This is a genomic window from Streptomyces sp. NPDC028910, from assembly GCF_055564955.1.
In genome coordinates, this window is record NZ_JBVHVF010000004.1 from 384,340 (window position 1) to 433,420 (window position 49,081).

Sequence of the window (49,081 nt, forward strand, 5' to 3'; positions counted from 1 at the left end):
GGTGGGTGGTGTTCGAAATCCCGGAAAACGCGCGCATCGTGCGGCTCCAGTACCAGGACGCGAACATCCAGGCGAATTCCGGAGAGGGATTCTGGGCGGTCTAGCCCGCCCGGGTGAAAGGCCGTGAAAGGCCCCGGGGAGAGACCACTAGGGTGCGGCGCATGACTTCTACTCAAGCCGAAATCGACCGGTCCCAGCTCGGCACCCTTTCGGTGCTCGCCTGGATCGGCGACCCCTCCGAGGCGCACGACATCCCGTACCTCCTCGCCTACACCCTCGGCGACGGCCCGAAGGGCCGGGAGGCCGGTGAGGCGGCGGCCCGCGGGCTGCTGGAGGAGATCGGCCTGCCCATCGGCGACGTCGTCATGGACGGCACCCGCAACCCGGCCGCCTTCCCCGTGCAGATCCTGCTGGAGGGCAACCAGATCGCGCTGACGCTGCCCGGGATGAACGCCCAGTGCACCGCGCCGGACGAGTGGGTCGCGGCGGCGGACGAGAGCGGGCAGGCGTACTTCCTCTTCGCCACGCGCGCCTGGCCCGAGGCGGTCCCGGGACGCCCGGTCGACGCGAAGACCCTGCAGGACTTCGCGGGAGACGAGTCGGTGCTCACGGGCAGCGCCCACTGCGTGCTCACCGTGCGGCGCCTGCAGAAGTAGCCGCACCGCCGCGGGTGGCGACGCCGCCACCCGCTGCGCCGCCACCCGCTGCGGCACCACCCGCTGCGGCACCATCCGCTCCGGCCGCCGGGCTCCCAGCCTGCCCGGTGGCCGGTCCCGCCCCTGTGCGAGGCTGCCGTCAGGGCCGTTCGAACGCGAACTTGAGCGAGCGGACCCGGTTGTCGAAGTTCGATCCCGCGAGGTCCGGCAGGCCCACCGCGCGCAGCCCGACCGGCCGGGTGAGCAACTCGCGGAAGAGCGCCTTCATCTCCACCCGGGCCAGGTGCGCCCCCAAGCAGAAGTGCGGACCGCCGCCCCCGAACCCCAGGTGCGGATTGGGCGAGCGGGTGATGTCGAAGGCGTCGGGGTCGGGGAAGACCGTCTCGTCGCGGTTGGCGGAGGCGTAGTACAGGACCACCTTGTCGCCCGGGTGGAAGACGTGCCCGTCCATGGTGTGCTGCGCGGCCACCGTCCGGCGGAACTGGATGATCGGTGTCGAGTGGCGGATCATCTCGTCCACCGCGCCGTCCGCGTACTTCTCGAAGTCCGAGAGCAGCAGGTCCCGCTGGTCCGGGTGGTCGGTCAGCAGGGTCAGCCCGTGGGTGATCGCGTTACGGGTCGTCTCCACCCCCGCGACCATCAGGAGCGAGAAGAAGGCGCCGAGTTGACGGGCGCCGAGGGCCTGGCCGTCGACGTTCGCGCGGACCAGCGCCGAGATCAGGTCGTCGGTGGGGTTCTTGCGCCGCTCCCGCCCGATGCCCGCCACCATCCGCTGCATGCGGGCGAGCGCCCGCAGCCCGCGCCCGGGCATCCGCAGCCGGGAGGCCAGGCCCCGTTCCACGCCGATGTTCTCGGAGGCGTGGTTGACGCGGTCGGCGATCTCGGCGCGGTAGCGCTCCGGGATGCCCATCATGTTGCAGATGACCTCCAGGGGCAGCCGGGAGGCCACCGCCGCGACGAACTCGTCGGGCTGCTCGGCCAGTACGTCGTCCACGATGCGGGTGGCGACGGCGTGGATGTCGGCCTCGGCGGCCGCCAGCAGGCGGGGGGTGAAGGCGCGCTGCACGATCTTGCGCAGCTGGGCGTGGTCGGGGCCGTCCAGGTTGACCATCGAGTCCCCGAACAGCGCGCGGACCCAGCGGGCCGGCTCGGGGGTGGTGACGCCGGGGGCGCTGGCGAAGACCTTGGGGAGGCGGCTGGCCTCCTGGACCTGGGAGTGCCGGACGAGGGCCCAGTGACCGGGCCCTTCGGGGACGAAGACGGGGGCGTGGGCTGCGCGGAGGCGGGCGAAGGCGGCGTGGCGGTGGGCGGGGGGCTGCTGCCAGAAGCCGGGCTCGGCCAGTTCCCTGCCGGGGGCGGTGGTGGTGTCGCTGCTGCTCTGGCGTGGTGGCGGGAGTGTCATGGGCCTTGCCTCCAGTGGATGCGCGTCGTTCTGCGCTGGAGAACGGCGGCGGTGGTGCGGGAGTGACGGTTCGGCGCGGCGCCGCTGCCGGGGGCGCCGCCCCCGGACCCCCGCGTCTCAAACGCCGGCGGGGCTGGATCGTGGGGTGGAGCGCGTGGCCAGGGTTACGCCGACCGCGACCGTGGCTGCCGAGACCAGGCCCGCGTAGAGGACCGCGTACGTGCCCGTCCAGGTGCAGGCGAGGGTGGCGAGGGCGGCGGCCGGCAGGACCGCCTGCTGGGCCGCGCCGCGCTTGAAGTGGCGGGAGTGCAGCAGCCACACCATGATCAGGAAGAGCGCCGACGGGACGGTGACGGCGGCGTTGGCGGCGAACTGGGAGATGTGTGCCTTGCCGACCGCGTGCTCGACCGCGACCTCGATGCCCGCGCCGATCGCCGCACCCGACGCGAAGATCAGCAGGTGGCCGTAACCCCAGGGGATCGCCTCGCGGTTGGAGGTCAGCCGCTCGTGCATCGGGACGGCGAAGTAGATCCACCAGGCGGCGAACACGATCAGCAGCCCGCCCGCCGCGATGGGCAGCAGCAGGCCGAGGGCCTGGTGCTCGTCGATCGCGGACTTGACCGCCACGGTGCTCGCGGCGATCGTCTCGCCGAGCACGATGATGGTGAACAGGCCGTAGCGCTCCACGATGTGGTGGGCGTGCCAGGGGGTCTGGTGGCCGCGCTCCGCGATCGCCGGGACCAGCAGTTCGGCGGCGGCCAGGACGAGGAACAGCCAGCGCTTGGCGCCGTCCGGGGCGAACAGCAGCGCCACCCAGCCGGCCTGGCAGATGACCAGTCCGGCGGCGTACTTCAGCGCCGCCGCCCTGGCCGCGCCCTGCTCCCCGGCGGCGGCCCGCAGCCACTGCGCCGTCAGCGCGACGCGCATGATGACGTAGCCGATGACGGCCACCGTCCAGTCGTTCTCGTCGAAGGCCCGGCCCACCCCCGCCGCGTAGACGAGCACACCGGCGATCTGCACCAGCGTCGCGATCCGGTACGGCACGTCGTCGACGTCGTATGCGGAGGCGAACCAGGTGAAGTTCATCCACGCCCACCACACGCCGAAGAAGACGAAGAAGTAGCCGATCACCCCGGTGCCGGGATGTCCCTCCGCGAGCGCGTGCACGAGCCGGGCGCCGGCCTGCGCGATGGCGACGACGAAGCAGAGGTCGAAGAACAGCTCCAGCGGAGTGGCCGCGCGATGGTGCTCGTCGCGGCTGCGGGGGGTCATGGGGGAATACGCCATACAGGCCAGGAGACCAGAGGGACGGACCCCCGGCGGGCGGGACGCGCTGCCCGTACGGCCCCTACGGCTGTGTGACCCCGTTCGGCCTCGTCGTGAGGACTGCAAAACGGGCCCAATCGGTACAGATCACCTAGCGTGGGGCTGTGCCCGAGCCCTCAGAGACCCTCGCCGCCCCGCAGCCGCCCCCCGGGGCACCCGGCACCGCCGAGGCCGCACGGAGCCGGCCCGCCGCGCCGCCACCTGGGCCGGGCGCACGGCGGTCCGTCACCGCACGGGCCACCCTGGCCGGCGCCTCCGTCTCGCTCCTGCTCATCGCCGCGATCGTGCTGGGCAGCCGGATGCTGCGCGACTTCGACTCGGCGCTGCTGCCGTACGCCGTCGCCACCGTCTTCCTGGCCTTCGGCGTGGCCTACCGGTACACGGTCTGGGTCTCCGCGCCCGGCGCGCGCCGCCTCTTCACCAAGGGCTTCGGCAGCTTCTTCTCGGCCGCCAACTTCCGCAGGGCGCCCACCGCCCTGCCGAAGATGATCGCCACCTACCTGGGCTTCCAGAAGTTCCTCGGCGCCCGCTCGCGCGCCCGCTGGGCAGCCCATCAGCTGATCTTCTGGGGCTGCGTCCTGGCCGCCCTCATCACCTTCCCGCTGACCTGGGGCTGGTTCACCTTCACCTCCGGCAGCGGCTCCGGCCCCGGCTACGAGATGCGGATGTGGGGCATCAAGGTCCTCGGCTTCGACTCGCTGAACGTCCTGGGCTGGCTGATGTTCCACGGCCTGGACCTCGCCGCCGTACTGGTCATCCCCGGCGCCTCGTACTTCCTGTGGCGGAGGATGAAGGACCGCGGTGCCATCACCGGCCAGCGCTTCGCCTACGACCTGCTGCCGCTGATCTGCCTGATCGTGATCTCCGTGACCGGGCTGCTGCTGACCTTCTCCTCGATCCTCCTGCACGGCGGCGGCTACGAGTTCCTGGCCGTCCTGCACATGGTGTCGGTGGTGTTCACCCTCATCTACATCCCGTTCGGGAAGTTCTTCCACATCGTCCAGCGTCCCGCCGCCGTCGGCATGCAGCTGTTCAAGTACACGGCCCGCCATGACGAGCAGGTCTTCGCCTGCAAGCGCTGCGGGGAGCCCATCGACACCACCCCGTACGTGGAGAACCTGCGCGGCACGATGCGGGACCTGAAGCTCGACTTCGACGCCTTCGTGGAGTACTGCCCGCGCTGCAAAAGAGTGCTGCGCGGCAGCGTCTACCTGGCCCATGTCAAGAAGGGCTTCAATTGAATCCTTCCCCTCGCGAACGAGGGGAATCCCTGGCTCACGCCGCTCTGCCGCTCAGTGAACGATCGAGTCTTCTGCGATCAGCACCAGCCGGGTTGAGACCAGCCCGGATATGACTACCAACTATGGGGTTACACATGCGTGCTTGGTTCTCGCTACGCAGTCCCGGAGGCTACCACTGGACGCGTGTCCTCTGGAGGGTTTCGTGACTGCCGCCCCCAATCCGGCCGTCGGGCCCGTGCACCTCTCCATCGACCCCTCGATCGCACCGCCCGGCACCCGCGCCTTCCGCGACGCGGGCGGCATTCCCGCCGGCCAGTGGCACGCCGACCAGAACGGCGAGACCCTCGTCCCCACCCACTGCTGCTTCTGCGGCGTGCAGTGCGGGATGTACCTGCGCGTGGACAAGGGCGGCAAGGTCTTCGGCGTGGAGCCCCGCAACCACGACATCAACCGGATGCGGCTGTGCCCCAAGGGCATCAACGCCTACCAGCAGGTCAACCACCCCGACCGGCTGACCGCGCCGCTGATGCGCCGCTCACGCGGGGAGACCTTCGAGGAGGTGTCCTGGGACGAGGCCCTGGACTTCACCGTCTCCGAGATCCGGCGCATCCAGGCGGCCCACGGGAACGACGCCTTCGGGCTGCTCGGCGGCGCCAGCCTGTTCTCCGAGAAGACGTACCTCGTCGGCAAGTTCGGCCGGGTCGCCCTCAAGACCCGGCACGTCGACTACAACGGCCGCCTGTGCATGGTCAGCGCGGCCGGCGCCAACAAGCTCGCCTTCGGCATCGACCGGGCCGCCAACCCCTTCTCCGACATCCTCCTCACCGACTGCCTGCTGATCGCCGGCTCGAACGTGGGCGAGTGCTTCCCGGTGATGACCCAGTACGTCTGGGGAGCCCGCGACCGGGGCGCCTCGCTGATCGTCGTCGATCCGCGCGAGACGGCCGTCGCCCGCACCGCCGACGTCCACGTCGCCCTCAAGCCCGGCACCGACTCGGCCTTCTTCAACGCCGTCCTCCATGTGATCGTCGCCGAGGGCCTGACCGACGAGGAGTACCTCGCCGCCCACACCACCGGCTGGGACGAGGTCAGGAAGACCGTCCAGGACTACCCGCCCGCCCGCTCCGCCGAGATCTGCGGCATCCCCGCCGCGCAGATCGTCCAGGTTGCCCGGATGTTCGGCGGCGCGGACAAGGCCATGGCCTTCCACGCGCGCGGGATCGAACACCACTCGCAGGGCGTCGAGAACTGCCTGTCCGTCATCAACCTGTGCGTGGCCACCGGAAACCTCGGCAAGCCCGGAGCCGGCTACGGCACCATCACCGGCCAGGGCAACGGTCAGGGCGGCCGCGAGCACGGCCAGAAGGCCGACCTCCTCCCCGGTGGCCGGTCCATCATGAACGAGGAGCACCGCCGCCAGATCTGCCGGATCTGGGGCATCGAGGAATCCGAACTCCCGCCCGCCGGCACCTCCATGATGGAGATGGTCTGGCAGATGCGGCGCCAGGAGATCCGCGGTCTGATCGGCATCTGCAACAACCCCTTCGTCTCACTCCCCCACTACGGGGCCGTCAAGGAGGGCTACGACGCCCTCGAGTTCCACGCGCAGTTCGACTTCTTCCTCTCCGAGACCGCGGCCAACGCGCACGTGGTCTTCCCCGTCACCGTCTGGGCGGAGGACGAGGGCGTCATGGCCAACACCGAGGCCCGCGTCGTCAAGCACAACAAGGCGCAGGAGCCCCCCGCCGGGGTGCGCACCGACACCTGGGTGATGTGCGAACTCGCGCGACGCCTCGGCGCCGGCGACAAATTCGACTTCGCCGGCTCCCGCGAGGTGTTCGACGAGCTCCGCGTCGCCTCGGCCGGCACGGTCAACGACTACTACGGCATCACCTACGAACGCCTGGAGGAGACCGGCGGCATCATGTGGCCCTGCCCCGCCACCGATCATCCGGGCACCCCCCGGCTGTTCGAGGGCGGCACGACCTTCCACCCCGACGGCAAGGCCCACATGCAGGTCGTCGAATGGCACCCGCCGATGGACCCCTACACCGAGGAGTACCCCCTCTCCCTCACCACCGGCCGCACCGTCGCGCACTTCCTCTCCGGCAACCAGACCCGCCGCCTGGGCGCCCTCGTCGAACAGACCCCGCGCCCCTGGGTGGAGATCCACCCCTCGCACGGCTACCGGAACGGCGACCCGGTCCGGGTGGTCACCCGCCGCGCCAGCGAGGTCTTCCCGGCCCTGGTCACCGAGGCCATCCGCCCGGACACCGTCTTCATCCCCTACCACTGGCCCGTACCGACGGCCGCGAACGCCCTGACCATCGACGCCCTCGACCCCCGCTCGAAGATTCCCGAGTACAAGGTCTGCGCCGCCCGGATCGAGGCCGGCGAGCGGATCGACGAGGTCCCCGCACCGCCCACCGCCCCGGGCCGCGAGGCCTGTCCGGAGACCCAGGTCTCCCGCGCCGACCCCCTGCCCCCCACGTCCCCCCAGGGCCGTGGCACGGCGGAGAGGAGCTGACCCGTCATGATGGGCCGCACGATCTTCATCGACCCGGGTCGCTGCATCGGCTGCCAGGCCTGCGTCTCCGCCTGCCGCGAATGCGACTCCCACCGCGGCACGTCGATGATCCACCTGGACTACACCGAACCCGGCATGTCCGTCGCCTCCCTTCCGACCGTCTGCATGCACTGCGAGGACCCGGTCGCCCCCTGCGCCGAGGTCTGCCCCGCCGACGCGATCCTGGTGACCGCCGACGGCGTGGTCCAGCAGGCCGACACCACCCGCTGCATCGGCTGCGCCAACTGCGTCAACGCCTGCCCCTTCGGCGTCCCGAAGATCGACCTCCAGGCGAAGCTGCAGACGAAGTGCAACCTCTGCTACGACCGCACCGCCTACGGCCTGGCCCCCATGTGCGCCACCGTCTGCCCCACCGGCGCCCTCTTCTACGGAACCCTCGAGGAGCTCCAGGCCGAGCGCCCCGGGGTGCAGGTGGCCGACTCCTTCGCCTTCGGGGAGGTGATGGTCAGTACCGGCGTGGCGATGGTCGTCCCCGCCGACAAGGTCCAGTGGCCCGTCCCCGGTGGGCTTCCCGTCGTCGAGATCAATGGAGTGGACATGCGCGAAGCGACTTTGAATGAGGGTGGCGGCGGGCGGCGGGTGGACGGAGCCGAGGTCCGATGAGCCTGACCGAACAGCCCGCTCCCGCACCAGGCCCGGATCCCGCGGGGGACGAGGCCGCCGAGCAGCTGCGTGACCGGATCAGCGCCGACTCCCTCACCACCCGCCGCGACTACCTGCGTATCGTCGCCACCGTCTCCGGCGGCCTGGCCATCGGCGGTGTCGGCGTCGCCGCCGGCATCCTGCACCGGCACGGCGACAGCGAGGACCTGCCCGAGCCCAAACTGGTCGCCGAGGAACTGGCACCCGGTAAGTCGGTGGCCTTCCGCTTCCCCGGCGCCGAGGACCGGGCCCTCGCCGTACGACTGGCCGACGGCTCCCTGGTCGGCTACTCCGCCGTCTGCACCCACCTGGCCTGCGCCGTGCTGTGGCGCGAGGACCGGGGCTCCGAAGGGCAGCTGTACTGCCCCTGCCACGAGGGTGTCTTCGACGCCCGCACCGGCGAGGTCACCGCGGGCCCGCCTCCCCGCCCGCTCCCCGTGATCTTTCTGACCGAGCGGGACGACGGCAGCGTCTGGGCCATCGCCACCGCCAGGTCGGGAGAGCCCGCCCGGGAAGCCCTCTGCCGGCAGTTCGGCGATTCCCGTCCCGAGATGGCCCAGCAGCTGGGCTGCCCCGGCGTCGCCCGTCGTGCCGCCGTGACCGAGAGGGGGCGGACGTGAGCGACGCGCAGCTGCCTCCGCGCCCGGAGTACCACCCGGGCAGTGCCCAGCCCCGGCTGAACCGGCCCGTGCGGGAGCGGTATCCGCAGATCCGCTCCACCAGCGGATACGGAGACCCGCGCATCCGCAGCACCGGCCCCGGCCCGGGGGCCGGCACCGAGCAGGAGCCGGAACGGTCCTCGAAGCTGAACGCCCGTCTGGCCCTGGCCCTGACCGTCGTCATCGGACAGCTCTGGGCGCTGACGGTCACCGTCAACGAGTGGATGAAGGGCAACACCGGCACGGCCTGGTGGGGAGCGGGATTCCTGGTCCTGTCCTTCCTCGTCGTGATCGGACTGTGGCTCCTCGACCCGAAGGACCGATGACCACCTGCCCGGCGGTGTGCTGGTCGTTCTACGCCCGCAGGGGCGCCGGGGCTCCCGGCTGAGCGGGGCCGGGGGCCCGGGCGGCCGTACCCTGGAGGCATGAGCAGCACCCCCGCCTCCGACCCGCAGTCCTCGCGTCCCGTCCCCGAGGCCGACGAGCCCCGGCCGAAGCCCAGGCTGGTCTTCGACGACCCGCTGGACCAGCAGTCCTCGGACGACACCGACCGCGGCTGGGGCGAGCGGCCGTCCGCCGGGGGAAGCGCGGCCGATCTGGCCCGCTTCCTCGACGAGAAGCCCCCGCACCACATCTGACCGGCCGAGGCGGCCGCCGCTTTCGCCGCGGCCGCCCGAGCCGCTAGAACGCGTCGCGCGACCCCGGTGCCCCGCCGCCCCCGCCATTGGCGGAACGCTGCGTGACCAGGACGTCCCGGATGTCCTTGAGGACCTCCAGCTCGGTGAGCTCCATGGTCTCCTGCACGCCTTCCTTCGCCTTGCGCCGCGCCTCCACCTTGGCGAGGTACTTCGCCATCGGCAGCACCATGAGGAAGTACACGACCGCGGCGGTGATCACGAAGGTCAGCGTGGCATTCAGCACCGAGCCCCAGAGGATCTCGACACCGGTCGGCTGGCCGTCGTCGCCGATGCCGCAAGGGCTCTTGAGGCAGGACGTGTAGCCGTCCAGGCTCTTCGTGCCGATCGCGCCCACCACCGGGCTGATGATCCCCTTGACCACCGAGTTCACGATGTTCGTGAACGCGGCGCCGATGACCACGGCCACCGCCAGGTCGACCACGTTGCCGCGCATCAGGAAGGCCTTGAAGCCTGCCAGAACGCTCTCCTTCTTCTCCTCGCTCACCACTGAGCCTTTCTTCACATGTGCCGAACACGGAGCCAACGGTTCCGAAAGCTACGGCAGTCCGGGCGCGGCGTGTCCAATCGGTGCCCACCTCGTGGTGACTTGACTGACCGCGTGTACGAATCAACACAACGTCACCGCCAGTCGGGTCACGGCTCCCGCCCCCACCAGGGCCCGCGCGGTGTCCCGGGGCACGGACAGGACCACCAGCGCCCCACCGTCCCCAACACCCTCGTCCGGAGCGGGCACTTCGGCAACCCGGGCCCCCGCGGCCACCACCCTGGGCGGTCCGGCGCGCTCCGCCGCGACCACGTCCACCCGGTCCCCGGGCCGCAGCAACCGCACCGTCGCCGCGTCCGCGATGCGCACCGGGGCCGACACCATCCGCACCGCCGCGGGTGGCGCCGCACCCTGAGCGACCCGTGCCGGAGGCGGCGCGGCGCCCCGTGAGGCCTGCGCCTCCGTGCCGCCCACCGCCAGTCCCGCCGCCACGACGGCCAGCCCGGCCGAGGCGACCCGCCGCCGGCGCCGCACGGCCCGGCGCAGCCGGTCCCCGCCCCGCCCTACGCGAAGCGGCGGGAACGGCGGGACCGGGCGTGCGGGGGGACACGGAGAGGAAACCGCGCACGCGGGAGCGGCGGAAGCGGCGGAAGCGGAGGAAGCGGGCGAAGCGCAAGGAGCGAAGGGAGCGTTGGGAGCGGACGGGGCCGAGGAAGCCGAAGAGGCCGAAGAGGCCGCGGAGATACGGGACATGACGAGCACCACCAAACCGAGAGAGTCGCTGTGCCCGGGCCCAGTGCCCGGACACACCTCACGATCCGGCCTCCCGCGGAAACCCGCTCGCGCCTGTGGACGATCCCCAGCTTGTGGATAACCCCGTCACCCCCAAGGGTTACTGGGCGGACCTGCTCGCAGCCCGGACCTGGCGCAGTGCGGCCACCGGCTCCGCGGCCCGCGCGATCGACCGGCCCACCACGACGTGCGAGGCCCCGGCCGCGAAGGCCGCCTGCGGCGTCCCCGGCCGGGCGTGCCCGCCCGCGAGGGGCCCTTCGGGACCTCCCGAACGGGCACCCGCCGCACCGTCCGGCCCCAGCGTCACGCCCGGCGTCACGATCAGCCGCTCCGGCCCCAGCAGTTCGCGCAGCGGCCCGGCCTCCCGCGGCGAGGCGATGACCCCGTCGCATCCCGCGCCCACCGCCAGCCGGGCCAGCCGCAGCACCTGCTCCTCGGTCTGCGCGGCGATGCCGATGTCGGCGAGGTCGCTCCCCGTCATACTCGTGACCACCGTCAGCGCGAGGACCCGCAGCCGCGGGAACTCCCGCGCCGCCTCCACCGCCGCGGCCATGATCCCCGTACCGCCCATGCCGTGCACCGTCACCATGGACGCACCCAGCGCGCCGGCGGCCCGGACGGCGCCGGCGACGGAATTCGGGATCTCGAAGAGCTTCAGGTCGAGGAAGACCTCGTGCCCCCGCTCGACGAGGTCCCGGGCGAGTCCGGGACCCGCGGCGGTCAGCAGCTCCAGACCGACCTTGTAGAAGCCGCACGCGTCTCCGAGGCGCTCGACGAGCGCCTCGGCGGCCGGGCGGTTGTCGAAGTCGAGGGCGACGATGACCCGACCGTCGGTCTCGGCGCCGGTGTCCCTGTCCGTATCCGTGTCCGTGTTCACGCCGTCATTGTCGAGGTCACGGCCCGGCCGGGAGCCGGCAGGCCTCCGCGAAGCCCTGACTGGTCAGGCCGAAGGCGCTGTTGACGCGCGAGCGCCAGTCCTCCAGGGCGACCATCGCGGTGAGTTCGACGAACGCCGCCTCGCCGAGCCGCGCGATCAGTTCCGCCGCGAGCTCGTCCGTGACCGCCGGCTCGGTCTCCGTCATGGCCTCGGCGTACTCCATGACCAGCAGCTCCAGCTCGGTGAACACCTCGCGGGCCTCCCGCCACCGCGGCACCCGCTCGGCCTTCTCCGCCGGTATGCCCTGCTCGTGCCCCTCCCAGTAGCCGAAGTCCATGCACCACGAGCAGTTGATGCGGGCCGCCGCCGCCATCACGGCGAGGTGCTTGAGCCCGGCGTCGAGCGCGTTCCACTTCGCCGCCTGCTGCTCCAGGCGGACGTAGGAGAACAGCACGCGCGAGTTGTGCCCGTACGCCTGACCGGGGTCGAGCACCTTGCCGTAGGTCCGGCGCGAGTACCAGGCGCCGATGCGCATGAGGAGGGTGCGGGGCGGGGTGAGCGAGATACGCGGCATGACGGTCATCTCCCTGAGCGGTGAGTCCCCGTGGGGCCTTACCAAGGAGGACAAGACAGCCGTGCCGGATGTGACAGCCCCCGGAGACCGACCCCGCCGCGCTACGGGAGTTCGATGCCCAGGTCCCAGCCGTCGTGCGCGTGGGTGCACAGGCAGGCGCGGGACTCCGTCGCCGGCAGCGCCGCCACGGCGTCGAAGAGGACCTCGCGCAGCCGGCCGACGTTCTCGCCGAACACCCTCAGGACCTCCGTGTGCGACACGCCCTCACCGGTCTCGGCGCCCGCGTCCAGGTCCGTGACCAGCGCCATCGATGTGTAGCAGAGCCCCAGCTCACGGGCGAGGACCGCCTCCGGGTGACCGGTCATGCCGACCACCGACCAGCCCGCCGCCGCGTGCCACCGCGATTCGGCGCGCGTCGAGAAGCGCGGCCCCTCGATGACGACCATGGTGCCGCCGTCCACCGGCTCCCACTCCCGCCCCCGGGCTGCCGCCAGCGCGACCGACCGCCCCACCGGGCAGTACGGGTCGGCGAAGGTGGTGTGCACGACGTTCGGCACGCTGCCGTCGGGCAGCGGCTCCCCGTCGAAGAAGGTCTGCGCGCGGGCCTTCGTACGGTCGACCAGCTGGTCGGGAACGAGCAGTGTGCCGGGTCCGTACTCGGTCCGCAGACCGCCGACCGCGCACGGGCCGAGCACCTGGCGGACGCCGACCGAGCGCAGGGCCCACAGGTTCGCCCGGTAGTTGATCCTGTGCGGCGGGACGGTGTGGCTGCGTCCGTGGCGGGGCAGGAAGGCCACCTCGCGGCCGGCCAGCTCGCCCACGTACAGCGAGTCGCTGGGGGGCCCGTACGGGGTCTCCACCTGGATCTCGGAGACGTCCTCCAGGAAGGAGTAGAAGCCCGAGCCGCCGATGACACCGATCTCTGCGTTCACCATGCGGCCCACCCTAACCGGGCATGCCGAAGGCCCCGCTGCCCGGTCAGGGCGGGCGGGGCCCGGGTGGAGCGGTCAGGCGGCCGACGTGGAGCTGCTGCTCGCGCTCGACGACGTCGAGGAGGACGAGGCGGCAGGAGCGGCGGCAGCGGTCGACGTGGACGACGACGAGCTGGAGGCCGGCTTCGAGGCAGGCGTGCTGCTCGACGAAGCGCCGCGGCTGTCGTTCCGGTAGAAACCGGAGCCCTTGAAGACGATGCCGACCGCGGAGAACACCTTCTTCAGGCGTCCGTCGCAGCTCGGGCACACGGTCAGTGCGTCATCGGTGAACTTCTGCACGGCCTCAAGGCCCTCACCGCACTCGGTGCACTGGTACTGGTAGGTCGGCACGAATTTCCTCCTGGCACTCTCACTCAATGAGTGCTAACGACGCTCCATGGTGACGTATTCCGGCCGATCAGTCCACCGTCACCGGCACGCGGTGACCCATCCCACGCTCGTTCACCTGCATACGGCCGACCGACGGGCCGACCGGCGAGCCGACCGACGGGCGAGCAGGCGCCGCCGCCGGCGCGGACGCGGACGCGGACGCCGACGCGTTCACGATCCGGCTCGGCGCCTTCGGGGCCAGCTTCGCGCGCAGCGCCAGCAGGGCGGCCAGCGCGAGCGCGGTGGCGCCCATGGGCACCAGGAAGCCGTACGAGGACCCGTGCGCGTCCGTCAGGCGGCCGGCCAGGGTGACGGCGACGGCCTGACCGAAGGCGATCGAACCGGTCAGCCAGGTGAAGGCCTCGGTCCGGGCGCCCGCGGGAACCAGCTGCTCGACCATCGTGTAGCCGGTGATCAGCGCCGGGGCGATGCACAGGCCGACGACCAGGCCGAGCGCGCCCAGCAGGATCACCGAGTGGGCGGCCCACAGGACGGACGCGGCGGCGGTGAGGCCGATGTAGCCCAGGATCAGCCGGCGGCGCGGGCCGATCTTCCAGGCGATGGCGCCCATGGCGATGCCGGCGATCATGTTGCCCGCGGCGAAGACGCCGTAGAGCAGGCCGTTGGCCCCCGGGTTGCCGATCTCGTTGGAGAAGGCGGCGAGCGAGACCTGCATGCCGCCGAAGACGGCGCCGATCCCGAGGAAGGCGAAGATCAGGACGCGCAGGCCCGGGAAGGACAGCGCGAAGGCGCGCTTCTCACCGGTGGACGACGGGGCGTGCGGCTTGGGCTGGGTGGCCCGCTGGGCCGCGAAGAGCAGGCCGCCGAGCAGCGTCAGCGTGGCCTCGGTGACCAGGCCGGCGGCCGGGTGGACGCCGGTGCACAGCGCGGTCGCCAGGACCGGGCCGACGACGAAGGTGAACTCGTCGGTGACGGACTCGAAGGCGGCGGCGGTCGGCAGCAGCGGCGAGCCCTCCAGCTTGGCGGCCCAGCGCGCCCGGACCATCGGTCCGACCTGCGGCACCGAGGCGCCGGCGGGTACGGCGGCCAGCGCCAGCGCCCAGACCGGCGCGCCCAGCAGGGCGAGCGCCGCGAGGCCGCTGACGGCGGCGGCGTGCGTGAGGACCACGGGCAGCAGGACGGCGCTCTGGCCGAAGCGGTCGGTGAAGATGCCCATCAGGGGCGCGGAGAGCGCCATGGAGATGCCGGTGACGGCGGCGACGATGCCGGCGCTGCCGTAGGAACCGGTGGTGTGCTGGACCAGAAGCAGGATGCTGAGGGTCAGCATCCCGAAGGGGAGCCGGGCGGCGAAGCCGGGAAGTACGAAGCCGAGGGCGCCGGGTGTGCGCAGGAGCTTCCCGTAGCCGGGGCGGGCGGAGCTGTCGGTCGTGACCGCGGATGTCACGGCCTTGCCTTTCCGCTGCCTGGTAGAGCGTCCCCGTCTGCGGACGGTGCTTCGCCTTGTGAGCGGCCGCACCCGTACATGTGGGAGCCCCGAGAGCTGTCCTCTTGCGCAGAACCGAGTGATACCTGGGCGCCCACTGCGGGAGGGTGCCACGGCCGCTTTGCGGTCGCGCCAGCTCTGCGTCAGGCAGAGTTGGTTCGATCTGTTGTGCCTTCATCGTACAGGGACACCCGCTATCACGCCCTGTGATTACGGTGACAAGCCGTGTCTTCACCTGCGATTAACGGAAGCTTCGCCTGCGAGGAGCCCCTAAATAGCGCCTAAATAGGGGCAAAGCCGGTCAGATCTCATGGAACCTGGGCCAATTAGAACGCTGCTCTAACGCGACGCGGGCCCGTTGCCCGTCCCCAGCCACCCCGCCAGCTTGCCGCCCCGGGCCACCGCCCGCAGCCGCGCCTCGGCCGCGTCCCGTACCGGATCGGTCGCCACCACCAGCAGCTCGTCCCCGCGCCGCAGCACGGTCGACGGCAGCGGTACGAAGCTCTTCGCGTCCCGGACCACCAGCGTGACCGAGGCACCCGGCGGCAGCCGCAGCTCGCTCACCTCCACACCGTGCATCCGCGAGGCGGGCGGGATCGCGAAGGACAGCAGGTGCCCGCGCAGCTTCTCCAGCGGCGCCGACTCGATGCCGAGGTCGGACGCGGTCTCCTCCGAGGTGCCGAGCTTCAGCTTGCGCGCCACCCAGGGCAGGGTCGGCCCCTGTACCAGGGTGTAGACGACGACCAGCACGAAGACGATGTTGAAGACGCGGTCGCTGCCCTCGATCCCGGACACCATCGGGATGGTCGCCAGGATGATGGGCACGGCGCCGCGCAGGCCCGCCCACGACATCAGGGCCTGCTCCTGCCACGGAATGCGGAAGGGCAGCAGGCTGACGAAGACCTCCAGGGGCCGCGCCACCATCGTGAGCACCAGCCCGATGACCACGGCGGGCCAGAAGTCGTGGATCAGCTCGTGCGGGGTGACCAGCAGGCCGAGCAGCACGAACATGCCGATCTGGGCGATCCAGCCGAGCCCGTCGGCGAACCCCCTGGTGGCCGGCCAGTGCGGGAGCTTCGCGTTCCCGAGCACCATGGCCGCCAGGTACACCGCGAGGAAGCCGGAGCCGTGCGCCATCGCGCCGGCCGCGTACGCCACGATGGCGATGGCCATCACGGCGATCGGGTAGAGGCCCGAGGCGGGCAGTGCCACGTGCCGCAGACCGTACGCGCCGAGGAAGCCCACCGTGAGGCCGATCGCGACGCCGATCGCCAGCTCCAGGGCGATCGTGCCGAGCAGGACGTACCAGTCGTCCACCGGGCCGACGGTGGCGAAGGCCACCACCAGGATGACGACGGGTGCGTCGTTGAAGCCGGACTCCGCCTCCAGGACGCCCGTGATCCGGGAGGGCAGCGGGACCTTGCGCAGCACCGAGAAGACGGCCGCCGCGTCGGTCGAGGAGACGACCGCGCCGATCAGCAGGGCTTGCCGCCATTCCAGTCCGACCAGGTAGTGCGCCCCCGCCGCCGTCACGCCCACGCTGATCGCGACGCCCACCAAGGACAGCACGATCGCGGCCGGCAGCGCCGGTTTGATTTCCTTCCACTTGGTGCCCAGACCACCCTCGGCGAGGATCACGACCAGTGCGGCATAACCGATGACCTGGGTCAGCTCGGCATTGTCGAATACGACGTTGCCGATGCCGTCCTGGCCTATCGCGATGCCTATGCCGAGGTAGATGAGCAGGCTGGGCAGGCCGCTGCGTGAAGAGATGCGTACCGCCGCGACCGCGACGAGCAGCACGAGCGAGCAGACCAGCATGAGCTCATTCAGCGTGTGGACATTCAGCGGGCGGCCCTCCTCAATGCACCCGGCGGATCGATCCTCCCGGCGACAAGTTCGGCAAGTAGTTCGTTACCTTACCTAATCTTTGACGCGCCCTTTACGCGATAACCACATTGTGAAACGCCTGTTCCGCGCTGTCGCCAGCAACGGTCACAGCACCTCGACCCCTGGCGGATCAACGAAGGCGGTCCTGCGCCTATGGTTGCTCCCAGCACTCCCAGGACCACCCTGCCCCTCTAAGGACAGCGATGCCCGCCAACGAAACCGCTCCTCCCGTCAAGAAGAAGGGACGACGCGCCCGTCTGATCGTGCTCGTGCTGGTCCTGGCGCTCTTCGCGGGCCTCGGCTACGGGGCGTACTGGAGCGTGGACAGCGTGCGCGCCTCCTTCCCCCAGACGACCGGCTCCCTCAAGGTGCCCGGCCTGACCGGGACCGTCGACGTCAAGCGCGATGCCCACGGCATCCCCCAGCTCTACGCCGACAACGACGACGACCTCTTCCGCGCGCAGGGCTTCGTCCACGCGCAGGACCGGTTCTGGGAGATGGACGTACGCCGCCACATGACCTCCGGGCGGCTCTCGGAGATGTTCGGCTCCGGCCAGGTCGAGACCGACGCCTTCCTGCGCACGCTGGGCTGGCGCCACGTCGCGCAGGAGGAGTACGACAAGAAGCTCTCGCCCGAGACGAAGAAGTACCTCCAGGCCTACGCCGACGGGGTCAACGCGTACCTGAAGGGGAAGTCCGGCAAGGACCTCTCCGTCGAGCACGCGGCCCTCAAGCTCAGCGACGGCTACCGGCCCGAGCAGTGGTCGCCGGTGGACTCGGTGGCCTGGCTCAAGGCGATGGCGTGGGACCTGCGCGGCAACATGCAGGACGAGATCGACCGCGCGCTGATGGCGAGCAAGCTCTCCCAGGCGCAGATCGACGAGCTCTACCCGCCCTACCCCTTCGACCGGAACAAGCCCGTCGTCGAGGGCGGCAAGGTCGAGGGCGGCAAGTACGCACCCCAGGGCGCGGGCGCCGCCTCCACGGGCGCCGCCGGCTCGGGCAGCGGCAGCGCCGTCGGCTCGCAGACCTCCACGGGCACGGGGGCCGCAGCCGCGACCTCCACCGGCCTCGCCGACAACGCCACCGCCCAGGGCGCGACCGTGGGCCTGCGCACCCAACTGACCTCCCTCGCCAAGACCCTGGACGAGATCCCCGCGATCCTCGGCCCCAACGGCAGCGGCATCGGATCGAACTCCTGGGTCATCTCCGGCAAGTACACGACCACTGGCAAGCCGCTGCTCGCGAACGACCCGCACCTGTCCCCGCAGCTGCCCTCGGTCTGGTACCAGATGGGCCTGCACTGCCGCACGGTCTCGGCCCAGTGCCAGTACGACGTGGCCGGCTACACCTTCTCCGGCATGCCCGGCGTGGTCATCGGCCACAACACGGACATCGCCTGGGGCATGACCAACCTCGGCGCCGACGTCACCGACCTCTACCTGGAGCAGGTCCGGACCGACGGCTACGTCTACGACAACAGGGTGCTCCCCTTCACCATCCGTGACGAGGTCATCAAGGTCGCGGGCGGCGACAGCAAGAAGATCACCGTCCGCACCACGAACAACGGCCCGCTCGTCTCCGACCGCAGCGAGGAGCTCACCTCGGTCGGCACCAGCGCCCCCGTCGCCAGCTCCGCCCCCGACCGCGGCGACGGCTACGCCGTCGCCCTGCGCTGGACGGCGCTGGACCCGGGCAAGTCCATGGACGCGGTCTTCAAGCTCGACAAGGCCAAGACCTTCGACGACTTCCGCAAGGCCGCCGCCGAGTTCGACGTGCCCTCCCAGAACCTGATCTACGCCGACAACAAAAACACCTACGGCAACATCGGCTACCAGGCCCCGGGCCGCATCCCGATGCGGGGCCAGGGCGACGGCCGGATGCCCGCCCCCGGCTGGGACTCCAAGTACGCTTGGAAGGGCGGCAAGGACGGCAACGCCGGTTACATCCCGCAGAGCGAGATGCCCTGGGACCAGAACCCCTCGCGCGGCTACATCGTCACCGCCAACCAGGCCGTCGTGGAGAGCGGGACCGGCGCGGGCAAGTACCCGCACCTGCTGACCACCGACTGGGGCTACGGCGCCCGCAGCCAGCGGATCAACGACCTCATCGAGGCGAAGATCAAGGACGGCGGCAAGGTCTCGACCGACGACATGCGCACCATGCAGATGGACAACAGCAGCGAGATCGCCGCGCTGCTGACCCCGATGCTGGCGAAGATCGAGGTCTCGGACCCGGGCGTGCGCGCCGCGCAGAAGCTGCTGGACGGCTGGAACTACACCCAGGAGCCCGACTCCGCCGCCGCTGCCTACTTCAACGCGGTCTGGCGCAACATCCTCAAGCTGTCCTTCGGCGACAAGATGCCCAAGGAGCTGCGGATCGAGGGCAGCTGCATGAACGTCCTCGGCAACGGCACCGGCCCGGCCGACGACCTCGCCAAGACCGTCCGCGAGTGCGGCACCCGCGAGTCCGACTCGGCGCAGCCGGACGGCGGCGACCGCTGGTTCGAGGTGGTCCGCCGCCTCGTCAAGGACGAGAAGTCGCAGTGGTGGAGCTCGCCCAAGACCCTGACCCAGCCGGCGACCACCACCCGCGACGAGCTCTTCGCCCGGGCCATGAAGGACGCCCGCTGGGAGCTGACCGCCAAGCTCGGCAAGGACCAGTCCACCTGGAGCTGGGGCCGGCTGCACCAGCTGACGCTGAAGAACCAGACCATCGGCACCGCCGGCCCCGGCTTCATGCAGTGGCTCCTCAACCGCGGCCCGTGGAACCTGGGCGGCGGCGAGGCCACGGTCAACGCGACCGGCTGGAACGCCTCCAGCGGGTACGGGGTCACCTGGGTGCCGTCCATGCGGATGGTCGTCAACCTCAACGACCTCGACAAGTCCCGCTGGATCAACCTGACGGGCGCCTCGGGCCACGCGTACAACTCCCACTACACGGACCAGACGACGATGTGGGCCAAGGGCGAGCTGCTGGAGTGGCCCTTCGGCAAGGACGCCGTCGACAAGGCCACGGTCGACACCCTGACCCTCCAGCCGGAAGGCCCGTAGGGATCACGAAGGCGTCATGAGCTGAAGCGGCGGACCCCTGACGGGGTCGCCACCGCCTGTACGGGGTGGTCGTGCGGTTCCTCCGGGACCCGTGCGACCACCTCGTCGTCGTAGAGCAGCACCACCAGCGCGGGATGCGCCCCGGCACGCTCCAGCCGCTCCAGCACCCGGTCGTACGAACCCCCGCCGCGGCCGAGCCGCATGCCGCGCACGTCCACCGCCAGCCCGGGCAGCAGCACGGCGTCGGCCCCGGTCACCGCGTCCGGGCCGAGCGCCGGCCCGATCGGCTCCAGCAGCCGCATCCGGCCGGGGCGGGTGAGCTCGGTGAGGCTCCGCGGGCCGTCGTACGCCGCCCAGTCGAGGTCGTTGTCGGGCAGCAGCAGGGGCAGCAGCACCCGCTTGCCGGCCGCGCGCAGGGCGTCGAGGAGTTCGCGGGTGCCCGGTTCGGTGCCGACCGAGACGTACGCCGCCACGGTGCGCGCATCGGCCAGCTCGGGCAGTTCCAGGGCCCTGGCGGCGAGCGCGGCGGCCGCCGTACGGCATGCCTCGGAGGGCAAGGCGCGGCGGGCGGTCAGGAGTTCTCGGCGCAGTTGCGCCTTGACGGAAGCGGGGCGCAGGTTCTCTGTCACAGGGGAATCAAATCTCGTCGCGAAAATCGGTACATAAGTGGACCTGGCTCCTGCGTCCCGGGCTGGCGTTCGGCAGGACCCACTATCGTTCGGGGCATGACTATGTTGCACCCCGTGATCAAGAAGGCCGTCATTCCGGCCGCGGGCCTCGGCACTCGCTTCCTTCCGGCGACCAAGGCCACCCCGAAGGAAATGCTCCCGGTTGTGGACAAGCCGGCCATCCAGTACGTGGTCGAGGAGGCCGTGGCGGCCGGGCTCGACGACGTGCTCATGATCACTGGGCGTAACAAGCGTGCTCTGGAAGACCACTTCGACCGCAACTACGAGCTGGAGTCGGCCCTCATCGCCAAGGGCGACGACGACCGGCTGAAGAAGGTCCAGGAATCCAGCGACCTGGCCACCATGCACTACGTCCGCCAGGGCGACCCGCGGGGCCTCGGCCACGCGGTGTTGTGCGCCGAGCCGCACGTCGGCCGCGAGCCCTTCGCCGTCCTGCTCGGCGACGACCTCATCGACCCGCGCGACCCGCTGCTGCGCCAGATGTCCGACATCTACGCCCGCACCGGCGGCACCGTCATCGCGCTCATGGAGGTCGACCCGGCCAGCGTCCACCTCTACGGCTGCGCCGCCGTCGAGGCCACGGACGAGCCCGACGTGGTCCGCATCACCGGACTCGTCGAGAAGCCGGAGCCCGCGGACGCCCCCAGCAACTACGCGGTCATCGGACGGTACGTCCTCAACCCGGCGATCTTCGACATACTGCGGGGGACCGAGCCGGGCCGCGGTGGGGAGATCCAGCTCACCGACGCCCTGCAGAAGCTGGCCGCCGACGAGACCGTCGGCGGCCCGGTGCACGGCGTGGTCTTCCGGGGCCGTCGCTACGACACCGGGGACCGCGGCGACTACCTGCGGGCCATCGTCCGCCTCGCGTGCGAGCGCGAGGACCTGGGCCCCGAGTTCCGCACCTGGCTTCACCGTTACGTCACGGAGGAGATGTAGCACCTTGAGCAGTTCCGCACCGCAGCATCCACGACCGGCGGGCGGCCACCGTCTGTGGTCCGTGGACGAGCACCTCGCGGACGTCCTCGCGGCCGTCCGGCCGCTGGAGCCCATCGAGCTCCAGCTGCTGGACGCCCAGGGCTGTGTCCTCGTAGAGGACGTCACCGTGCCCGTCGCCCTCCCGCCCTTCGACAACAGCTCCATGGACGGCTACGCCGTCCGCACGGCCGACGTCCAGGGTGCCAGCGAGGAGTTCCCCGCGGTGCTGACGGTCATCGGGGACGTCGCGGCGGGCAGCGGTGAGCTGCCCACCGTGTGCCCCGGCGAGGCCGCCCGGATCATGACCGGCGCCCCGCTGCCGCCCGGCGCGCAAGCCGTCGTACCGGTGGAGTGGACCGACGGCGGCACGGGCGGCGGCGCGGCCGCCGGGATGACCCCGGCCAGCGCCGCCCCCGAGCACGCGAGCGGCGAGGTACGGGTGCACCGCGCCGCCGAGGCGCGGGCGCACGTCCGCGCGCGCGGCAGCGACGTCCAGGCCGGCGACCTGGCACTGGCGGCCGGCACGGTCCTCGGGCCGCCGCAGATCGCCCTGCTCGCCGCCATCGGACGCGGCACCGTCCGCGTGCGGCCGCGTCCCCGCGTGGTGGTCCTGTCCACCGGCAGCGAGCTGGTCCAGCCCGGCGAGGCGCTCACCGCGGGCACGATCTACGACTCCAACAGCTTCGCGCTGGCCGCGGCCGCGCGGGACGCCGGGGCCATCGCCTACCGGGTCGGCGCCGTCGCGGACGACGCGGACACCCTGCGCGCCACCATCGAGGACCAGCTGATCCGGGCAGACCTGCTGGTCACCACGGGCGGGGTCAGCGTCGGCGCGTACGACGTGGTCAAGGAGGCGCTGTCCTCCGTCGGCTCGGGGGACGTCGCCTCCGGGGACGCGGCCTCCGGGGACGTGGCGGGCGGCGGGATGGACTTCCGCAAGCTCGCCATGCAGCCAGGCAAGCCCCAGGGCTTCGGCACGATCGGCCCGGACCACACCCCCCTGCTGGCGCTGCCCGGCAACCCGGTCTCCTCCTACGTCTCTTTCGAGCTGTTCGTGCGCCCCGCGATCCGCGCCCTCATGGGGCTGCCGGAGTCCGAGGTCCGGCGGCCGAGCGTGCGGGCGGTGCTGAAGGCCGACAAGGCGCTCGGCTCCCCGGCCGGCCGCCGCCAGTTCCTGCGCGGGAAGTACGACGCCGAGAGCGGCACGGTCAGCCCGGTCGGCGGATCGGGCTCCCACCTGATCGCCGCGCTGGCGCACGCCGACTCGCTGATGGTCGTACCGGAGGACGTCACCTCGGTGGAGCCGGGGACCGAGCTGGAAGTGGTCCTGCTCGGCTGAGACCCGGCGGGTGCGGGTAGCGTGTGTCGCACCACACAGGCCCCGCGCGGGCCCAGAGCGGAGCGGCACAGCAATGAGTACCCACAGCAGGCTGACGCACATCGACGAGGCCGGCGCGGCCCGGATGGTCGACGTCTCCGAGAAGGACGTCACCACCCGCACGGCGCGGGCCAGCGGGCGGGTCCTCGTCTCCCCCCGGGTGATCGAGCTGCTGCGCGGCGAGGGTGTCCCCAAGGGCGACGCCCTCGCCACCGCGCGGATCGCCGGGATCATGGGCGCGAAGAAGACCCCCGACCTGATCCCGCTGTGCCACCCGCTCGCCGTCTCGGGCGTGAAGGTCGACCTGAAGGTCGCCGACGACGCCGTCGAGATCCTCGCCACCGTCAAGACGACCGACCGTACGGGCGTCGAGATGGAGGCGCTGACCGCCGTCGCGGTCGCCGGGCTCACCGTGATCGACATGGTCAAGGCGGTCGACAAGGGCGCGGTCATCACGGACGTCCGGGTGGAGGAGAAGACCGGCGGCAAGTCCGGCGACTGGACGCGCTCGTGAACGCCCCGCGCGGCGGCGAGGTCCACAGCCACAGCCATGTACCGGGGGCGGCCGTACCGGGGGCGGCCGTACCGTCGGCGGCGCCGGCCGCGGCCCCGGCGGCACCCGCGCTGCCCGGGCTGCGCGGCCTGGTGGTCACGGCCTCGAACCGGGCCTCGCAGGGCGTGTACGCCGACAAGGGCGGCCCCCTGCTCGCGCAGGCGCTGGAGGAGCTCGGCTTCACGGTGGACGGCCCGCGGGTCGTCCCGGACGGGGATCCCGTCGAGCAGGCGCTGCGCGAGGGCGTGGCCGCCGGGTACGACGTCATCCTGACCACCGGCGGCACCGGCATCTCGCCGACGGACCGCACCCCGGACGCGACCGCGCGGGTGCTGGACTACGAGATCCCGGGCATCCCGCAGGCCATCCGCGCCGAAGGCCTGGCGAAGGTGCCGACCGCGGCCCTGTCCCGGGGCCTGGCGGGCGTGGCCGGGCGCACCCTCATCGTCAATCTCCCGGGCTCCACGGGCGGGGTGCGCGACGGCCTCGCCGTCCTGTCCCGCGTCCTGCCGCACGCGGTGGACCAGATCCGGGGCGGCGACCACCCCAGACCGGCGGGACCCTCCGGGAGCGCGAGCTGAACGGCCCCTCCTGGCCGGTGGTGCTGACCGACGGCGATGTCACGCTGCGGCCGATAAAACTGCGGGACCAGAAGGCCTGGCGCGAGGTCAACCGGCGCAACCGGGACTGGCTCCGGCCGTGGGAGGCCACCATCCCGCCGCCCGCGCCGTGGGGGCCGGTGATCCAGCGGCCCACGTACCGCCAGATGGTCCGCCATCTGCGCGCCGAGGCGAACGCGGGCCGGATGCTCCCCTTCGTCATCGAGTACCAGGGCCGGCTGGTGGGCCAGCTGACGGTCGCCGGGATCACCTGGGGCTCGATGTGCGCGGGCCACATCGGCTACTGGGTGGACCGCGAGGTCGCGGGCCGCGGCGTGATGCCGACGGCGGTCGCGCTGGCGGTGGACCACTGCTTCGGGAAGGTCGGCCTGCACCGGATCGAGGTGTGCATCCGCCCCGAGAACGGGCCGAGCCGGCGGGTCGTGGAGAAGCTGGGCCTGCGCGAGGAGGGGCTGCGGCCGCGCTATCTGCACATCGACGGGGCCTGGCGCGACCACCTCGTCTACGCGGTCACGGCGGAGGAGGTGCCGGAGGGGCTGCTGCGGCGCTGGCACCGGGCACGCCACTCACAGTCCCCGCCGAAATAGCGGGCCGCGCCTCCCTCTCGCAATAAACGAATATCTGTTCGAATAAGACGCCCCGGTTCACCGATTCGCCCATAACCTGATCCGAAGAGTCACAAAAAAAGTCCGTGATATCAGCGAGATCGCGCGACACACCGGCCCAATTGGCCGATCCCCTCGGCCGCGCCCCTCTACGGTGTGAGGTGTGAGCAGCAGCGGCCTCATCTACGCAGTCATTGTCGGGGCCTGGGCCGCCTACTTGGTGCCCATGTGGCTCCGGAGGCAGGACGAGCTGAACGAAGCCCGTCCGACGGAACGCTTCTCCACCGCCATTCGGCTGCTTTCCGGCCGGGCGGGAATGGAGCGCCGTTACGCCAAGGGGCTGCGTGAGCGCGGTGACGAGGAGGCGGGGCCCCAGCCCCACGCGGACCCGGACGCCGCGACGGAAACGGTGAATTCCGTCGACGCCGACGCCCGGGCCTTTGTCGTGCCCCCGACCAGGGCGGAGCCGAGACCGGCCACCGCCGAGCGGGAGCAGCGCGCGGAGCGGGCCCGGCGCGAACAGCGCCTCCAGGTCCTCGCGCGCCGCCGGCGCACCACCGCACTCCTCTTCCTGGTCTTCACCGCCGGCGCGGTCGTCGCGGCGGTGGGCGGTCTGCGCTACCTGTGGGCTCCCGCCGTGCCCGCCCTCCTGCTGAGCACGTACATCGTGCACCTGCGGGTCCAGGAGCGACGGCGCTACGAGTTCACCATGGACCGGCGGCGCGCCGAAGCGGCCGCGCGGCAGCTGCGGGAGAGCCGGCCGCGCCGCCGCCACCCCGAAGAGACCGCCGCCGCGGCCACCGAACCGGACCCTGCGCCACCGGTCTCCCCGCAGGAGGCCGGGCGCCGGGCGCTGGTCGAGCAGACCGACCACGCCGAGTGGGTGGACCAGCAGCGCGAGCGCGAGCGCGGCCCCGCCCGCGGTGACAGCTGGGAGCCCGTCCCGGTCCCGCTGCCGACGTACGTGACGGCCCCGGTCGCCCCCCGCGCCACCGGCCCCGCGGCCCCGGACGCCTGGAGCGCGACCCGCTCCAGCACGGCCGAGCCGACGGAACCCCGCCTGCGCGCCCAGCCCGCGCCCCCCAAGCCGGACCAGAAGCCCCCGACCACCCCGCGCCCGCGCGGCGCCCAGGGCCGCGGCCGCACCCCGCTGTTCGACCAGTACGAGAGCGACGACCGCCCGCGCGCCGCGAACGAGTGATCGGTGACCTGCGCGGACGCTCCCCAATATCGGTTTTGGAGCACCCGCGCGGGGATGCTAATGTTTCACACGTCGCAAGGGCCTGTGGCGCAGTCTGGTAGCGCACCTCGTTCGCATCGAGGGGGTCTGGGGTTCAAATCCCCACAGGTCCACAGACGACTGTTCTTGAGTAGCTCTCAGGAATCGTCACGAGATCCCGTTCAGCCGAGAGGCTGGGCGGGATCTCGGCGTTTCTGGGGTGTGTTCGAGACAGTGTCCGATTGCCCGTCCCGGTTGCTTGGCTGGCCAGGGATGGGGCGGAGGGGATTCCTGGGGGTGGTCCGCGTGGATGCGACGCTTCCGACCGTCTGGGGGCATGTCGGCTCGCGGCTCGTGATGCCGGTTTTCAGGTGTTCGTTTGGATCATCCGCGTTCTTGGTGGTGGCAGGCCGGCCGGGATGGGGCTGCGGGTCTCGTGGTCGTAGGCCGTGACGGCGGTGCTGACGCTGGTGAGGACGCTCTGTGTGCCGGGTGGTCTGGTGCCAGCTGTGAAGGATGGCCAGGTTGACGGAGCAGATCATCAAGGCGAGGAGGATCGCCTGGGCGACGCGTCCGTGCGCGAGTCGCTTGGACGGGTCCGAGATGTCGATCCCGTGGGCCTTGGCGCGGCCGTTGAGCCCTTCGATGTTGGCCCGTTGGGGTCGGTAGACGTCCTGCCAGGTGGGGTGCAGGAAGTGCCGGTCCTGGCGGAACTTGTCGATCATGCCGAGGTCGCCGGGTCGGACGATGATCGTGGGCCGCTGGCAGATTCTGGGCAGCTCGTTCTTGGGTGGAGGCCGCAGCCGTTCGGCCTGAGGGATGGGGACGGTTGGTTTGGCCGCGAGGTGCGCCTGAGCGGATCGCGGGTTGGTCAAGTCGACGACGACCGGCTTCTGAGATGGAACGCGATGGACCTGGTTGTAACGGGGGCAGGCGACAGCCGGAGAAGGCCCGGCAGCCGGGCACTGGTAGCGGACGGCGCCCCGCAGGTCGGCCGATTCCTTGACCTTGAGGAAGTACGGCTCCCGCTGGGCGATCTGGTCCTGCAGGGCAGGGTCGTTGGCGAGATCGCGTACGGCCTCGTCGCCGAGTCCGGTCGTCGCGTGAGCGAGCGCGTGGGGCATGGCCGGGCAGGCGAGCGAGCCGTCGACAAGGAGGGCTCCCTCGTGGGTGCCCTGGACGCCTCTCTGGTCCTGCTTGTAGTCGAGGGCAAGCCGGTGGCCGAGTCTGCGGGCCGGTGCGGCGAAATGCTCGGTCCGCTGGTCGGTGTAGGCGCGGTCTGCGGCCAGAAACCCGGTGGGGAACCCGAACGGTACGAGCCTGATGAGGCTGTGGATGGCATTCGGGCCGATTCGTTTCCCAGGGGTGTCGAGGACGGCGCCGAGGGCGAGTTGCGGGTGCCGGCTGACGCGTTTGCCTGCCTGGGGGTGTCCTGCGGGGTGCCGCCGGGAACCAGCGACAACCAGGGTGGCGGAGTGCCCGAAGATGCCGTCGCTGGAGCCGCCGCAGTGATGCCAGCCCGCTGTGATTTCGACCGACGACAGGTTCTTCCAGTCCGGGTGGGGCTTATGCCATGCGGGGAACGGGGTGGCGTCGACACCGATGTCGCCTCGCCAGCCGCGCAAGAGGCCGCGCTCGTGGGCGAGGCGAACAGTGACCAGGACCAGCCGGTCGCTGATCTCCTGCAGTACCCGCCGACGGCGGACCTGCTCGGCTCCTGCCTCCTCCTCCCAGGCCGCGATCACCTGCAGGGCCTCGACCGTCGGCAGGCGGCGTCGCCGGTCACAGCGATGGGGGTCCAGGGCGGTGGTGAGCCGGTCGAACGCGCGGTAGACCCGGCGGGTGAAGGCGTGCCGGCCGTGAACGTTGACCGTGGCCTGGTCGGGCACCTCCAACCAGGCACGGGCTGGTGGCCGCAGTTGATCGAGGAGGACCCGGCAGACGTCGGCGAGGGTGGCGCTGCGGTGGTAGTGCAGGGACAGCAGCACGCCGACCAGCACGGTGCGGACCGGCAGGCCCTTGGGTCCCGGTCGCTCGGCGAGTTCGAGGGCGATCAGATCGAGGGCCCCGGAGTTCTCCAGCAGGGCGAGAAGCTGTCCCACCTTGGAGTCCGGGATCTCCGCCGGAGCATCGGTGACCGGCCGGGGCCTGCACCCTCTGATCCGTTCCGATTTCTGCCAGGGCCGGGGCCTTGCGGTCATGCCTCCGGCCCGCGCAGGAGGCGGGCGGCAGTGGCGTGATCAAGAGGTGGCACGTGATGTTGCCAGCGGGCCAGGGACGCGGCGGACGCCAGGCCGGCGGCCTGGGCGATCAGATGGTGATCGATCCGCGCCGTCATCAGCTCGACGAGCCACGTCGCCCGCGCCCTGCCCGCCGACACCATCGGCAGGCCGTCCGGCGGCCGGTGGTTGAGCGGCCAGGAGCCGATCAGGTTCTTGGAGTACTCGGTGGTGCGGCGAGGCCGGAACAGGTACCCGCTGCCCATGTGATCTGCGAGGTCCCCGAGAACCCCGTCCCAGGCGGCACGGGCGACGAGTGGAACCAGACGGTCGACGGATGTGTGCATCAGCGGACCGCCCGGACGCTGCCGCCGCAGATCCCGGCCTCGACATGCCGCGATCTCTGGTCGTCTCCACCCGTCGCCCCTCCGACGTGTCAGAGACGTCCTCGCCGATCGCCGCGGCGATGTCCTTCACATACATCGCTCGCCCAGCCCCAGCCAGCAGCACCAGCGCACGCTCACGCGTGACCTCCCGCTCCAGCGGGCCCGCAGACCTGGAGTCACTGGCAGAGGTTTCGTCAGCCGGGGGACGAGGGACATGAGGGTCCTCGTCTGGATCAGGCTCGTTGCCGTCTGCAGCGTCCGGCTGGTCAGCTTCCGCGTCATGTACGACGTACTCCGAGCCGCCCAGCGAAACGATCGTCTTACGCGTGATCACCAGATCCGCCAGACGTCCCTCGGCAGCCGCGATCCTTCCGTTCAGAGCATCCAACTCCCCGCTCAGAGCGGACAACTCGCCGCGGACGGCTGCCTCTTCCAGATCCAGGCGCTCGAACAGTGACGCCATTCAGCCCGCCCTCACCCTGCCGACTCGGCGACCCCGACGACACTCGAAGCCCCAGCCAAACTTAGAACGGACGGCAACAAGATCGCAGAGCGTGACCGCAGTTGCCCCCAACAGATCGCACACGTCCATCTCCTGCCCATGCCGCATCGATGGGCGACAACTCTCGCCCGCGCCGTAGGCTCACCCCATGCCCACCGACGACAGCCCGCAGAGCACCGTCAAGCACTGGCAGGACTGTACGGATGTTTACGACTTCCTCGAGCAGATCCGCCTGAGGCCCGGAATGTGGCTGCCCGGTGGCTCGCTCGAGCAACTCCAGGCCATGCTTCTCGGCTACCAGGTCGCCGTCAGCGTGCACTCAGCCAACGAAAACTTCAGCTTCTGGAAGTTCAGCCAGTGGCTCAAGGAACACCTCGGCGGCAGCAACGCGGCATACGGCTGGGCAGCCGAAATTGAGCGCACGACCCCAGACGGCTCGACACCCGTTGAGGAGTTCTTCCGGCTCCTCGACATCTACCGAGCCGAGTCCGCCTGACTACATGCTCCGGCCCCAGTGCCGCTGTGCCAGGCGAAGCGATCAGCCAGCGGCGGACAGTTTGTGCCACCAGTGACCGCAGCCGTTGGAGCAGAAGCGCTCGCGGCGCCGCGCGTCGGCGATCGAGAGCACCGCGGTCAGCAGCCTGAACGCCTTGCGGCGTTCGTCGAGAGGTGCGAGACCAGCGATCCTTCCCAGTTGCTCGTCGATCCGGCCCCGTGAGATCAGCACTGCGGGCGTATGCGTCGGGCGCAGCCCGGCACGGCGGATGCTTTCCGGTGCGTCCTCGGCGACGGCGCGTGCCTGGACGCAGTGATGGCGCAGGAACAGCAGCACCTCGGACTGCTCTTCCTGGCCAAGGCCGTCGAACCATTCGATGCCCCCTGACATCGGGCGCAGCCCCTGCGCGAGCTCGTTGAGCAGGACGTCGCGTTCGTTCATGACTGCCTCCCGTGGGACGGACGTCGCTCCGCCGCGGTGATCAGGATTCCGAGCAGCACCGCCAGATCGGCCGCGCCTTCGGCATCGTCGGCCCAGCGCGTGGTCTGCAGTGGGTGCACCTGGTCGAGGAGGACGCCTTCGCGTGCCAGGACGAAGGCCAACGCCAGCATGGCCGCGCGGGCGTTGCCGTCCTCGAACGGATGGAAGAAGAGGATGTCGAGGTAGGTCCGGGCAGCGCGTGACGGGAGGGGCAGATCAGGTTGAGAGCTCTCGGACAGACAGTGCTCGAATAGCGCCCGCGTATCGGGTGCAAGGCCATAGCGCTCCCGTCCGCCCTTCGCGAAGGCCGGCATAGTGCGGAAGTCGACGAGGTTGCGGCCCAGCACGGTCCGCTGCCACTTCTCCATGAGGGCGAAGGTCAGCGTCCTGCGCTGCTCCGCGTCGGTGAAGGCCAAGTCGAGGGCGGTCAGGACCCGGGCGGTTCCCTCGCTGTCACGGCAGCCTCGCGTTGCCATGAAGAAGTTGCGGAAGCCGTCGTTGGCCGGCGCTCCACAGACGGGGGATGTGCCGCGCCAGGATGGCCAGGAGATCTCCGGCCGGATGAGCAGCCAGTCGGCGAGGCTGTCCTTCGGTTGGCCGGGCCTGGAAGTCATCTGATTTCGCCCACGCCGCTGGCGAACCGCGAGCTCACGGCGTCGACCACCGGAACGTCAGGTGCGATCCAACTGCCGAACCGGCCGCCGACCGCGTCCTGGACGATCTCCTGGGCTTGGACCTCGTCGATGCCGCTGTAGGCGAGGAACCATCGGAGGACTTGCATGCAGTGCCCGTACCAGCCGCTCTCGGCCTGAGTGCGGTCGGCCACCAGGGTGACCAGGCGGGTGCATGCTCGCTCCCAGTACCAGCGGTCCGTCGAAGCCACCGGGGTGTTCCCTGGCGGCATCAGGTCCGCGAACCGTTCTGCCAGGTCCTCCAGCCAGCCACGCCATTCCCGCAAGGCCTCAACAACCAGCGGGGCAGTGGCGTCCGGGGTCGTCACGGAGTCGGATGAACAGCACCACACCTCGACGACGCCTCCGTCGACGTCACCCTCACCGACCGACCAGTTCCATCCGGAGGCCCACCGGCCGTAGCGGCCTGCCAGGAACTCGGTGACGGGATCCAGTGAACGCCAGCGATCCTCTTGAGCGACTTCAGAGCTGGGCAGCAAGGGCACGACAAGGCCCGCCAGCTTCTCCGCCGCGTCGGTGTCCATCTCAAAGGAATGCCGAGCCGGATCGACATCTGCCCACGTCAGGGCATGTGCCCACAGTTCACTCACCGTCCCACTCTGCCTTGCGTAGCCGCCCTGACTCCACTCCATATCGAGCGGCCGCCTCACCGGCGGGAAACGATCTTCGGCCAGCTGGGAAGCGATCTACAACCGCTGCTGTCCCGCCTGGTCAGCGGTACTCGTGAACAGCCCACAGACGACAGTTCGCGAGCAGCTCTCGCGAACGTCACGAGATCCCGTTCAGCCGAAAGGCTGGACGGGATCTCGGCGTTTCCGGGGTGTGCCCGAGGTGATGCCCGAACGCGCGCGAGCCCTCGGACGGTTGCCCGGCGGAGCATCGGCCCGGTGCGAGTGCGACCGTCGTCTGCGGCTGGGGCGGGGAGAGCCCGTTCGCGGTGATGGCGGCTGGAGCGAACCATCAGGGCGAGAAGGATGGCCTGCGCGACACGGCCGTGCGCAAGCCGCTGGCTCGGGTCGGCGATGTCGGTTTCCGGGAGATTCGCGGCAGCTCGGCCGGGTGCGTGATGTCCACTGCGTCCGCGGGCAGCAGGGCGCAGTCCGCCGAGGCTGGCCGCGGCTGTCTCCAAGCGGATTGCCGGACGGAGCAGGCCGACCCAACGCTCTGCAACATCGGAGGGCAAGTGTTGGTCAGCGAGGGCGCGCAGATCTTCGGAGGAACCGTGTGTCATGTGCTTGATCATCACCCGGCCAACTGACGGCCGGCCCACCAGCTCGACTGCTGGATCAGTCCAGGCTCACGAGCAGCCCATCAGTGATGCAGCGATAGCGAGACCCTGCGAAGCGTGAGGTTGATGTCCGTGATCTCCACGACGACTTCGTCGCCGACCTGTGGAAGGGAAGCGAGGCCGCCTGTGTCGCGGTCGTTGAACTCGGACTTGTGGAGCAACCCTTCAATGGCTTCGTCGACTTGGACGAAGACGCCGAAGGGGACGGCCTTGGTCACACGGCCCGGAAGCACGCGGCCGAGGTGAGTGCGAGCGAAGTTCTTGAACGGGTCGAACTGCAATGCCTTCAAGGAGAGGGACATCCGGACCCGGTCCAGGTCGATGTCCAGGACCACCACCGTGACGTCCTGGCCCACCTCAACAACGTCAGCCAGGCGGTCGTAGTGCCGCCAGGACACTTCCGCCACATTTACCAGGCCATCGATACAGCCGCCCAGATCGACGAACGCGCCGAAGTTGACCAGGGAAGACACCACGCCCCTACGGACCTGGCCTTTCTGCAAGGTTCGAAGGAAAGCTCGGCCGGCCTCGCTGGTCGCGTCGTCCATGTCGTTCAGCCTTCCGCTCGGGTCATCGTGGAGCCTTCCGTGTCCAGGACCAGCTGGCGCAGTTCGGTGGCGGAGGCGGGTGCGAGCCGGTAGACGCCCTGGAGGCTGACCGAGCGGATCAGCCTGCCTTCCTCGACGTACTTCAGCGTCCGCTCGCCGCGGCGCGAGGTATAGGTCAACCGCTCCAGAAGGTCCGGCGGCACGGTCGTGCCGAACGCGAGCGGGGAGCCCGGCGGGCCCGTCACGACCTCGGTGACGCAGCCGGCTTTCAACGGCCGCCAGTCCAGTAGCTTCGGGTAATCGTCATCGTGGAGCACCGTGCCCGCGTCCTCGTAGGGGATGATCCGGGACACCTCCATCGCGCCCAGCACGTGCAGCCGGGTGCGCAGGACGCGCACGGGGTAGATCTGGTCACCTGGCTGCACGCCCGCCCGCTGGAAACTCGGCAGCGACTGGTGCGGCCCGCCGAACAGCATCGTCAGCCGCTGGCCGGCGTAACCGGACCGCTCGAGCTCGCGGCACAGATCATTGGTCCACAGCGTCGTGTACGAGTTCGACATGCCAGGACTGTATCCGCGCCCGCTGACAGCCACCCTGGGTGGCGGCTCCGGCGTGGGCGCGCAGGCCGAAGGCCCGGCTGCCCGCACCGTGCGGGCGGCAGAGCCGGGCCTTGGGGGTCAGTTCTGTTGGAGCTTCAGGCGGAAGGCCGGGCAGACGTCGGGGTCGCTGTCGTCATAGACGAAGACCCGCTTGGCATCGATGCCGATGGAGAGCGTGTCGAGGGTGTCGCCGGACGTGACCCCTGACGGATCGTCGAACTGCATCCGGATCAGGGACCTGCCCTTCGGGGGGCGGGCATCCTCCGCCTCCCAGGTGCCGGAGCCGGTGAAGGCTTTGCCCGAGCTTGTTTATTTTACGGGTCGACCCGTAAGGTAAATGCATGAGCTCCTCCCCGCCCTCCAGGGGGCGTCCCAGGGATCCCCGATCGCACGAGGCGATCATCCGCGCGACCGCAGAGCTGGTGGTCGAGGTCGGCTACGCCGCGACATCGATCGGGGCGGTGGCCGCGCGGGCCGGTGTCGGCAAGGACACGATCTACCGGCGGTGGCCGGGCAAGCCGGAGTTGGTCTTCGAGGCCGTCTTCACGACCACCGACGATGCGCCGACCCCGGACACTGGAACGCTGGCCGGGGATCTGACCGTACTGCTGCAGGGCCTGGTCGACGAGTTCCACGCGCCTGCCGCCGCGGCGGCCCTTCCGGGACTGCTCGCCGACTTCGCCGCCGATCCGGAACTGAAGGCGCGCATCCGCGGCGACTTCCTGGCCCCGTCGAAGGAACGGCTGCTGGTCGTCTTCGAACGCGCCGCGCTGCGCGGGGAGATCGCGGCCGAAACGCCCGTGGACCTGGTCCTGGACACGCTGGCAGGAGCCGTGTTCTTCCACGTGGGGCTGGTCGGGGAACACCCTGATCCGCAGCTGGCCGCACAACTGGCCGCTGTCGTGGCCAAAGGAATCGAGGTCCGGTGAACGGCTGGCTTCTCGCGGCAGGGATCACCGCGCTCGGCGTGGCCGCAGTGCACGTCGTCGGCGGACACCGCGATGTGGTGCGCCCGCTGCTCTCCTGCGGGCTCGCAGACGAACCCAAGCGGGTCCTGCACGCCGTGTGGCACATGGTGAGCGTCGACCTGGTGCTTTCCGGACTCGCGCTGTTCTGCATGTCCCTGACGGATGGTAAGCCGGGGACCGGCCTGGTGGCATGGTTCGTGGCCGCGCACTTCATCGCGTACGCGGCAGCCTTCCTGGTCGTCACGCTGTCCGTCGGCTGGCCCAGACCCCTACTCCGGCTGCCGCAGTGGATCCTGCTCCTGCCGGTCGCGGTACTGGCAGCGGCGGGCGCCGCATAGCCGCACCCTCGAACCCGTCGACCAAGCCATGCAACGCGACGAGGAAGATCCCGCCCGATCGCGTGATCGGGCGGGATCTTCGTGTCATCCCCGGGGCGGCCTACGCAGCGTCAGAGGACGATGTCGTAGGCGGCCCAGCCGGTGCCGATGAGGGTGCGACCGGTGTCGACGAAGTGGTAGAGGTCTCCGGGGCATGACCGAGTTTCAGGTGAAACTTCCGGCCGGCGTCCGATCGTTGCCGCTTGTGATCAGGGTCGGGGCATCGAGAATGGCCCCATGGTGATCACTGACGAGGGCGGCGACCGGGCGACGGAGCAGGCGTGGACGGCGCTGGGCGGGGCGCCGGAGCTGGTGGGGCGGGTGCGGTACCGGGGGAGCAGTGATCTGGGCGAGGGGCCGCTGCCCGTACGGGAGTTGGCGCGGGCGACGGTCGGGGTGTGCGGGCTGGCCGCGGCGGAGCTGGCCGCGGTGCGGGCCGGGGGCGGGGTGGAGGACGTAGCTCCGCTCGTGGTGGACGAGGGCGCGGTGGCGACGGCGTTCGTCAGTGAACGGCACCTGCGGGTGGAGGGCCGGGCGCCGGTGACCTTCGCGCCGCTGTCCGGCTTCTGGCGGGCGGCGGACGGCTGGGTCCGCACGCACGCCAACTATCCGCATCACGAAGCCGCGTTGGTACGGGCGCTGCGGCTGCCGTCCGCGACGCCGGAGGCGGTGCGCGCCGCGGTGGCGGGGCGCGCGGCCGTCGAGGTGCAGGAGCTGGTGTACGGGCAGGGCGGGCTCGCCGTCGCCGTGGCGCAGGAGTACGGGGAGCCGCAGCCGCTGGTGGAGGCCGTACGGGAATCCGGGGCGCGGGGTCGGGGGCGTCGGGGGCCCCGAGAGCGGGCGCTCGGCGAGGCTCCGGCCGGCCGGCCCGCGGCCGGGGTGCGGGTACTGGATCTGACCCGGGTCATCGCCGGGCCCGTCGCGACGCGGACGCTGGGGCTGCTGGGGGCGGACGTGCTGCGGATCGACTCGCCGGGGCTGGCGGAGGCGGACGACGCGTACGCGGACACCGGCTTCGGGAAGCGGTCGGCGCTGCTGGACCTGGCCGTGGCGGGGGACCGGGCGGTCTTCGAGGGGCTGCTGGCCGAGGCCGATGTGGTGGTGTCGGGGTACCGGCCGGGGGCGCTGGAACGCTACGGGCTCGGGGCGCGGGATCTGCTGGAGCGGTGGCCGGGGCTGGTGGTGGCCGAGTTGTGCGCGTGGGGGTGGCGGGGGCCGTGGGCGGGGCGGCGGGGGTTCGATTCGCTGGTGCAGGCGGGGTACGGGATCGCTGCGGCCTGTGCGGGGGCGGGGGGTGTGCCGCGGGGTGTGCCGGGAGTGCTGCCGGCGCAGGCGCTGGATCACGGGACGGGGTATCTGGTGGCGGCCGGTGTCTTGCGGGCGCTGGCGGAGGGGGGTGGGCGGGGCCTGCGCTTCTCCCTCGCCGGGACGGGATCGTGGCTGGTGCGGGATCTGCCCGCCGCGGCCTCCGGGGCTCCTTCGGCGGCTTCGGGGTACACGGCCGAGCCGTGGCTCCGGGAGACGGAGTCGGGGTACGGGGTGTTGCGGCACGCGGCCAGTCCCTTCGGGGAGTGGGCGGTGGGGCCGTCGCGGTGGGGTGCGGATGCTGCCGTCTGGCTCCCGCGGTAGGGCGCCTGCGGGCCGGCTGCTGGGGCTCCGCCCCAGACCCCGCGCCTCAAACGCCGGCGAGGCTGAAAGAGCGGGGCTCCGCCCCAGACCCCGCGCCTCAAACGCCGGCGGGGCTGGATGGTGCGGCGGGGCTGAAAGAGCGGGGCTCCGCCCCGGGCCCCGCGCCTCAAACGCCGGCGGGGCTGGAGGGTGCGGCGGGGCTGAAAGAGCGGGGCTCCGCCCCGGGCCCCGCGCCTCAAACGCCGGCGGGGCTGGATGGTGCGGCGGGGCTGGGAGAGCGGGGCTCCGCCCCGGGACCCGTGCCGAGGGGTTTGGACATGCAGCGGCTGGAGTCGTAGAAGCGGTAGTAGCCGAACTTGGGGGACGGGGTGTAGCCGGAGGAGAGGTAGAGGGATATCGCCTCCGGCTGCTGGTCGCCCGTTTCCAGGACCATGCGGAGGCGGCCCGCCGCGCGGGCGTCCGCTTCCAGGGCTGCCAGGATCCGGCGGGCCAGGCCCAGGCCGCGGGCCTGCGGGACGACGTACATGCGCTTGAGCTCCGCGTCGCCGTCCGAGTAGCCCTCGTCGTTCTGGTCCTGGCTGCGCCAGCCGCCGCTCGCTATCGGTGCGTCCGCGGCGTCGTACGCCAGCAGGTACAGGCCCCGCGGCGGGGCGAACATCGCCGGGTCCAGGAACGTGACATCGCCCTCACCGTCGTACCGCTCCTGGTACTCCAGCTGGACCTGGTCATTGAGTTTGACCGCGTCCGGGTGGTCGTACGGCACGGTGCGGAGGTCGATGCGGTGAGACATTCGAATATCGTACGGAACCATCCCGCTATGGTGCTGGGATGCTCACCGTGACCTCCGTGAATGTGAATGGGATCCGCGCCGCCGCCAAGAAGGGCTTCGGGGCGTGGCTCGAGGGATCCGACGCCGATGTGGTCTGCCTCCAGGAGGTACGGGCCGAGGCGGTGCAGATCCCGGACGAGGTCCGGACCCCCGCGGGCTGGCACACCGTCTTCGCGCCGGCCGCCGCCAAGGGGCGGGCCGGGGTCGCGCTCTACACGCGGCGCGCGCCCGAGCGGACGCAGATCGGATTCGGGAGCGACGAGTTCGATGCGAGCGGGCGGTACATCGAGATCGATCTGCCCGGTGTGACCGTGGCGAGCCTGTACCTGCCCTCCGGTGAGGCCGGGACCGAGAAGCAGGACGAGAAGTACCGGTTCATGGCCGAGTTCCTGCCGTACCTGACGGCGCTCAAGGCGCGGTCCGCCGCCGACGGGCGCGAGGTCGTGGTGTGCGGTGACTGGAACATCTGTCACCAGGAGGCCGACCTCAAGAACTGGAAGACGAACCGCAAGAACGCCGGCTTCCTCCCCGAGGAGCGGGAGTGGCTGGGGAAGGTCTACACGGACGCCGGCTACGTCGACGTGGTGCGGGAGCTGCACCCCGACACCGAGGGGCCGTACTCCTGGTGGTCCTACCGCGGGCGGGCCTTCGACAACGACGCCGGCTGGCGGATCGACCTCCAGGTGGCGACCCCCGGGCTGGCCGCGAAGGCCGTGAAGGCCTTCGTCGAGCGGGCCGAGACGCACCCCGAGCGATGGTCCGATCACGCGCCCGTGACCGTCGTCTATGAGTTGGGTGTCTGACCTTCCCGAGCTTCCCGACCCGCCTGACCTGCCTGACCTTCCTGACCGGCGGTGGTCGAGGCCAGGAGGCGGTCCATCGCCATCGTCAGTTCGGCCTCGACCACGCTCTTCGCCAGCGGACGCAGGCGCGCGAGGGCGTCCGGTGCGATGTGCGTCGATATCAGGTCGGTGAAGAGCAGCGCCAGCGCGTCCGCGTGCTCGCGGACGCGGCGGCCCGTCTCCAGGACCGCCGCCAGCGGGACGCCCTCGCGGACCAGGGCCGAGGAGACGTCCAGCAGGCGCCGGCTGACGTGCACGATCGTGTCGCCGTCGACGGCGAGGTAGCCCAGGTCGAGGGAGGCCGCCAGGTTCTCCGGGGTGACCTCGCCCTCGAAGTGGTCGGCCAGGGCCTCCGGGGTGAGCCGGACCGGGGTCTCCTCCGACCAGCCGATGCCCAGCAGCTCACCGAGCTGGCCGACGTCGCGGCCGTTCTCGAAGGCGGCGGTCAGCTCGGCGATGCCGCCGAGGGTGTGGCCGCGCTCCAGCAGGGCGGCGATGGTGCGCAGCCGGGCCAGGTGGTGGTCGTCGTACCAGGCGATCCGCCCCTCGCGGCGGGGCGGTGGGAGCAGTTTGCGCTCGCGGTAGAAGCGCAGGGTACGGACCGGGATGCCCGCCGCTCGGGCCAGTTCCTCCGTACGGTACTCGCGCACGGTCTTCGCTTGCGTCTCGTCCTTCGCCACAGACGCAGCCTATGGCGTACCCGCGGTAACTTTCCGGGCGCGACCCCTACCCATGAGTACTGGTCTGCTCTACCCTCCCGATTGTGCCAGTGATTGCTGGCAGTGTTTCGATGTGTGTGCGCGGTGCGGTGCGGTGCGGTGCGGTGTTGCGTTTGCGTGGCTGGGACTGGGACTGGACTGGCTGGGACTGCGGATGAAGCGGAAGGCGGCGGGCATGGGCGGCACGAGTGGCGGCACGAGTGGCGGCACGGGCGAACGTCAGCACGTACGGGTGGCGGTGATCGGGTCCGGGTTCGGCGGCCTGGGCGCCGCCGTCCGGTTGCGGCGCGAGGGGATCACCGACTTCGTCGTCCTGGAACGGGCCGGCGCGGTCGGCGGGACCTGGCGCGACAACACCTATCCGGGATGCGCCTGCGACGTCCCGTCCCACCTGTACTCCTTCTCCTTCGCCCCCCATCCCGACTGGCCTCGGACCTTCTCCGGGCAGCCGCACATCCGGGCCTACCTGGAGCACGTCGCCGACACCTTCGGGCTGCGCCCCCACATCCGGCTCGACTCCGAGGTCCGGCTGATGCGCTGGGACGCCGACGAGCTGCGCTGGGAGATCGAGACCGCGCGGGGCCCGCTGACCGCCGATGTGGTCGTCTCGGCGACCGGCGCGCTGTCCGAGCCGAAGATGCCGGAGATCCCGGGGCTCGCCGCCTTCCCCGGCAAGGTGTTCCACTCCGCGCGCTGGGACCACGACTACGACCTCGTCGGCAAGCGCGTCGCCATGATCGGTACGGGCGCCTCCGCCATCCAGATCGTGCCCGCCATCGCACCCGACGTGGAGCGCCTCACGCTGTTCCAGCGGACCCCGCCGTGGGTGATGCCGCGCACCGACCGGGCCATCACCGCCGTGGAGCGCTGGCTGCACCGCCAGCTGCCCTTCACCCAGGCCGCGCGCCGCGGACTCCAGTGGGGGATCCGGGACCTCCAGGTCAGCGCCTTCACCAAGCGGCCGAACCAGCTCGGGCTCATCGAATCGCTCGCCAAGGCCAACATGGCCCGTGCGATCAAGGACCCGGCGATGCGCGCCAAGCTGACGCCTTCCTACCGGATCGGCTGCAAGCGGATCTTGCTCTCCAGCTCGTACTACCCGGCCCTGGCCCGGCCCAATGTGGACCTGGTCGCCTCCGGGCTGAAGGAGATCCGGGGCTCGGTCCTGGTCGCCGACGACGGGACGCGGGCCGAGGTCGACGCGATCATCTTCGGCACCGGCTTCCACGTCACGGACATGCCGATCGCCGAGCGGGTGGTGGGCGCGGAGGGCAGGACCCTCGCGGTCGAATGGAAGGACGGGATGCGCTCGCTGCGCGGGGCGACGGCGGCCGGTTTCCCCAACTGGATGACGATCGTCGGTCCGAACACCGGGCTCGGGAACAGCTCGATGATCCTGATGATCGAGTCGCAGCTCAACTACATGGCGGACTACCTGCGCCAGCTGGCCGTCCTCGGTGGCAGCAGCCTGGGCGGGAAGGTCGCCCTCGCGGCGAGGCCGTCCGCCGTGAACAAGTGGAACCGGCACGTGCAGTCCCGGATGGAGCGGACGGTGTGGAACACCGGCGGCTGCACCAGCTGGTACCTGGACGCCAACGGGCGCAACACCACCGTCTGGCCGGGGACGACGGGCGAGTTCCGCCGGGAGACGCGGAGCGTCGATCTGGGCGAGTACGAGGTGGTGCGGGTCCGCGAGCGGATCCCGGCTGGCGCTGCCGCTGCCGCTGCCGCTGCCGCTGCCGCTGCGGCGAAGAGGGGCCGCGCCGCGCGGGCGGGCTCTGCGGGGTCCGGTGCGGCGCCGCTGCCGGGGGCTCTGCCCCCGGACCCCCGCGCCTCAAACGCCGGCGAGGCTGAAATCGCCTGCGGCCGGGCTGAGTTTGCCCAGAAGGCGGAGGGCGCCGCGTGAGTCGGCTGATGCACGTCACCTCTGGTGCCTTTGCCCCGCCGGTCGCGCGGCGCGAGCTCGTCGCCGTCTCCGCCGACGGGGCCCGTCTGCACGTGGAGGTCCACGGGGAGGAGGGGGCGCCGGCCGTGGTGCTGGCACACGGCTGGGCCTGCTCCACCGCGTTCTGGGCCGCGCAGATACGGGCCCTGTCCGCCACCCACCGGGTCATCGCCTACGACCAGCGCGGGCACGGCCGCAGCCCCGCCGCCCGGGTGCACAGCACCACCGCCCTCGCCGACGACCTCGTGGCGGTGTTCGGGGCCACCCTCGTCCCCGGGGAGCGGGCGGTCGTCGCCGGGCACTCCATGGGCGGCATGACGATCATGGCGGCTTCGGGCCGGCCGCAGTTCGCCGAGCACGCCGCGGCCGCGCTGCTGTGCAGCACCGGCAGCTCCCGGCTGGTCGCCGAGGCGCGGGTGCTGCCGGTGCGCGCCGGGCGCGCCCGGACCCGTATCACCAGTGCGGTGCTCGGCTCGCGCGCCCCGCTCGGGCCGGTCACGCCCGTCGCCCGGAAGATCCTGAAGTACGCCACCATGGCCCCCGGCTCCGCGCCCGACAAGGTCGAGGCGTGCGCCCGTATCATCCACGCCTGCCCCACCGGGGTGCGCCACGCCTGGTCCCGGGTGCTGGCCGGGCTGGACCTCGACGCCGACGTGGCCCGGCTCGCCGTGCCCACCGCCGTCATCGGCGGCACCATCGACCGGCTCACCCCGATCGTGCACGCCCGCGGGCTCGCCGCCGCGCTGCCGAACTGCGTAGGCCTCACCGAGCTCACCGGCATGGGGCACATGACCCCGGTCGAGGCACCCGAGGCCGTGACCCGTGCCGTGCGCGAGCTGACCGCGCTGTATCTCGACACCACCGAGAAGGAGAAGACACCGTGAGTGCTCGCAGGAGTCTGGAAGGCCAGGTCGCCGTCGTCACCGGCGCCGCCCGCGGGGTCGGCGAGCTGCTCGCCCGCAAGCTGTCGGCCCGCGGCGCGCGGATAGCCCTCGTGGGCCTGGAGCCGGAGGCCCTCAAGGAGGTCTCCGAGCGGCTCCCCACGGACAGCGACCACTGGTACGCCGACGTCACCGACCACGAGGCCATGGCCCGCGTCGCTCAGGAGGTCAAGCAGCGCTTCGGCAAGGTCGACATCGTCGTCGCCAACGCGGGCGTGGCCGCCGGCGGGCCCTTCGTCGACTCGGACCCCGACGCCTGGCGCCGGGTGATCGAGGTCAACCTCATCGGCGGGGCCGTCACCGCCCGTGCCTTCCTTCCCGTACTGACGGAGAGCCGCGGCTACTTCCTCCAGATCGCCTCGCTCGCCGCGATCACCCCGGCCCCGATGATGACCGCCTACTGCGCCTCGAAGTCCGGCGTCGAGGCCTTCGCGCACTGCCTGCGCGCCGAGGTCGGCTACAAGGGCGTCAAGGTGGGCGTCGGCTACCTCTCCTGGACCGACACCGACATGGTGCGCGGCGCCGACCAGGACGAGGTCATGCGGGAGCTGCGCCAGCGGCTGCCGTGGCCGTCGAACCGCACGTACCCGCTCGGTCCCGCCGTCGACCGGATCGTCGCCGGCATCGAGCGGCGCTCGCCGCACGTGTACGCGCAGTGGTGGCTGCGCGGCATGCAGGGCATGCGCGGCTACCTGCCCGGACTCATCGCGACGGTCGGACAGCGCGAGATGAAGCGCTTCGAGCCGCGGCTGGGGGGTGTCTCCAAGGGGCTCGTCGGGCCCGGTGGGGCTGCCGACGAGCAGGAGCGCACACAGAGTCACTGATCGAAATGCGTGCTTTGTCCGCCCGTGCAAGTCTGGTCGAGGCCCAACCACCAACACCCCTCATGGAGTGAACAGCATGGGTATCAAGGACAAGGCGAACGACCTCAAGGGCAAGGCGCAGCAGGCGGCGCAGGGCGCGAAGGAAGAGGTCACCGAGCGCACCGCCAAGCTTCAGGAGAAGTCGAAGACGTCGAAGACCAAGGCGCAGCCCAAGCCCCAGGAGCGCACCGCCAGGCCCCAGGAGGGTACGGCCAGGCCCCAGGAGCGATCCCAGGAGCGACCGGACCGGACGCGTGACGAGTACGACGAGAACTGGGACGCCTGAGTGACCCGTTGAGGGACCCGCTGAGGGGCGCGATCCGTAGAACGGTACGGATCGCGCCCCTTCTCTATGCCCCGCTCAGCTCACTCACTCCATCGCCGCCCCGCTCACTCCCTCGGCGGCAGCTTCGGACGGCGCCGGTCCGGTACGTCCGTGTAGCCGGGCGGCACCGCGGCCGGTTCCTGTTCCAGCAGTTCCAGCGCCAGGTGCACGGCGTCGTCCAGCTGCGCGTGCCGCCCCTCCGCCCAGTCGAGCGGAGTGCGCATGATCGCAAGGTCCGGTTCCACGCCGTGGTTCTCCACCGACCACCCGTACTCGGGGAACCAGGCGGCATTCATCGGCACCGTGATCACCGTGCCGTCGCCGAGGCGGTGCCGGCCCGTCATGCCGACCACCCCGCCCCAGGTGCGCTGGCCCACCACCGGGCCCAGCCCAAGCAGTTTGAAGGCCGCGGTGATCATGTCCCCGTCCGAGGAGGTCGCCTCGTCGGCCAGTGCCACGATCGGACCGCGGGGCGCGTTGGAGGCGTACGAGACCGGCTGGGCGTCGCGCGTCAGGTCCCAGCCGAGGATGGAGCGGGTCAGCTTCTCCACCACCAGCTCGCTGATGTGCCCGCCCGCGTTGCCGCGTACGTCCACGATCAGCGCGGGCCGGGACATCTCCATCCGCAGGTCGCGGTTGAACTGAGCCCAGCCCGAGCCGCCCATGTCGGGAATGTGGAGATAGCCGCACCGGCCGCCGCTGACCTCCCGGACCACCTCGCGCCGCTTGGACACCCAGTCCTGGTAGCGCAGCGGCCGTTCGTCGATCAGCGGCACGATGGCGACCCGGCGGGGGCGGCCCTCGCCCTCCGCGGGCTGGAAGGTCAGCTCCACCGTGGTCCCGCCCGCCGCCGCCAGCAGCGGATAGGGCCCGGTCACCGGGTCCACCGGCCGCCCGTCCACATGGGTGAGCACCGCGCCCTCCCGGATGCCCGTGCCGGCCAGCGGGGAGCGGGCTTTGGAGTCGGAGGACTCGCCCGGCAGGATCCGCTTGACCACCCAGCCGCCGTCCCGGCGCACGAGGTTCGCGCCGAGCAGGCCGATGGGCCGCTGGTAGTGCGGAGGGCCTTCGTTGCGGCGCGCGGGGGAGACGTAGGCGTGCGAGGTGCCGAGCTCGCCGAGGACCTCGCGCATCAGGTCGGCGAACTCGTCGGGGGAGGCGACCCGTTCGACCAGGGGACGGTACTGGCTCAGCACCCCGTCCCAGTCGATGCCGCACATCTTCGGCTCCCAGAAGTACGCGCGGATGATCCGCCCGGCCTCCTCGAAGGCCTGGCGCCACTCGGCCGCCGGGTCCACCTCGTGCAGGATGCGCCGCAGGTCGAGGTAGACGGTCGAATCGCTGTCGCCAGACTCGGTCGCCGGGACCGCGCGCAGATCGCCGTCGTCGTTGATCACGAGCCGGGTGCCGTCGCCGCTGACCGCGAACCAGTCCAGCCCCGAGGCCAGTTCCGTCTTGCGGGCCTTGGTGAGGTCGAAGTGCTCCAGCGTCGGCTTGCCGCTGATGTCGGCCGGGTTGGCGAAGGTCTCGCCGAGCGCGCCCGAGATCGGCCAGCGCAGCCACACCAGCCCGCCGCCGTGCACCGGGTGCAGGGCCGAGTACTTGGACGCGGTCACCGGGAACGGAGTGACCCGGCTCTCCAGCCCCTCCACCTCGACCATCACCGCGCCGTCGCCGGAGTCGCCCGAATCCCCTTCCACCGGGTCGAGTCCGCCCGCCGCGGGCCGCCCCTCGGCGGTGTGGGCGAAGGGGGAGGGGGTCGCCGAGGACAGCGGCACCAGGTACGGGCGGCAGCCCAGCGGGAAGGACAGGTCGCCGGTGTGCACGTCGTAGACCGGGTCGAAACCGCGCCACGACAGGAAGGCCAGGTAGCGCCCGTCCCGTGTGAAGACCGGACTCTCGTCCTCGAAGCGCCCGTTGGTGACGTCGACGATGACGCGCGGGCCGGGACCGGAGATGCGGGCCATCTTGATCTGCCGCAGCGAACGCCCGATGCCCGGATGCGACCAGGTCAGCCAGCCTCCGTCGGGGGAGAAGGCCAGGTCGGTGACGGGTCCGTTGATGGACCGGATCAGCTCGGTGACCTCGCCGCCGGACCCCTCGGACCCCTCGGACCCCTCGGACCCCTCGGACCCCTCGGACCCCGAGACGTCGGCCTCGTCGTCCGGCACGGTGATGAGCAGCAGCCGCCCGTCGTTGGAGGCGATGGCGATCCGCTCCCCGTCCGGGTCCGAGAGCATCTCGGTCACGCGCCCCAGCTTGCCCGAGGCCAGCCGGCGCGGCTCCCGCCCGCCGGAGGCCCGCGGGAGGTAGGCGATCTCGATCGCGTCCTCGCCCTCGGCGTCCGTGATGTAGGCGAGCTGACCGCCGCTGCCGAGCATCTCCGGCAGCCGCACCCGCACGCCCGGGGTGTCGGTGATGGTCCTGGCCGGCCCGTCCCGGTGGGTCAGCCAGTACAGGCTGCCGCGCACCACGACCGCGCTGGCCCGCCCGGTGGCGTCCACGGAGAGCGAGTCGACGTGGCTGGCGGCCGGCACCTGGTACGTACGCCGGCCCGCGCGCGGGCCCCCGAGCCGGACCTGGAGCTTGCGCGGGACGGCATCGGCGGCCAGGGACTCGACGAGCCAGAGGTCCCCGGCGCACTGGTAGACGATCCGGGAGCCGTCGCTGGAGGCGTGCCGGGCGTAGAACTCCTCGTGGTCGGTGTGGCGGCGCAGATCGGTGCCGTCGGGCAGGCAGGAGTAGAGGTTGCCGATGCCCTCGTGGTCGGACAGGAAGGCGATCCTGCCGTCCACGAACATCGCGCTGTCGAGGTGGCCGCCGATGTCCTCCAGCAGCAGCCGGCCGTGCAGCCACAGGCGGCCGGTGGCGCCGCCGCGGTAGCGCTTCCAGGCGGCGGGCTCGTGCGGGGGCTTGCCGGTGAGCAGCAGCGTGCGGTGCTCTCCCTCGATGTCGGCGACCTGGATGTCGGACACGGGACCCCAGGGCAGGCGCCCGCCGGGGCTGCCGTCGGTGGGCAGCTTGTAGGCCCAGGAGAAGTACGAGAACGGCTGCCCGTGCGAGGAGACCGCCAGGATGTTGCCGTCCGGGTCCCAGCCGCAGACCCGGGTGTCGGTGGCGCCCCAGTGGCTGAGCTGGCGGGCGGGGCCGCCGTCGACGGGGGCGAGGTGGATTTCGGGGTCGAGGCTGCGCCAAGTGGTGAAGGCGATGTGCCGGCCGTCCGGGGAGAAGCGCGGATGGCCCACCCGGGTCCGGTCGACGGTGATCCGCCAGGCCCGTCCGGGGATCTGGCCGTCGGGGACCAGCGGGGCGACCCAGAGGTCGTCCTCGGTGGCGAAGCACAGGAGGTCGTCGTGCAGGTGCGGGAACCGGAGGTACGCGACGTCGTGACTCACCCCACAATGCTTTCCGCGCGGGAGGCCCCTGGCAACTCGTACAGGTGATCCATGCCACTCCCTGAAGCGAAACGGAACGGTTTCGTTTCGTTGGTAGGAGGGGTATCGTCGTGAGCGTACGGAACACTTTCGTTTCGATGAAGGCGTGTGTGGACGGGAGGCGCGGACATGACCGAGGCGATGGCGGCCCGGCGCAGCCGCATCACTCCCGAACGGCAGGCCGAACTGCACGAGGCGGTCCTCGACCTCCTGCGTGACGTCGGCTACGAGGCGCTGACCATGGACGCGGTCGCCGCCCGCACGAAGTCCAGCAAGGCCACCCTCTACCGCCAGTGGGGGAGCAAGCCGGAGCTGGTCGCCAAGGCCCTGCGATGTACGCAGCCCGTCTCGCTGCGGGAGATCGACACGGGCAGCCTGCGCGGGGACTTCGCGCGCATGGTGGAGCATTCCGACGACGCGCAGATGGCCAAGGACACCGCCCTGATGCGGGGCCTGGCCCATGCGGTCCACGAGAGCCCGGAACTGCACAAGGCACTGCGGGACCTGTTGGTCGACCCGGAGATCACCGGGCTGCAGGTGATGCTGCAGCGCGCGGTGGACCGGGGCGAGGTCCGCCCGGACTGTCCGGCGCTGGACTTCGTACCGCACATGCTCATCGGGGCGTTCATCGCGCTCCCGCTGATCGAGGACCGTCCGGTGGACCGGACGTTCCTCGGTGACTTCATCGACGCCGTGGTCTTCCCCGCCCTCGGCGTCTGATCCGCCCCGCATTCCCCGTCCCCTGCACCGTTTTTGCTGCTCCTGACACGCCGCTCTCGTCGTCGGGCCGGCTTTTCACGCCCTGATCCGTCCGGATCCATCCCACGACCTGAACGGGAGAACCACCGACGTGGCTACCTTCCTCTACCGACTCGGCCGGGGCGCCTTCCGGCGCCGCGGGCTCGTCGCCCTCCTGTGGGTGGCGCTGCTGTTCGCCGCCGGCTTCGGCGCGGCCTCGGCCTCGGCCCCCACCTCCGGCTCGTTCTCCATACCCGGCACGGAGGCCCAGAAGGCCTTCGACCTGCTGGACGAGCGCTTCCCGGGCATGGCCGCCGACGGCGCCACCGCCCGTATCGTCATCAAGGCCCCCGAGGGAGCGAAGGTCACCGACCCCGGCCCCAAGGCCGAGGTCCAGAAGATCGTCTCCGGGCTGAAGACGGGACCGGGCGCGGATCAGATCTCATCCGTCGCCGACCCGTACGAGGCCCAGGCCGTGAGCCAGGACGGCTCCACCGCCTACATCAGCGCCAAGTACGACGTCAGCGGCATGGAGCTGAGGGACGCCACCCGCGAAGCGCTCAAGGAGTCCGGCCACGGCGCCAAGGCCGCGGGCCTGAACGTCCAGATCGGCGGTGACGCGCTGATGGCGGCCCCCGAGACCGGCTCCGGCGAGATCATCGGCATCCTGGTCGCCGCGATCGTCCTCGTGATCACCTTCGGCTCGCTGATCGCGGCCGGTCTGCCGCTGCTGACCGCGGTGATCGGCGTGGGCATCGGCGTCTCCTCCATCACCGCGCTCGCCAACGTGCTGGACCTCGGCAACACCACCGGCACCCTCGCGTCGATGATCGGCCTCGCGGTCGGCATCGACTACGCCCTCTTCATCGTCTCCCGCTACCGCGCGGAGCTCGCCGAGGGCCTCGAGCGCGACGAGGCCGCGGGCCGGGCCGCCGGCACCGCCGGCTCCGCCGTCGTCTTCGCCGGTCTGACCGTGGTCATCGCCCTCGTGGGCCTGGCCGTCGTCAACATCCCGATGCTGACCAAGATGGGCTTCGCGGCCGCGGGCACCGTGGTCATCGCCGTGCTCGTCGCGCTGACCCTGGTCCCGGCCATCCTCGGCTTCGCGGGCAAGAAGGTCCTGCCCGCGGGCCAGAAGAGCCGGCTCTTCGGCAAGGGCAAGCCCAAGCCGGCCGGCGCCGAGCAGAAGCCCAACGGCGGCACCCGCTGGGCCCGTTTCGTCCTGCGCCGCCCGGTCATGGTGCTGCTGGCCGGTGTGATCGGCCTCGGCGTCATCGCCATCCCGGCGGGCAAGCTGGAGATGGGCCTGCCGGACGACGGTGCCCAGCCCGTCTCCACCACCCAGCGCCAGGCGTACGACCTGCTGTCGGAGGGCTTCGGCCCCGGCTTCAACGGCCCCCTGATGGTGGTCGTGGACGGCGACAAGGCGCTCGCGGACAAGACCGTCGACCGGATCAAGGGCCTGGACGGCGTGGCCGCGGTCACCCCGCCGACCTTCAACAAGGACGGCGACGCGGCGGTCATCACGGTCGTCCCGAAGGACCGCCCGTCCTCCACGCAGACCGAGGACCTGGTCCACACGATCCGCGCGGGCAGCGGGGACGACGTCCTCGTCAGCGGCCAGACCGCGTTGAACATCGACTTCTCGCAGAAGATGAACGACGCGCTGCTGCCCTACCTGGCGCTCGTCGTCGGCCTGGCCTTCCTGCTGCTGATGCTGGTCTTCCGCTCGATCCTGGTCCCGCTCAAGGCGGCCCTCGGCTTCCTGCTCTCGGTCGTCGCCGCCCTCGGCGCGGTCGTCGCGGTCTTCCAGTGGGGCTGGCTCGGCTCGCTGTTCGGGGTGGAGCAGACCGGCCCGATCATGTCGATGATGCCGATCTTCATGGTGGGTGTCGTCTTCGGTCTGGCCATGGACTACGAGGTCTTCCTCGTCACCCGCATGCGTGAGGCGTACGTCCACGGCGAGCGCCCGGGCCAGGCCGTCGTGACCGGCTTCCAGTACAGCGCGCGGGTCGTCGTGGCCGCCGCCGTCATCATGATCGCGGTGTTCGCGGGCTTCATCGGAGCCACCGAGCAGATGGTCAAGATGATCGGCTTCGGTCTGGCCGTCGCCGTCTTCTTCGACGCCTTCGTGGTCCGCATGGCCATCGTCCCGGCGGTGCTGGCGCTGCTCGGGCACAAGGCCTGGTGGCTGCCGCGCTGGCTGGACCGGCTGCTGCCGAACGTGGACGTGGAGGGGGAGAGCCTGCGTCGGCACCTCAAGGATGCAGCGCAGTCCCCGGAGGGCCCGGAGTCCCCGGACGGCCCGGACAAGGACCGCGAGCTGGTCAACGCCTGACCGTCAACGCCTGACCATCAGCGCCTGACCGTCAACGCCTGACCCGTTCCGTACGGCCGACGGGACGGCCCGGGGCCGGGGGGGGAGGGGGGGGGGGGGGGGGGGGGGGGGGGGTGGGGTTCTTTCCCCTCCCCCCCCCCCCCTTTTTTTTCTTTTTCTCGTTGTTTCGCCGCGGGAGAGGGGGGGGGGGGGGAG

Annotated in this window: 48 protein-coding genes, 1 tRNA gene and 1 pseudogene (1 of these 50 cut by a window edge); 28 read left to right on the forward strand and 22 right to left on the reverse strand. The window is 71.2% G+C overall.

The window, feature by feature from the left end; genetic code table 11:
- Window positions 1–104: the 3' portion of a DUF4352 domain-containing protein gene (locus ACZ4TV_RS08705; protein ID WP_468132150.1), read on the forward strand. Its footprint begins 532 nt before the window's first position; 104 of the gene's 636 nt are visible here — the last part of the coding sequence; its start codon lies beyond the left edge, outside the window; it ends in the stop codon at window positions 102–104.
- Window positions 105–161: 57 nt separating this feature from the next.
- Complete coding sequence (locus tag ACZ4TV_RS08710; protein ID WP_468132152.1) at window positions 162–656, forward strand: DUF5949 family protein; 495 nt, start codon at window positions 162–164, stop codon at window positions 654–656.
- 139 nt (window positions 657–795) lie between these two features.
- On the opposite strand, the gene ACZ4TV_RS08715 is transcribed toward ACZ4TV_RS08710, so the two are convergent.
- The gene (locus ACZ4TV_RS08715; RefSeq protein ID WP_468132154.1) at window positions 796–2,058 is read right to left on the reverse strand and encodes a cytochrome P450; all 1,263 of its coding nucleotides are present in this window, start codon (window positions 2,056–2,058) and stop codon (window positions 796–798) included.
- A gap of 117 nt (window positions 2,059–2,175) precedes the next feature.
- Complete coding sequence (locus ACZ4TV_RS08720) at window positions 2,176–3,345, reverse strand: low temperature requirement protein A (RefSeq protein ID WP_468132156.1); 1,170 nt, start codon at window positions 3,343–3,345, stop codon at window positions 2,176–2,178.
- Between the two features lie 143 nt (window positions 3,346–3,488).
- Here ACZ4TV_RS08720 and ACZ4TV_RS08725 point away from each other — a divergent pair, with 143 nt between their 5' ends.
- From ACZ4TV_RS08725 to ACZ4TV_RS08750, 6 genes are all read left to right on the forward strand, one after another.
- Window positions 3,489–4,625, forward strand: a complete 1,137-nt coding sequence (locus ACZ4TV_RS08725; protein ID WP_468132158.1) for an MFS transporter — start codon at window positions 3,489–3,491, stop codon at window positions 4,623–4,625.
- A 202-nt stretch (window positions 4,626–4,827) separates the two neighbouring features.
- Window positions 4,828–7,152, forward strand: a complete 2,325-nt coding sequence (locus tag ACZ4TV_RS08730) for a molybdopterin oxidoreductase family protein (protein ID WP_468132160.1) — start codon at window positions 4,828–4,830, stop codon at window positions 7,150–7,152.
- Window positions 7,153–7,158: 6 nt separating this feature from the next.
- Window positions 7,159–7,815, forward strand: a complete 657-nt coding sequence (locus ACZ4TV_RS08735) for a 4Fe-4S dicluster domain-containing protein (protein WP_468132162.1) — start codon at window positions 7,159–7,161, stop codon at window positions 7,813–7,815.
- Window positions 7,812–8,474 carry a QcrA and Rieske domain-containing protein gene (locus ACZ4TV_RS08740; protein WP_468132164.1) on the forward strand — a complete coding sequence of 221 codons (663 nt, stop codon included), beginning with the start codon at window positions 7,812–7,814 and terminating at the stop codon, window positions 8,472–8,474. The genes ACZ4TV_RS08735 and ACZ4TV_RS08740 overlap by 4 nt, the downstream gene beginning before the upstream one ends.
- Window positions 8,471–8,839 carry a hypothetical protein gene (locus tag ACZ4TV_RS08745; RefSeq protein ID WP_468132166.1) on the forward strand — a complete coding sequence of 123 codons (369 nt, stop codon included), beginning with the start codon at window positions 8,471–8,473 and terminating at the stop codon, window positions 8,837–8,839. The genes ACZ4TV_RS08740 and ACZ4TV_RS08745 overlap by 4 nt, the downstream gene beginning before the upstream one ends.
- Window positions 8,840–8,938: 99 nt before the next feature.
- On the forward strand, window positions 8,939–9,151 hold the full coding sequence (locus ACZ4TV_RS08750) for a hypothetical protein (protein WP_468132168.1): 213 nt from the start codon (window positions 8,939–8,941) through the stop codon (window positions 9,149–9,151).
- 43 nt (window positions 9,152–9,194) lie between these two features.
- Here ACZ4TV_RS08750 and ACZ4TV_RS08755 read toward each other — a convergent pair whose 3' ends face one another.
- The 8 genes from ACZ4TV_RS08755 to ACZ4TV_RS08790 form a co-directional block, all read right to left on the reverse strand.
- Window positions 9,195–9,644, reverse strand: a complete 450-nt coding sequence (locus ACZ4TV_RS08755) for a large conductance mechanosensitive channel protein MscL (protein WP_468132278.1) — start codon at window positions 9,642–9,644, stop codon at window positions 9,195–9,197.
- Between the two features lie 174 nt (window positions 9,645–9,818).
- Entirely contained in the window at window positions 9,819–10,229 is a 411-nt protein-coding gene (locus ACZ4TV_RS08760) for a hypothetical protein (protein ID WP_468132170.1), read from the reverse strand.
- Window positions 10,230–10,587: 358 nt separating this feature from the next.
- Entirely contained in the window at window positions 10,588–11,364 is a 777-nt protein-coding gene (pyrF, locus tag ACZ4TV_RS08765; RefSeq protein ID WP_468132172.1) for an orotidine-5'-phosphate decarboxylase, read from the reverse strand.
- A gap of 16 nt (window positions 11,365–11,380) precedes the next feature.
- A complete protein-coding gene (locus ACZ4TV_RS08770; protein WP_468132174.1) occupies window positions 11,381–11,938 on the reverse strand; it encodes a carboxymuconolactone decarboxylase family protein in 558 nt (185 codons plus the stop codon).
- A gap of 101 nt (window positions 11,939–12,039) precedes the next feature.
- Window positions 12,040–12,873 carry an S-methyl-5'-thioadenosine phosphorylase gene (locus ACZ4TV_RS08775; protein ID WP_468132176.1) on the reverse strand — a complete coding sequence of 278 codons (834 nt, stop codon included), beginning with the start codon at window positions 12,871–12,873 and terminating at the stop codon, window positions 12,040–12,042.
- Window positions 12,874–12,945: 72 nt separating this feature from the next.
- Complete coding sequence (locus ACZ4TV_RS08780) at window positions 12,946–13,260, reverse strand: FmdB family zinc ribbon protein (RefSeq protein WP_468132178.1); 315 nt, start codon at window positions 13,258–13,260, stop codon at window positions 12,946–12,948.
- Between the two features lie 67 nt (window positions 13,261–13,327).
- Window positions 13,328–14,704, reverse strand: coding sequence for an MFS transporter (locus ACZ4TV_RS08785; RefSeq protein ID WP_468132180.1), 1,377 nt, complete (start codon window positions 14,702–14,704; stop codon window positions 13,328–13,330).
- Between the two features lie 378 nt (window positions 14,705–15,082).
- Entirely contained in the window at window positions 15,083–16,564 is a 1,482-nt protein-coding gene (locus ACZ4TV_RS08790; RefSeq protein ID WP_468132182.1) for a potassium/proton antiporter, read from the reverse strand.
- A 272-nt stretch (window positions 16,565–16,836) separates the two neighbouring features.
- On the opposite strand from ACZ4TV_RS08790, the gene ACZ4TV_RS08795 reads away from it, so the two are divergent.
- Window positions 16,837–19,686 (forward strand): penicillin acylase family protein, encoded by a 2,850-nt coding sequence (locus ACZ4TV_RS08795; protein ID WP_468132184.1) that lies wholly within the window; start codon window positions 16,837–16,839, stop codon window positions 19,684–19,686.
- 14 nt (window positions 19,687–19,700) lie between these two features.
- Here ACZ4TV_RS08795 and ACZ4TV_RS08800 read toward each other — a convergent pair whose 3' ends face one another.
- The gene (locus tag ACZ4TV_RS08800; RefSeq protein WP_468132186.1) at window positions 19,701–20,315 is read right to left on the reverse strand and encodes a 5-formyltetrahydrofolate cyclo-ligase; all 615 of its coding nucleotides are present in this window, start codon (window positions 20,313–20,315) and stop codon (window positions 19,701–19,703) included.
- A 96-nt stretch (window positions 20,316–20,411) separates the two neighbouring features.
- On the opposite strand from ACZ4TV_RS08800, the gene galU reads away from it, so the two are divergent.
- The 7 genes from galU to ACZ4TV_RS08835 all read left to right on the forward strand — a co-directional run bounded on the left by galU (window position 20,412) and on the right by ACZ4TV_RS08835 (window position 25,862).
- A complete protein-coding gene (galU, locus tag ACZ4TV_RS08805) occupies window positions 20,412–21,314 on the forward strand; it encodes a UTP--glucose-1-phosphate uridylyltransferase GalU (RefSeq protein ID WP_468132188.1) in 903 nt (300 codons plus the stop codon).
- 4 nt (window positions 21,315–21,318) lie between these two features.
- Window positions 21,319–22,692, forward strand: a complete 1,374-nt coding sequence (gene glp, locus ACZ4TV_RS08810; RefSeq protein ID WP_468132190.1) for a molybdotransferase-like divisome protein Glp — start codon at window positions 21,319–21,321, stop codon at window positions 22,690–22,692.
- Between the two features lie 73 nt (window positions 22,693–22,765).
- Window positions 22,766–23,245 (forward strand): cyclic pyranopterin monophosphate synthase MoaC, encoded by a 480-nt coding sequence (gene moaC, locus ACZ4TV_RS08815; RefSeq protein ID WP_468132192.1) that lies wholly within the window; start codon window positions 22,766–22,768, stop codon window positions 23,243–23,245.
- Between the two features lie 110 nt (window positions 23,246–23,355).
- The gene (locus ACZ4TV_RS08820; RefSeq protein WP_468132280.1) at window positions 23,356–23,865 is read left to right on the forward strand and encodes a MogA/MoaB family molybdenum cofactor biosynthesis protein; all 510 of its coding nucleotides are present in this window, start codon (window positions 23,356–23,358) and stop codon (window positions 23,863–23,865) included.
- Window positions 23,866–23,882: 17 nt separating this feature from the next.
- Window positions 23,883–24,491 (forward strand): GNAT family N-acetyltransferase, encoded by a 609-nt coding sequence (locus ACZ4TV_RS08825; protein WP_468132194.1) that lies wholly within the window; start codon window positions 23,883–23,885, stop codon window positions 24,489–24,491.
- A 181-nt stretch (window positions 24,492–24,672) separates the two neighbouring features.
- Entirely contained in the window at window positions 24,673–25,710 is a 1,038-nt protein-coding gene (gene sepX / locus ACZ4TV_RS08830) for a divisome protein SepX/GlpR (protein WP_468132196.1), read from the forward strand.
- A 78-nt stretch (window positions 25,711–25,788) separates the two neighbouring features.
- A tRNA-Ala gene (locus tag ACZ4TV_RS08835) sits at window positions 25,789–25,862 on the forward strand.
- Window positions 25,863–25,910: 48 nt separating this feature from the next.
- Here ACZ4TV_RS08835 and ACZ4TV_RS08840 read toward each other — a convergent pair.
- Together ACZ4TV_RS08840 and ACZ4TV_RS08845 are read right to left on the reverse strand one after the other, a co-directional pair.
- On the reverse strand, window positions 25,911–27,728 hold the full coding sequence (locus ACZ4TV_RS08840) for a hypothetical protein (RefSeq protein ID WP_468132198.1): 1,818 nt from the start codon (window positions 27,726–27,728) through the stop codon (window positions 25,911–25,913).
- Between the two features lie 197 nt (window positions 27,729–27,925).
- Window positions 27,926–28,294 (reverse strand): hypothetical protein, encoded by a 369-nt coding sequence (locus ACZ4TV_RS08845; RefSeq protein WP_468132200.1) that lies wholly within the window; start codon window positions 28,292–28,294, stop codon window positions 27,926–27,928.
- Between the two features lie 253 nt (window positions 28,295–28,547).
- On the opposite strand from ACZ4TV_RS08845, the gene ACZ4TV_RS08850 reads away from it, so the two are divergent.
- The gene (locus ACZ4TV_RS08850; protein WP_468132202.1) at window positions 28,548–28,790 is read left to right on the forward strand and encodes a hypothetical protein; all 243 of its coding nucleotides are present in this window, start codon (window positions 28,548–28,550) and stop codon (window positions 28,788–28,790) included.
- 193 nt (window positions 28,791–28,983) lie between these two features.
- Complete coding sequence (locus tag ACZ4TV_RS08855; protein ID WP_468132204.1) at window positions 28,984–29,331, forward strand: hypothetical protein; 348 nt, start codon at window positions 28,984–28,986, stop codon at window positions 29,329–29,331.
- 42 nt (window positions 29,332–29,373) lie between these two features.
- Here ACZ4TV_RS08855 and ACZ4TV_RS08860 read toward each other — a convergent pair whose 3' ends face one another.
- From ACZ4TV_RS08860 to ACZ4TV_RS08885, 6 genes and pseudogenes are all read right to left on the reverse strand, one after another.
- The gene (locus ACZ4TV_RS08860) at window positions 29,374–29,772 is read right to left on the reverse strand and encodes a DUF5958 family protein (protein WP_468132206.1); all 399 of its coding nucleotides are present in this window, start codon (window positions 29,770–29,772) and stop codon (window positions 29,374–29,376) included.
- Entirely contained in the window at window positions 29,769–30,425 is a 657-nt protein-coding gene (locus ACZ4TV_RS08865) for a Fic family protein (RefSeq protein WP_468132208.1), read from the reverse strand. Before ACZ4TV_RS08865 ends, ACZ4TV_RS08860 begins: the two co-directional genes overlap by 4 nt.
- Entirely contained in the window at window positions 30,422–31,093 is a 672-nt protein-coding gene (locus tag ACZ4TV_RS08870) for a hypothetical protein (protein ID WP_468132210.1), read from the reverse strand. Before ACZ4TV_RS08870 ends, ACZ4TV_RS08865 begins: the two co-directional genes overlap by 4 nt.
- A gap of 730 nt (window positions 31,094–31,823) precedes the next feature.
- Window positions 31,824–32,339, reverse strand: a pseudogene (locus ACZ4TV_RS08875) (S1 RNA-binding domain-containing protein); the annotation flags it as partial.
- A 5-nt stretch (window positions 32,340–32,344) separates the two neighbouring features.
- Window positions 32,345–32,899 (reverse strand): hypothetical protein, encoded by a 555-nt coding sequence (locus ACZ4TV_RS08880; RefSeq protein ID WP_468132212.1) that lies wholly within the window; start codon window positions 32,897–32,899, stop codon window positions 32,345–32,347.
- A gap of 117 nt (window positions 32,900–33,016) precedes the next feature.
- A complete protein-coding gene (locus ACZ4TV_RS08885) occupies window positions 33,017–33,163 on the reverse strand; it encodes a hypothetical protein (protein ID WP_468132214.1) in 147 nt (48 codons plus the stop codon).
- A 116-nt stretch (window positions 33,164–33,279) separates the two neighbouring features.
- Between ACZ4TV_RS08885 and ACZ4TV_RS08890 the strand changes: the two genes are divergently transcribed.
- The 3 genes from ACZ4TV_RS08890 (at window position 33,280) to ACZ4TV_RS08900 (ending at window position 35,912) form a co-directional block, all read left to right on the forward strand.
- Entirely contained in the window at window positions 33,280–33,867 is a 588-nt protein-coding gene (locus tag ACZ4TV_RS08890; protein ID WP_468132216.1) for a TetR/AcrR family transcriptional regulator, read from the forward strand.
- Entirely contained in the window at window positions 33,864–34,244 is a 381-nt protein-coding gene (locus ACZ4TV_RS08895) for a hypothetical protein (protein ID WP_468132218.1), read from the forward strand. The genes ACZ4TV_RS08890 and ACZ4TV_RS08895 overlap by 4 nt, the downstream gene beginning before the upstream one ends.
- Before the next feature lie 276 nt (window positions 34,245–34,520).
- Window positions 34,521–35,912 carry a CoA transferase gene (locus ACZ4TV_RS08900; protein WP_468132220.1) on the forward strand — a complete coding sequence of 464 codons (1,392 nt, stop codon included), beginning with the start codon at window positions 34,521–34,523 and terminating at the stop codon, window positions 35,910–35,912.
- Window positions 35,913–36,147: 235 nt separating this feature from the next.
- Here ACZ4TV_RS08900 and ACZ4TV_RS08905 read toward each other — a convergent pair whose 3' ends face one another.
- The gene (locus ACZ4TV_RS08905) at window positions 36,148–36,702 is read right to left on the reverse strand and encodes a GNAT family N-acetyltransferase (RefSeq protein WP_468132222.1); all 555 of its coding nucleotides are present in this window, start codon (window positions 36,700–36,702) and stop codon (window positions 36,148–36,150) included.
- Between the two features lie 38 nt (window positions 36,703–36,740).
- On the opposite strand from ACZ4TV_RS08905, the gene ACZ4TV_RS08910 reads away from it, so the two are divergent.
- Window positions 36,741–37,544 carry an exodeoxyribonuclease III gene (locus ACZ4TV_RS08910; RefSeq protein WP_468132224.1) on the forward strand — a complete coding sequence of 268 codons (804 nt, stop codon included), beginning with the start codon at window positions 36,741–36,743 and terminating at the stop codon, window positions 37,542–37,544.
- On the opposite strand, the gene ACZ4TV_RS08915 is transcribed toward ACZ4TV_RS08910, so the two are convergent.
- Window positions 37,526–38,263, reverse strand: coding sequence for a MerR family transcriptional regulator (locus ACZ4TV_RS08915; protein ID WP_468132226.1), 738 nt, complete (start codon window positions 38,261–38,263; stop codon window positions 37,526–37,528). The two genes, ACZ4TV_RS08910 and ACZ4TV_RS08915, sit on opposite strands and share 19 nt — an antisense overlap.
- 214 nt (window positions 38,264–38,477) lie before the next feature.
- Between ACZ4TV_RS08915 and ACZ4TV_RS08920 the strand changes: the two genes are divergently transcribed.
- From ACZ4TV_RS08920 to ACZ4TV_RS08935, 4 genes are all read left to right on the forward strand, one after another.
- On the forward strand, window positions 38,478–40,208 hold the full coding sequence (locus tag ACZ4TV_RS08920; protein ID WP_468132228.1) for a flavin-containing monooxygenase: 1,731 nt from the start codon (window positions 38,478–38,480) through the stop codon (window positions 40,206–40,208).
- Window positions 40,205–41,131 (forward strand): alpha/beta fold hydrolase, encoded by a 927-nt coding sequence (locus ACZ4TV_RS08925; protein WP_468132230.1) that lies wholly within the window; start codon window positions 40,205–40,207, stop codon window positions 41,129–41,131. Before ACZ4TV_RS08920 ends, ACZ4TV_RS08925 begins: the two co-directional genes overlap by 4 nt.
- A complete protein-coding gene (locus tag ACZ4TV_RS08930; protein WP_468132232.1) occupies window positions 41,128–42,012 on the forward strand; it encodes an SDR family oxidoreductase in 885 nt (294 codons plus the stop codon). The genes ACZ4TV_RS08925 and ACZ4TV_RS08930 overlap by 4 nt, the downstream gene beginning before the upstream one ends.
- A gap of 76 nt (window positions 42,013–42,088) precedes the next feature.
- Window positions 42,089–42,337 carry a hypothetical protein gene (locus ACZ4TV_RS08935; protein ID WP_468132234.1) on the forward strand — a complete coding sequence of 83 codons (249 nt, stop codon included), beginning with the start codon at window positions 42,089–42,091 and terminating at the stop codon, window positions 42,335–42,337.
- A gap of 104 nt (window positions 42,338–42,441) precedes the next feature.
- Here ACZ4TV_RS08935 and ACZ4TV_RS08940 read toward each other — a convergent pair whose 3' ends face one another.
- The gene (locus tag ACZ4TV_RS08940; RefSeq protein ID WP_468132236.1) at window positions 42,442–45,771 is read right to left on the reverse strand and encodes a S41 family peptidase; all 3,330 of its coding nucleotides are present in this window, start codon (window positions 45,769–45,771) and stop codon (window positions 42,442–42,444) included.
- A 168-nt stretch (window positions 45,772–45,939) separates the two neighbouring features.
- On the opposite strand from ACZ4TV_RS08940, the gene ACZ4TV_RS08945 reads away from it, so the two are divergent.
- Both ACZ4TV_RS08945 and ACZ4TV_RS08950 read left to right on the forward strand, forming a co-directional pair.
- Window positions 45,940–46,530 (forward strand): TetR/AcrR family transcriptional regulator, encoded by a 591-nt coding sequence (locus tag ACZ4TV_RS08945; RefSeq protein ID WP_468132238.1) that lies wholly within the window; start codon window positions 45,940–45,942, stop codon window positions 46,528–46,530.
- 130 nt (window positions 46,531–46,660) lie between these two features.
- Window positions 46,661–48,886 carry an MMPL family transporter gene (locus ACZ4TV_RS08950; protein WP_468132240.1) on the forward strand — a complete coding sequence of 742 codons (2,226 nt, stop codon included), beginning with the start codon at window positions 46,661–46,663 and terminating at the stop codon, window positions 48,884–48,886.
- Window positions 48,887–49,081: the final 195 nt, after the last annotated feature.

Excerpts from the sequence above, each read along its gene's own strand:
- ACZ4TV_RS08710 (WP_468132152.1), top strand. The coding sequence starts at position 162 with ATGACTTCTACTCAAGCCGAAATCGACCGGTCCCAGCTCGGCACCCTT.
- ACZ4TV_RS08715 (WP_468132154.1), bottom strand. The coding sequence starts at position 2,058 with ATGACACTCCCGCCACCACGCCAGAGCAGCAGCGACACCACCACCGCC.
- ACZ4TV_RS08720 (WP_468132156.1), bottom strand. The coding sequence starts at position 3,345 with ATGGCGTATTCCCCCATGACCCCCCGCAGCCGCGACGAGCACCATCGC.
- ACZ4TV_RS08735 (WP_468132162.1), top strand. The coding sequence starts at position 7,159 with ATGATGGGCCGCACGATCTTCATCGACCCGGGTCGCTGCATCGGCTGC.
- ACZ4TV_RS08740 (WP_468132164.1), top strand. The coding sequence starts at position 7,812 with ATGAGCCTGACCGAACAGCCCGCTCCCGCACCAGGCCCGGATCCCGCG.
- ACZ4TV_RS08750 (WP_468132168.1), top strand. The coding sequence starts at position 8,939 with ATGAGCAGCACCCCCGCCTCCGACCCGCAGTCCTCGCGTCCCGTCCCC.
- ACZ4TV_RS08755 (WP_468132278.1), bottom strand. The coding sequence starts at position 9,644 with ATGCGCGGCAACGTGGTCGACCTGGCGGTGGCCGTGGTCATCGGCGCC.
- ACZ4TV_RS08770 (WP_468132174.1), bottom strand. The coding sequence starts at position 11,938 with ATGCCGCGTATCTCGCTCACCCCGCCCCGCACCCTCCTCATGCGCATC.
- ACZ4TV_RS08775 (WP_468132176.1), bottom strand. The coding sequence starts at position 12,873 with ATGGTGAACGCAGAGATCGGTGTCATCGGCGGCTCGGGCTTCTACTCC.
- ACZ4TV_RS08790 (WP_468132182.1), bottom strand. The coding sequence starts at position 16,564 with ATGCTGGTCTGCTCGCTCGTGCTGCTCGTCGCGGTCGCGGCGGTACGC.
- ACZ4TV_RS08795 (WP_468132184.1), top strand. The coding sequence starts at position 16,837 with ATGCCCGCCAACGAAACCGCTCCTCCCGTCAAGAAGAAGGGACGACGC.
- galU (WP_468132188.1), top strand. The coding sequence starts at position 20,412 with ATGACTATGTTGCACCCCGTGATCAAGAAGGCCGTCATTCCGGCCGCG.
- moaC (WP_468132192.1), top strand. The coding sequence starts at position 22,766 with ATGAGTACCCACAGCAGGCTGACGCACATCGACGAGGCCGGCGCGGCC.
- ACZ4TV_RS08845 (WP_468132200.1), bottom strand. The coding sequence starts at position 28,294 with ATGCACACATCCGTCGACCGTCTGGTTCCACTCGTCGCCCGTGCCGCC.
- ACZ4TV_RS08850 (WP_468132202.1), top strand. The coding sequence starts at position 28,548 with ATGAGGGTCCTCGTCTGGATCAGGCTCGTTGCCGTCTGCAGCGTCCGG.
- ACZ4TV_RS08855 (WP_468132204.1), top strand. The coding sequence starts at position 28,984 with ATGCCCACCGACGACAGCCCGCAGAGCACCGTCAAGCACTGGCAGGAC.
- ACZ4TV_RS08860 (WP_468132206.1), bottom strand. The coding sequence starts at position 29,772 with ATGAACGAACGCGACGTCCTGCTCAACGAGCTCGCGCAGGGGCTGCGC.
- ACZ4TV_RS08865 (WP_468132208.1), bottom strand. The coding sequence starts at position 30,425 with ATGACTTCCAGGCCCGGCCAACCGAAGGACAGCCTCGCCGACTGGCTG.
- ACZ4TV_RS08880 (WP_468132212.1), bottom strand. The coding sequence starts at position 32,899 with ATGTCGAACTCGTACACGACGCTGTGGACCAATGATCTGTGCCGCGAG.
- ACZ4TV_RS08885 (WP_468132214.1), bottom strand. The coding sequence starts at position 33,163 with ATGCAGTTCGACGATCCGTCAGGGGTCACGTCCGGCGACACCCTCGAC.
- ACZ4TV_RS08890 (WP_468132216.1), top strand. The coding sequence starts at position 33,280 with ATGAGCTCCTCCCCGCCCTCCAGGGGGCGTCCCAGGGATCCCCGATCG.
- ACZ4TV_RS08900 (WP_468132220.1), top strand. The coding sequence starts at position 34,521 with ATGGTGATCACTGACGAGGGCGGCGACCGGGCGACGGAGCAGGCGTGG.
- ACZ4TV_RS08905 (WP_468132222.1), bottom strand. The coding sequence starts at position 36,702 with ATGTCTCACCGCATCGACCTCCGCACCGTGCCGTACGACCACCCGGAC.
- ACZ4TV_RS08910 (WP_468132224.1), top strand. The coding sequence starts at position 36,741 with ATGCTCACCGTGACCTCCGTGAATGTGAATGGGATCCGCGCCGCCGCC.
- ACZ4TV_RS08920 (WP_468132228.1), top strand. The coding sequence starts at position 38,478 with ATGGGCGGCACGAGTGGCGGCACGAGTGGCGGCACGGGCGAACGTCAG.
- ACZ4TV_RS08935 (WP_468132234.1), top strand. The coding sequence starts at position 42,089 with ATGGGTATCAAGGACAAGGCGAACGACCTCAAGGGCAAGGCGCAGCAG.
- ACZ4TV_RS08945 (WP_468132238.1), top strand. The coding sequence starts at position 45,940 with ATGACCGAGGCGATGGCGGCCCGGCGCAGCCGCATCACTCCCGAACGG.